Below are 57671 nucleotides of genomic sequence, written 5' to 3' on the forward strand. Positions count from 1 at the left end.
GGGATTTTATTGTGTAGATAACTTACCACCTGCTTTAATAACAAAATTTGCAGAGTTATGTTATCAACCAAATTCAAGTATTGATAAAGTTGCTTTAGGTATAGATATTAGAGGAAGAAGATTTTTCAAGGAACTTCATGAGAGTTTAGAGTATTTAAAAAAAGAAAACTATAAATATGAAATGTTATATTTAGATTGTTCAGATAGAGTATTATTAAATAGATATAAAATGACAAGAAGAAATCATCCTCTTTCTATGAACGTATCTTTAACAGAAGGTATAAAAATGGAAAGAGAGATAATGGAACCCTTAAAAGAAGTATCTGATTCTATTATAGATACGACTAATATGAAGCCTAAGGATTTAAAGGAAGAGATAAGCAAGATATACTCTCAAGGAGAAGAAAATAATAAATTAACTATATCTGTATTATCATTTGGATTTAAACATGGTATACCAGCAGATTGTGATTTAGTATTTGATGTAAGATTCTTGCCAAATCCATACTATCTAGAAGAATTAAGACCTAAAACAGGTGACGAACAAGATGTAAGAGATTATGTTATGAATTCTAAGATAAGTCAAGAATTTTTTTACAAATTAAATGATATGATACAATTTTTAGTACCACAGTATATAGAAGAAGGAAAGCAACATTTAGTTATTGGTATAGGTTGTACTGGAGGTAGACATAGATCTGTAACTATAGCGAATCTTATATATGATGAGCTGATGAAAAAAGGATATAGGGTCGTAAAGAAACACAGAGACTCTATGATTAGATAATCTGGAGGAAAAAATGAGTACTATATTTTTTATAGTAGGGGTAACAGGGTGGGTTTCTTTATTAATATCATTTTATTTATATAGAAGAATTGTAAATGAAAGAATCAAGCCAAGATATCTTAGAAGTAAGGAAAGTGTAGAACCAAAAGTTGTTGTTATAGGAGGAGGTACAGGTCAATCAATTTTCTTGAGAGGTCTAAAATACCATACTAAAAATATAACTGCAATAGTTACTGTTGCAGATGATGGTGGAGGATCTGGAGTATTAAGAGAAGACTTAGGGATGTTGCCTCCAGGGGATATAAGAAATTGTCTGTTAGCTCTTGCCAATATAGAGCCTACTATGGATGAAGTTATGAAGTATAGATTCACAGAAGGTGGCTTAAAAGGTCAAAGTTTTGGCAATCTGTTTTTGGCAGCAATGAATGGTTTATATGGAAATTTTGAAGTTGCTGTATATAAAATGAGTCAAATATTTGCAATAACTGGAAAGGTATTGCCAGTAACATTAGAAGATATAAATCTTGTAGCAAAGCTAAAAGATAAAAGCATAGTAAAAGGGGAATCGAATATTCCAAAGGAAGTAAAATCTAAAAATACATCTATAGAAAAAGTATTTTTAGAACCATCTAATGCAAAACCGTTGGACGAAGTTATTAACTCTATAGAAAATGCTGATATAATAGTTATAGGTCCAGGAAGTTTATATACAAGTATAATTCCAAATCTTTTAGTTGATGGAGTAGTCGATGCAATTAAAGCGTCAAAAGCCCCAAAGGTATATATATCTAACATAATGACCCAACCAGGGGAAACAGACGAATACAATGTTTTGCAACATGTAAATGCAATAATAAAACATTCAAGTGAAAATATTATTGATTATGTGATATCAAATAATGAAATATTACCAGAATATATATATGAAAGATACCAAAAAGATGGTGCTAGTCAAGTTTTACTAGACAAAGGGCAAAAAAATACCCTTAAAGGTATGGGGGTAAAATCGATAGAAGAAAACCTAATTGAGATAAAAAATAATTATATTAGACATGATGCAGATTGCATTTCTAGTATAATAGTTGATTTGGCACTAAGTCATAAAAATGACACTATGAAGTAAAAAAGGATTTTAAGTATTTATGTAGAAATCCTTATTATTATGTTAGTTTTAAGGAGTGAACATCTATGAGAGAAGAGGTTAGTGCCGGAGGTGTAGTACTATTTGGCAATGCCATACTTTTACTTAGAAAATTCAATGGAGATTGGGTTTTACCGAAAGGAAAGGTAGAAGAAGGCGAAAATAGGCAAGAGGCAGCGTTACGAGAAGTTTTAGAAGAAACTGGGGTAAAAGCTGAAATACTGAAATATTTAGGTGAAATTCATTATACATTCAAAGAAAACTGGGATGAAAACAAAGCGGTTCATAAAACTGTATTTTGGTATTTAATGCATGCAAGAAATATGGATACAATACCTCAAAAAGAAGAAGGGTTTATAGATGCTAAGTTTATACATTTAGATAGGGTAGTAGACTTGGCTAGATATGATGATGAAAAGGAAATCATCAAAGTTGCTTTACAAGAAATAAAAAAACGATTAAAAAAGAACAGTTAATAGGTGATAATTATGTCTTTTTCAGCTGAAACGAAAAATGAGTTAGCAAGAATTACGTCAGATAATGATAATTGCAACATAGCTGAATTAGCTGCTCTAGTAAGATTATCAGGAAGTATACAAATTGTAGGATATAAAAAATTAAATTTAAAGATAACTACGGAGCTAAACTCTATAGCTCGTAAGGTATTTAGACTACTAAAACAAAATTTTGGTATAAACACAACTATATCGGTAAATAAGAATCAAATGCTAAAGAGAAATAATAGCTATGTTCTTATGGTTACTAGTGAAATGGGAGCACAAAAACTTATAAAGGATTTAGGGATATTAGAGCCAGGAGATGGATTTTATCCTTTAAATAAAGTACCAAGTCATCTTTTAAAAGATGATGAATGTATAAGAGCTTTTATAAGAGGTGCATTTCTTGGAGGAGGATCTATAAGTGATCCGGGGAAAAATTATCATATGGAGTTTGTAACTAACAATGAGGAATTTGCAGAATCCCTACAGAACCTTATAAATTCATTAGGATTTAATTGTAAAATAGTTCTTAGAAAGAATAACTATGTAGTGTACTTAAAGGAAAGTGAACAAATATCGGATTTATTAAGTATAATAGGAGCTCACAATGCACTTTTAAGTCTTCAGAACACAAAAATTGTAAAAGCAATGAGAAATAATGTAAATCGTATAGTTAACTGCGAAACTGCGAATCTTTCAAAAACTGTTAATGCAGCAGTTAGACAGGTGGAAAATATTAAGTTTATACAAGAAACTATCGGAATAAATAGTTTACCTGAAAACTTGCAAGAAATAGCTAAAGTTAGGCTAGAATGTGAAGACTTAACATTAAAGGAATTAGGAGAAATACTAAATCCTCCAATAGGTAAGTCTGGTGTAAATCATAGATTAAGAAAAATAGAAGAGATAGCTAACAATCTTAGGAATAAGTAATATAGGGGTTATATTTATATAACCTCTTTTTGTATATAAAAATACGGTATATATTAACTAATAGTTCGTTATTTTAAGGATATATACTGATTAAAGGTATAAATATGATAGCTCAATAGATAAGTGTTAAAATTAAAGTTTTATCACCTTATTTTATGGTAATATAAGAAGATAAGACAGGAGGTGGTTTAGTGAGCAAAGATTTCGCACATCTTCATGTTCACACGGAGTATAGTTTACTTGATGGTTTTTCAAGAGTAAAGAAGCTTGTGAGTAAAGCAAAAGAATTGAATATGAGTTCTATTGCCATAACAGACCATGGTTGTATGTTTGGAGTAATAGATTTTTATAAAACAGCTAAAAAAGAAGGAATAAAACCTATAATAGGTTGTGAGGTATATACAGCACCTCGTAGATTAAGAGATAAAGACCCTAATTATGATAAAAATCAAGGACATTTAGTTTTATTAGCAAAGGATATGGAAGGATATCAAAATCTTATAAAACTAGTATCTACTTCTTATGTAGAAGGATTTTATTATAAACCAAGAATAGATATGGATGAACTTAGAAAATATAGTAAGGGAATTATAGCTTTATCAGCATGTTTAGCAGGAGATATAGCACAATCTCTTATGGATAGAAATTATGAAAAAGCAAAAAAATACGCTTTAGAATATGAAAGTATATTTGGAAAGGGTAATTATTATTTAGAAATACAAGACCAAAACATAGAAGAGCAAAGGTCTGTAAATGAAGAAATAATAAAACTTTCAAGAGAAACAGGTATACCATTAGTTGCTACAAATGATGTACATTATGTTAATAAAGAAGATGCAAAGATTCATGATGCACTTATGTGTATTCAGATGGGTAAAACTTTAAACGATCCAAATAGAATGAGGTTTGGTAGTGATGAATTTTATCTAAAATCAAGAGAAGAAATGGAAAGGGTATTTCCAGACGTCATAGAGGCATTAGATAATACTGTAAAGATAGCAGAACAATGTAATGTAGAATTTGACTTCAATACAATACATTTACCACAATATGAAGTTCCTAAAGGTTATACACCAGATAGCTATCTTAGAGAACTTTGCTTTAAGGGATTAGAAGAAAGATATGGTACCCCAAGTCAAGAAGTTATAGATAGACTTAATTATGAATTAAGTGTCATTGAAAAAATGGGATACGTAGAGTATTTCTTAATCACATGGGATTTTATAAATTTCTCTAAAGAAAATAATATAATGGTAGGTCCAGGTAGAGGTAGTGCGGCAGGTTCTATTGTTGCATATACCCTTAAAATAACAGATATAGACCCTATAAAATACTCACTGTTATTTGAAAGATTTTTAAATCCAGAGCGTGTATCCATGCCCGATATAGATATTGACTTCTGTTATGAAAGAAGAGAAGAAGTTATAGATTATGTAAAAAGAAAATATGGTGAAGATCACGTTGCACAGATAATAACTTTTGGAACAATGGGAGCTAAAGCTGCTATAAGAGATGTTGGTAGAGTTTTAGATGTACCATATAACAAAGTAGACAAAATAGCAAAAGAAATTCCATTTGCTTTAGGGATGACAATAGATAAAGCTCTAGAAACCAATCCAAATCTAAGAGCATTATATGAACAAGATAAAGAAACAAAAGAAATCATAGATATATCAAAGCAAATAGAGGGAATGCTTAGACATGCATCTACCCATGCAGCAGGTGTAGTTATATCTAAAAATCCAGTAGATGAATATGTACCACTATATAAACACCAAGATGCTATAACAACTCAATTTACTATGACTACATTAGAAGAGCTTGGTCTTTTAAAGATGGATTTCTTAGGACTGAGAACTTTAACTGTAATAAGAGATGCACTTGAATTGATAGAAAAAAATCATGGTGTAAAAATAGACTTTTCTAAAATGGATTATGATGATAAAAAAGTATATGAACTTTTATCATCAGGTAATACGCTAGGTGTATTCCAATTAGAAAGTGCTGGGATGAGAAGTTTCATGAAACAATTAAGACCTGATAATTTCGAGGATATAGTGGCAGGAATATCTTTATACAGACCGGGTCCAATGGATTCTATACCTACTTATATAGAAAACAAGAATAATCCAGATAAAGTTAAATACCTACATGAGTCTTTAAGACCTATAATGGATGTTACCTATGGATGTTTAGTATATCAAGAGCAGGTTATGCAGGTTGTTAGAGATTTAGGTGGATATACTTATGGCCGTAGTGACTTAGTTAGAAGAGCTATGGGTAAAAAGAAGATGGATGTAATGGAAGAAGAAAGAAGATACTTTGTCCATGGTAAAGAAGATGAAGACGGAAATATAGAAATAGCTGGGTGTGTAAGGAATGGTGTTCCAGAAGAAATAGCTGAAAAAATATTTGATGATATGATAGACTTTGCAAAATATGCTTTTAATAAATCGCATGCTGCTGCATATGGTGTATTATCATATGAAACAGCCTACTTAAAAGCACACTATCCAGTAGAATTTATGGCAGCTTTAATAACAAGTGTAATGGGTAATACTGATAAAGTTGTTGAATATATAAGAGAATGTAACGCATTAGGAATTGAAATATTAAGGCCAGATATAAATAGTAGTTTTTCTAAATTCTCAGTTGAGGGAACTAACATAAGATTTGGACTAGCAGCTGTCAAAAATGTCGGTGTGAATATTATAAATAATATAATAAGAGAAAGAGAAGCTAATGGCAGATTTACAGATATATCAGATCTTCTAAAAAGATTAGATTCAAAAGATATAAACAAAAGGGTTATAGAGAGTTTAATAAAGTGTGGGGCTTTTGATGAAATATCTGAAAATAGAGCAAGTCTAATGGCAGGGTATGAAGGCTTAATCGATAGTGTCTCTATGGACAGAAAGAAAAATCTTCAAGGTCAAATATCTTTATTTGATGCATTTGGATCTCAAGGCGAGTCTACTCAATTACAAGAAGTTAGTAAGTTACCAAGTTTAAAAGAATATGAGGAAAGAGAAAAGCTAAACTTAGAAAAAGAAGTCCTAGGAATGTATGTAAGTGGACACCCTCTTTCACAATTTGAAGAAGAAATAAGTAGAAGAACTTCTATTGATAATGGAAAACTAAATGCTTTAAAAGACGATGTTGAAAATTATTTAGCACTAGATGAAAAAGAAGTTATAATGGGTGGTATGGTAGTTAATAAAATAATAAAAACTACAAAAAGAAATGATATTATGGCATTTATAGAACTTGAGGATTTGTATGGAACAATAGAAATAATAGTATTTCCTCAATTACTGCAAAAATACAATCATATACTAAATGAAGATAATATTATATATGTAAAAGGTACTCTAAGTATAAAAGAGGATGAAAATGCAAAACTTATAGCTAGAGAGATAAAAGATATAAGTGACACTTCTAAGTTTGAAGAGTCTAGATATAAAAATAGAGTAGATAATAATCAAAGACAAAGATCACAGGTAGGTAACAATTCTAAACTTGGTTTATACCTAAAGGTAGATAGTCATAAAAATCAAGATATTATAAACCGTATAGGTGATGTATTTAAAAATCACTTAGGAAAAGAAAATGTATTTTTATATGCAGAAGATACAAAACAATTATACAAGTGGAATGGTCTAAGTGTAGATATATGTGAAGAGTTGATGTATAGCTTAGAAAAAATACTACCTAAGAGTTGTATCAAGATAAAGAAATAAAGATAATAATGAAGTTTTATAATAAAACGTTAGATAAAATATTTTAATAAAGTACATTTTAGGAGATTATATTTACTATAAAGTTAAAATAGGAATATAATTTCCTATGTACTATAAAGAATAAAAATAAAATAGAAGAATATTAATAATATTATTAAAAAAGTAATGTATATTATGGTATAATATCAGAAAAGAATATATTAGCATGTTTAATTTTTTTAACTTTGATGGGATAAAAAAAAGATACAGGGACGATTAATGTCCCTGTATGTAATATATACTAGGAGGTATCATTATGAAAACTATAGGTATATTAACAAGTGGAGGAGATGCTCCAGGAATGAACGCAGCTATAAGAGCTGTTGTCAGATCTGCTATTTATTACGGATGCAAAGTATATGGAATTAACAGAGGATATAAAGGGTTAATAGAAGAAGACCTAGAAGAAATGAACTTATCTTCTGTAGGTGACATTATACATAGAGGTGGAACAATATTAAAGTCTTCTAGATGTGAAGAGTTTAAAACTGAAGAAGGAAGAAAAGTAGCAGTTAAAGTTTTAAAAAAATATGGTATAGATTGTTTAGTTGTTATAGGTGGAGATGGATCATTTAATGGTGCATTAAAATTAACAGAGTTAGGTTTCCCTGCAATAGGATTACCAGGAACTATAGACAATGACTTAGCGTATACAGACTATACTATAGGATTTGATACAACAATTAATACTATAATAGATGCCATAGGTAAAATAAGAGATACTTCTTCATCTCATGAAAGGGTTAACATAATTGAAGTTATGGGAAGACACTGTGGAGACTTAGCTTTATATGCTGGTCTTGCAGGAGGAGCGGAAACTATAATAGTTCCAGAAATTAACTATAATGTAGATGATGTATGTAATAAGTTAGATACAACAAAGAAAAGGGGTAAAAGACACAGTATAATAATTTTAGCAGAGGGTGTTGGAAATGCCCAAGACCTTGGAAAAGAAATAGTGGCTAGAACAAATGCAGATTTAAGAGTTACAATACTAGGACATGTCCAAAGAGGAGGAAGTCCAACGGCATTTGATAGAATATTAGCTAGTAAGATGGGCGTTAGAGCGGTAGAATTGCTTCTAGATGGTAAAGCTGGAAGAGTTGTAGGTACTAGAGCAAATGAAATAATTGACATGGATATAACTGAAGCTTTATCAATGACTAGGGATTTTGATAAGGAAACTTATGAGATGGCAAAAATACTATCTATATAATTTAGGAGGAGCATATATATGTTAAATAATATGAAGAGAACAAAAATAGTTTGTACATTAGGACCAGCATCAAGTACGGAAGAAGTATTAACACAACTTGTTGAGAGTGGGTTAAACGTTTGTAGATTTAACTTTTCTCATGGATCTCATGAAGAGCACAAAGAAAGATTTGATGTTGCTAAAGGGGTAAGAGAAAAATTAGGAAAGCCAGTAGCGCTTTTATTAGATACTAAGGGACCAGAAATAAGAACAGGAAACTTTGCTGACCCAGAAGTATTATTAGAAGAAGGGCAAACATTTACTATAACGATGAAAGATGTTATAGGAACAAAAGAAATTTGTACAGTAAGTTACAAAGATTTAGCTAAAGATGTTGTTTCAGGAGATACTATACTAATAGATGATGGATTAGTAGGACTTAGAGTTAAAGAAGTTAATGGAGATGATATCGTTTGTGTAGTTGAAAACTCTGGAGTAGTTAAAAATCACAAAGGTGTAAATGTTCCGGGTGTTAAGATAAACTTACCAGCTATAACTGAAAAAGATGCAAGTGATATAGAATTTGGTATATCTCAAGGTATAGATTACATAGCAGCTTCATTTGTAAGAAAAGCATCAGACGTATTAGCTATAAGAGAATTATTAGAAAAAAATAATGCTACAGATATACAAATAATATCTAAAATAGAAAATCAAGAAGGTGTAGATAATATAGATGAAATATTAAAAGTTTCTGATGGTATAATGGTTGCAAGAGGGGATCTTGGAGTTGAAATACCAACAGAAGATATACCTGTAGTTCAAAAGATGATAATAAGAAAATGTAACGAATTAGCTAAGCCAGTAATAACAGCTACTCAAATGCTTGATTCTATGATAAGAAATCCAAGACCAACAAGAGCAGAAGTTACAGATGTTGCAAATGCTATATACGATGGAACAGATGCTATAATGCTATCAGGAGAAACTGCTGCTGGTAAATATCCAGTTGAAGCTGTTAAGACTATGGCTACAATAGCTAAAAGAACTGAAGAAACATTAGATTACGATAACTTATTAAAGCAAAATACTAATAATAACTCAACAGTAACAGATGCAATAAGTCATGCTACTTGTACAACTGCAATAGATTTAAATGCATCAGCTATAATAACTTCTACATCTACAGGATACACTGCTAGAATGGTATCTAAATTTAGACCTAAGTGTCCAATAATAGCTACTACTGATGATGAAAAAGTTATGAGAAGATTAGCTCTTACTTGGGGTGTATATAGTGTTAAAGCATCTAATGCTCATAATACAGATGAAGTTATAGAAAACTCTATAGAAGCAGCTAAAAATGCTAAATACATAAACAATGGAGAATTAGTTGTTATAACAGCTGGAGTACCTGTTGGAGTAAGCGGAACTACTAACTTAATAAAAGTTCATGTTATAAGTGAAGAAATAGCAAATGGTATAGGTGTTGGAAGTAAGACTGCTGAAGGTAATGTACGTATAGTTAGAAATGTAGGGGAATGTGTAGAGTTTAACGAAGGAGATATATTAGTTACAACTATGACTGATATAGAAATGAATCCATATATAGAAAAAGCAGGAGCTATAGTAACAGAAGAAGGCGGTATGACTTCACATGCAGCAATAGTTGGACTAAACTTAGATAAACCAGTTATAGTTTCAGCTAGAGATATATTAAGTATAGTAAAAGATGGAGAGGTTATAACTGTTGATGCATCAAGAGGAGTAATATATAGAGGATCAAGTAGAGTTCTGTAGTAAAAAGAATTAAAAAATAATTTTAAATTTTCTAAAAACTTAAAAATAACAACTTTAAAATTCCTAAAGTCAGTTATACTATATTTTTGAGTTATATATTAGCCACTAAGTTTAATAATTAAACTTAGTGGCTATTTTTTGTATTCATATTCTGTAACAAATTGATATGTAACAGTAATATGCACCTCATTTAAAGCATAACTATAAAAAAAGGGGGGATACAAATGTCAGAGAGTAGAGAGAATTGGGGTTCTAAGGTTGGCCTTATATTGGCTATGGCGGGTAATGCTGTTGGGCTAGGGAACTTCTGGAGATTTCCATATGTAGCCGCTTCAAATGGTGGAGGAGCATTTATGATACCATACTTCTTCGCACTAATAGTTATAGGTATACCTATAATGTTAGTTGAATGGAGTATTGGACGCCATGGAGGTAAATATGGGCATGGTACAATAGGTCCTATGATGTATTTACAGGCTAAGCAAGCAATGGCTCCGAAAAAAGCAATTATAGTTGGAGCTTTATGTGGAATGATAGCTTTTGGAGTTACTATATTAGTTAACTCTTACTACAATCACATAATAGGATGGTCATTAGGGTTTGCATTCAACTCATTGACAGGAGGATACAATTCAGATCCAGGAGCGTTCTTTGGAAGTTATATACAAGATCCGAAGAATTTAATATTCTGGGTTATTTCATTACTCTGTCTAGCATTTGCTGTAATGAAAGGTATACAAAAAGGTATAGAATCATGGGCCAAAGTTATGATGCCTACGCTTTATGTATTTGGTATTATACTAGGTATAAGAGCGTTGACACTAGGGGCACCAGTCAATCCAGATTGGAGTTCATTAGCAGGTCTTAACTTTATATGGAATCCAGACTTTAGTCAATTATCATGGTCATCTGCAATAGCAGCAGCAGGTCAAATATTCTTCACATTATCTTTAGGTATGGGTATAATACACAATTATGCATCTTACTTAAAGCCAGATGAAGATATAGTAACAGCTTCTGTAGCTACAGTATCATTAAATGAATTTGCAGAAGTTATATTAGGTGGTACAGCTGTTATACCTATAGCTTATGCATTTTTAGGACCAGAAGGTATAAAAGGAAGTATAGGTCTTGCATTTATGGTATTACCAAATGTATTTAGCACTATGACTGGTGGAGGAATATTTGGAGCTCTGTGGTTCTTATTGTTATTCTTTGCTGGTATAACATCTGCAATAGCAATGTACAATTATTTAGTTGCATTACTAGAAGAAGATGCAGGTATAGATAGAAAGAAAGGTGCTTGGATAGTATTTGTTGGATATCTAATAGTTGGGGCACCAATAGCATTAGAGTCAATACTAACTCAAAGTGCTAACTTAGTTTACTTTACAGAAATTGACAACTGGATAGGTAACTACTTACTGATAGTTCTTGGGTTAATAGAGATAATAGTAATAGGTTGGTGTGTTAAAGATAAGGCTTTACAAGAAATGAATAGAGGCGGATTATGGAAAGTCCCTAAGTGGTTCTTTAGATTGTTCCATCAGTTCTTAACACCAATAACTATAATAACTTTCCTAGTATTCTTCACAAGAGATTATTGGATGGCTGGTAACTTTAAAATAACACCAAGCTATATAGAAGGTATACCAGAGTTTGCCGTTTGGGTAAATTTAGGTAGAGCAGTTGTTTTTGGAGTATTATTGATTGGTTTTATTCAATCATATAAATCTATCAAATCTAAATATAAAGAGGAAATAGAATCAAATAAAGTAACAACTTCATAAAATAAAGGAGGTTGAACTTATGACAGGCGCTGCATGGGTATTTATGGGGACGATATGGACTACAATATTTGTCTGTATAGGAGTATCTATGAAAACTATAATTAAAGATCAAAAGTAAGATAAAATATAAAGACCCTACTTAATTTTACTGTAGGGTTTTTTGAATAAAACACATATATAATAAGGTAAAAATAGATTAAGTATATTAATATATATTTAAGGGGGGATTTTAATGGGCGGAAAATTAGTTATGACAACTATAAATCAAATAAGAATAGAGGTTGAGAAATCTAAGAGGATAAAGGATAATAAAAAGGAAAAATACATAAAACAGCTCAAAACATTGTATACAAAGTATGAGGACATAGAAATAAATGAAAATTTTAAAAAGCAGTATCAGCAACTAAATTCAAAAGGAACAGAGCTTTTAAAAGAAATTAAAGGATCTAAAGATGAAAACAAAATAGAAGGAAGTATAGAAGTTTACATAAGGTATCTAAAAGCGTCTTTATGTGATTTTGAGGGAAAGACAAGTTACTTAAGAAAGTATATTACGAGTTTTTTATTTAGTTCTATATTGTTTTTAGCACTATCTCCACAGTTTTATGGATTTATATTGCCAGTGATATTCTTCTTACCTATATACATGGGTCTAAAAGGTGTTAAACAAAGAACCATGACGGGATTTTATATGACTATGAGTGTCGTACCTGTAGCTATAATGACTTCTTTTACATGGATAAGATATGGAATTAATGCCAAGGCAGACTACACAGGCGCAGTTAAGGCTATTGTGGATAGTGGGGTAGCAGAACGTTTAGCAGAAAAATTAGTATATATAGGCCCTATATTTGGTTTTATATTATTATTATTTGCTTGCTTACAAATGTATAGGGGCTATAAAAGTAGAGATTTATTTATATAAGGGCTTTATAAGGCTCTATTTTTTTGGTAAAATAAATTCTTGTAGCTTTAAAATATACGGACGGAGGATACTTTGATGTTGACAAAAAATAAAGAATATATTGTAGATATAGTTGATATAGGTCAAGGTGGAGTAGGAATAGGAAAACATGATGGATTTACAGTCTTCGTAGAGGGCGGATTAGTAGAAGACAAGGTAAAAGTTAAAATAAACAAATCTAAGAAAAACTATGCAGTTGGAGATATAGTTGAAATAATAGAAAAATCACCATTTAGAGTTGATAGAAAATGTAGTGATTCACTTAAAGATTGCGGTGGATGTCAGGTACAAGAATTAGAATATCAAAAGCAATTAGATATAAAAACAAATGAAGTAAAACAAGTTATAACGAGAATCGGAAAATTAGATAACGTAGAAATACACAATACTATAGGAATGGAAAATCCTTTTAGGTATAGAAACAAAGCACAATTTCCTATACAAAAGAGTGGAAATAATCCAGTAATAGGTTTTTATAAGAAAAAAAGCCATGATATAATTCCAATGGACAAGTGTATAATACAACATGACATAAATGATAAAATAGTGAAAATAATAAAGACTTATATAAATGCATATAATGTAAGTGTTTATGATGAAAAAACACACACTGGAGTATTAAGACATTTAGTAACTAAAATAGGATTTACGACTAATGAAGTAATGGTTGTATTAGTAGCTAATGGCAAAAAGTTGCCATATTTAAAGGAGTTAGCATCAGTACTAGAAGAAAATATACCAGGATTTAAAACTTTAGTAGTTAATGTAAATAGAGAAAAAACTAATGTTATATTAGGAAAAGAAAATAGAGTTATATATGGAAATGGAAAAATAAATGATTATATAGGAAATTTAGTATTTGAAATATCTCCATTATCATTCTTCCAAGTAAATCCAGTTCAAACAGAGGTTTTATACAATAAAGCTTTAGAATATGCTGATTTAAAAGAAAATGATACTGTATTTGATATATACTGTGGAATAGGGACTATATCATTATTCTTAGCTCAAAAGGCAAAAAAGGTTTATGGAATAGAAATAGTGGAAGATGCTATAAAAGATGCTAAAATAAATGCTCAGATAAATAAATTAGACAATGTTGAATTCTATGTAGGTAAGGCTGAAGAAGTTGTTCCTAAGATGTATAGCGAAGGAAAAACAGCTAATGTAGTTGTAGTAGACCCTCCTAGAAAAGGATGTGATGAGAAAGTATTAGATACAATAATATCAATGCAACCGGATAGAGTGGTATATGTATCTTGTAATCCATCTACATTAGCAAGAGACCTAAATTACCTAGATGAAAGAGGGTATAGATGTACTGAAATACAACCAGTAGATATGTTCCCTCATACTATGCACGTAGAATGTGTAGCAAAATTAGAAAAGAAATAAAAATGCAAATAAATATAGTGGAATTTGGTTAGAATAGTATTAAATAAATGTATATAGCACCTCAGAACTTATCATCGCAGTCGTATATACATTTATTTTTAAATAGATTGGTCCTTCAAGCAATTGAAGGACTTTTATTTTTTTATTATAGAGAAATTATAATATGAAATAATTAAACAAATGATAAGGTTATAGTGATATACTAAAATATATTAAAGTTATAAAATGGCAATAATAAAAAATAAGATTTTACATAAGAGGTGATAATAGTGAATGTAGAGAATAGAATAAGTGAATTAATAGATTTAATAAATTATCACAATGATAAATACTATAATGAAGATACTCCTGAAATATCTGATTATGAATATGATAATCTAATGAAGGAGCTAATAAAGTTAGAAGAAGAAAATCCTAAGTTAAAAAGAGTAGATTCTCCATCAAGTAGGGTTGGAGGAAAACCATTAGATAAGTTTGAACAAGTAGTTCATAAAATACCAATGTTAAGCTTAGCAAATGCATACTCTGCACAAGACTTAAGAGATTTTGACAAAAGAGTAAGAGACATGGTAGAGGATGAAGTAGAATATGTTGTAGAGTTTAAGATAGATGGTTTATCTGTAGGACTTACATACAATAATGGATTATTTGAAAAGGGAGCAACTAGGGGAGATGGTATTGTAGGAGAAGATATTTCTCAAAATCTTAAAACAGTAAAAAGTATACCTTTAAGAATAAAAGATCAAGAAGAAGTTGTTGTAAGAGGCGAAGTATTTATATCTAAAGATGATTTTAAAAAGGTTAATGAACAACAAGAAAAACAAGGATTACAATTATTTGCTAATCCTAGAAACTTAGCTGCAGGCTCATTAAGACAATTAGATCCTAAGCTAACAGCAAAAAGACCTTTAGATATATTTATATTTAATTTAGAGTATGTACAAAACACAGATTTTAAGAATCACAGCGAAGCCTTAGATTATCTTAAAGAGTTAGGATTTAAGGTAAGTCCAAATTATAAAGTATATAATAATATACAAGATGTAATTGATCATATAAAATATTGGACAGATAATAGGGGTGAGCTAGGATTTGAAATAGATGGTATGGTTATAAAAGTAAATAATTTAGCTCAAAGAGAAACTATGGGGTATACTGCTAAAAGCCCAAGATGGGCAATAGCATATAAATTCCCAGCAGAACAAAAGAAAACCAAAATATTAGATATAATAGTCGAAGTAGGTAGAACTGGAACAATAACCCCTACAGCAGTATTAGAACCTGTAAGACTAGCAGGAACTAGTGTAAGCAGAGCTACACTTCATAATGAAGATTATATAAGAGAAAAAGACATAAAAATAAATGATACAGTATTGGTTCAAAAGGCTGGTGATATAATTCCTCAAGTTGTAGAAGTTATAAAAGAAGAGCGTACTGGAGATGAAATAGATTTTGAAATGCCGAAAAAATGTCCTGTATGTTCTGAACCAACAGTAAGATTAGAAGGGGAGTCTGCTGTTAAGTGTATTAATATATCTTGTCCAGCTCAAATTAGAAGAGGGATAATTCACTTTGTATCTAGAGATGCTATGAATATTGATGGATTGGGAGAATCTATAATAACACTTTTACTAGATAAAGGGTTAATTAAAGATATAGCTGATTTATATACATTAAATAAAGATGAAGTTGTAAAACTAGATAGAATGGGAGAAAAATCAGCAAATAACTTATTAAACTCAATTGAAAAGTCTAAATCAAATGATTTATGGAGACTTATAAATGGATTGGGAATAAAATTTGTTGGTACTAAGGGAGCTAAAATACTAGCTAATAACTTTAAGGATTTAGATTTAATAATGTCTGCATCAAATGAAGAGTTAGTTAATTTAGAAGAGTTTGGGGGAATAATGGCAAATAGTGTTGTTAAATTCTTCCAAGAAGAAAAGAATATAAAATTAATAGAAAAATTAAAGAGCTGTGGTGTAAATACAAAGTCAATACAAGATGAAAGTTCTGATATTGCTAAAATATTTGAGGGGATGAAAATTGTACTTACAGGGACATTGCCAACTCTTAAAAGAAATGACGCAAAAGAGATGATAGAGTCTAGGGGAGGAAAGGTTACTTCAAGTGTAAGTAAGTCTACAACATTTGTATTAGCTGGAGAAGAAGCAGGTTCAAAATTAACTAAAGCCAATGATTTGGGTGTAAAAGTAATTGATGAAGATAAATTTATACAACTAACAGGCTTAAAGTCTAAAGAAGAAGTAAAAAATGAATTAAAGTAATAAATAAACTATTGTAGAAAGAATATTTCATCTACAATATTACGAACGTAGAAAGCTATTAACAATATATGCTAATATTATTAGTATATATAAAAGCTAAGCATACAAGGTTAAGAGAGGTATTTATATGGCGAGAATTAATAATAGAAAAAATGATGAAATAAGAGATATAAAAATAACTAGAAATTATACTAAATATGCAGAAGGTTCTGTGCTTATAGAAATGGGAGAAACAAAAGTAATATGTACAGCTTCAATAGAAGATAAAGTACCACCATTTTTAAGACACACTGGCACAGGATGGATAAATGCTGAGTATTCTATGTTACCAAGATCTACTCATCAAAGAAAAATAAGAGAAGCATCAAGAGGAAAGCTAGACGGGAGAACTCAAGAAATACAAAGACTAATAGGAAGAACTATAAGATCTGTTGTAGATTTATCTAAAATAGGCGAAAGAACTATATGGGTAGACTGTGATGTTATTCAAGCTGATGGTGGAACTAGAACAGCATCAATAACAGGGGCATTTGTAGCGGTTGTAGATGCTTTAAATAAATTACATAAATCAAAAGCAATAAAAGAAATGCCAATAACAAACTTTGTATCTGCAATAAGTGTTGGTATAGTTGGCCAAGAACATATGCTTGACTTATGTTATGAAGAGGACTCAAATGCACATGTAGATATGAATGTAATAATGACTGATAAAGGTGAATTTGTTGAAGTTCAGGGAACTGGAGAAGAAAGACCTTTCTCAAGAAATGATTTAAATAAATTATTAGAACTTGGTGAAAAAGGAAATAAAGAATTAATAAAAGCGCAAAGAGCTGCTTTAGGTGAAATAGCAGATGAAATATTAGGTATGGAGTATGGAAATGAAGTTGTTATAGCAACAAATAATGCTCATAAATTAGAAGAAATAGGTGCTATATTAGAAGACTTTGAATACAATGTATACTCATTAAAAGATGTAGATTTAGCTGGAATAGAAATAGTTGAAGATGGAAAGACATTTGAACATAATGCACTTATCAAGGCAAGAACTATAGCAAAGAAAACAAAAATGATAACAATAGCTGATGATTCAGGGTTAGAAGTAGATGCTATAGGTAAAAAGCCGGGAATTTATTCTGCTAGATTCGCAGGAGAAAACGCAACTGATGAAGAAAATAGACAAAAGTTAATGAAATCTTTAAATAATGTAGCTGCAAGTCAAAGAACTGCAAGATTCGTATCAGCTATAGCTGTAGTATTCCCAGATGGAAAAGAGTTTGTAGTTAGAGGAACTTGTGAAGGTGCCATAGGATTTGAAGAAAAAGGTAAAAATGGATTTGGATATGACCCATTATTTATAGTAAGTGGATATAATAAAACATTTGCAGAAATGCCAAGTTCTGTAAAAAATAGTATAAGCCATAGAGCTAATGCATTAAAATTAATGAAAAGTGAGTTTTCTAAAAGGGTAGTGAGATAATGAAAATAGGTATAGTAAGTGATACACATATGATAACTAAGTTTATAGATAAAGCTATACCCTACTTAAAAGATTGTGATTTACTAATTCATGCAGGAGATAATTTTTCTGATTCTAAGTATATACACAATATGACTAATGTTCCTATTATGGCTGTAAAAGGAAATTGTGATTTTGAAAATGTAGAAGATGAATTGGTATTTGATATAGAGGATAAAACTATATTCTTGTGTCATGGGGATAAGTATGGAGTAAAGTATGGATTAGATGAACTAGAAATAAAAGCAAAGTCTGTAAATGCAGATATAGTTGTATTTGGTCATACTCATACACCTTTATGTAAAGAAAAAGGTAAAATTTTATATATTAATCCTGGAAGTGTATCTTTTCCAAGGGGAGTCGCATATAAAAGTTTTGTAATATTAGATATAGATAATGGAAAAATAAATATGACAGAAATTAAGATATAAACAAGTATTCAAAAGTTTTATAAACTAAGTGAATACTTGTAAATAAAAAAACTTATGTGATATAATTAAAGAGTTAAACTATAATATTGTAAATTAAAATCAATATAAATTAATTACATAACAATAACTAGGAGGATTAAGTTAATGAAAGCAGAATTATTAAAAAAAGAAGGTACTAAAGTATCTTTAAAAATAACTGTAGAAAATGATAAATTTGAAGCAGCAGTAACAAAAGCATACAATAAAAATAAAGGAAAGTTCAATATACCAGGATTCAGAAAAGGTAAAGCTCCAAGAGTTGTAATAGAATCTCAATACGGTAAAGGTGTATTCTACAACGATGCTATAGAATTATTATTCCCTGAAGTTTATCCAGAAGCTATAAAAGAATTAGATATAGATCCAATAGATAGACCAGACTTAGATGTAGAAGAAATAAGCAAAGACAACGGATTAGTTATGGTTGTTACTGTTGAGGTTAAACCAGAGTTTGAATTAGGAGCTTACAAAGGTATAGAAATAGCTAAAGTTGATAATAATGTAACTGAAGCAGAAGTTGAAGTAAGCCTACAAGAAATGCAAAACAAGCACGCTAGATTAGTAAGTGCAGAAGATAAAGCATTAGAAAAAGGATTCACAGCTATAATAGACTTCGAAGGATTCGTTGATGGTGTAGCATTTGAAGGTGGAAAAGGTGAAAACTATAGCTTAGTTATAGGATCAAACACTTTCATACCAGGATTTGAAGATCAATTAGTAGGAAAGAAAGCTGGAGAAGAAGTAGAAGTAAACGTTGAGTTCCCAGCAGAATACCATGCTGAAAACTTAGCTGGAAAGCCTGCAGTATTCAAAGTTAAAGTAAATGATGTTAAGGTAAAAGAATTACCAGAATTAGATGATGAATTTGCTAAAGATTCAAGTGAGTTTGATACATTAGCTGAATTAAAATCTGACTTAAGAGCTAAGTTAGAAGAAAACGCAAAAGCTTCAGCTGAAGCTGAAATGAGAAATGCTATAGTTGAAAAAGTTTCTGCAAATACAGAAGTAGAAATACCAGAAGCTATGATACAACATCAAATAGACAATATGTTAATGGAACTTAACATGCAATTACAATACCAAGGATTAAACTTACAACAGTTATTACAAATGACTGGAAGAAGCATAGAAGAGTTAAGAGAAGAAAGAAGAGAAGATGCTGCTAGATTAGTAAAATCTTCATTAGTATTAGAAGCAATAGCTAAAGCTGAAGCTATAGAAGTTTCAGAAGAAGAAATGAATGAAGAATTAGAAAAAATGGCTAAAATGTACAACATGGAATCTGATAAAATAAAAGCATCTTTAAGAGAAACTGATATAGAAGATATAAAAGGTCAAATAAAGATAAGAAAAACTATAGATTTATTAGTTGATAATGCAGTAATAGCTTAATTTTTTACAGTAGCCTTTTAGGCTACTGTAAATTATATATAAACAAAATAAATATAAACATATAGAGGGGGTATGATCTATGGCATTAGTACCTGTAGTTGTTGAACAAACAGGAAGAGGAGAAAGATCTTACGATATATATTCTAGATTACTAAAAGATAGAATAATATTCTTAGGAGACGAAGTAAATGATGCTACAGCAGGTCTTGTAGTGGCACAATTACTTTTCCTAGAAGCAGATGACCCAGATAAAGATATACATTTATATATAAATTCACCAGGTGGAAGTATAACTGCTGGAATGGCAATATATGATACAATGCAATATATCAAACCAGATGTAAGCACTATCTGTATAGGTATGGCAGCGTCTATGGGAGCATTCTTATTAGCAGCAGGAGAAAAAGGAAAGAGATTTGCATTACCAAATAGTGAGATAATGATACATCAACCATTAGGTGGGACTAGAGGGCAAGCAACTGATATAGAAATACACGCAAAAAGAATATTAAAAATGAAAGACACTTTAAATAAAATATTATCTGAAAGAACAGGTCAGCCATTAGAAACTATTCAAATGGATACTGAACGTGATAACTTCATGAGCGCACAAGAAGCTAAGGAATATGGTTTAATAGATGAAGTAATCACACAAAAAGACCGTAGATAGGAAGAGGTGCTTAATATGTCAAAAAATGAAGACAAAAGACAGTTAAAATGTTCATTCTGCGGCAAAAACCAAGAGCAAGTAAGAAGGTTAATTGCAGGTCCAAGTGTTTATATATGTGATGAGTGTGTTGAACTTTGTGATGAAATAATCCAAGAAGAAATAGAAGACACTGTTGAAGAGGATACAACATCTCTACCTAAGCCAAAAGAGATGATGGACATCTTAAATGGTTATGTAATTGGTCAAGAAACAGCTAAAAAAGCTTTATCAGTAGCAGTTTATAATCATTATAAAAGAATATACAGTAAAAAGGCAAGCAATAAAGATGTAGAAATACAAAAGAGTAATATACTTTTACTTGGGCCTACGGGTTCAGGGAAGACATTATTAGCTCAAACACTAGCAAAAACTCTAAATGTTCCTTTTGCAATGGCTGATGCAACATCTTTAACAGAAGCTGGATACGTTGGAGAAGACGTAGAAAACATACTACTAAAGCTTATCCAAGCAGCTGACTTTGATGTAGAAAAGGCTGAAAGAGGAATAATATATATAGATGAGATAGATAAGATAGCTAGAAAATCAGAAAATCCATCTATAACTAGAGATGTTAGTGGAGAAGGTGTTCAACAAGCTCTTTTAAAAATATTAGAAGGAACAACAGCTAACGTTCCACCACAAGGTGGTAGAAAGCATCCACATCAAGAATTCTTAAAAATAGATACAACTAATATATTATTTATATTAGGTGGAGCTTTTGATGGTATTGAAAAAATAATACAAGGCCGTGGTAAAGAAAAAACTCTAGGATTTGGAGCTAAAATTGAAAGTAAAAAAGAAATGGATTTAGGAAAGGTATATGCCCAAGTACTTCCAGAAGATTTACTTAAATTTGGTTTAATACCAGAGTTTATAGGAAGGATTCCTGTTGTTGCAACTCTAGAATTATTAGATGAAAATGCTTTAGTTCAAATATTAAAAGAACCTAAAAATGCTTTAGTAAAACAATACAAAAAGCTTTTAGAAATAGATGACGTTGAACTAGAATTCGAAGATGACGCACTTCGTGCAATAGCTAATAAAGCTATAGAAAGAAACACAGGTGCAAGAGGTCTTAGAAGTATAGTTGAAGGAATCATGATGGAGAGCATGTTTGAAGTTCCATCAAGAGATGACGTTAAAAAAGTTGTAGTTACAAAGGAATGTGTAACTAAAGGAGAACAACCAGTATTTATATTAAAAGATCAAGAAGAAAGTGCATAATAAAAAAGAGGAGCCTTAAAAGCTCCTTTTTAAATGTAAGGATTTTATAACTATAATTAATGGGTATTAATAGATTAATAAACTTTAAAAAGTATAAAATATCATTAATTAGATAAAAGAGGATCATTACATATAATAGTCAAAACTTGTTTATTATTAAAATATCATATAAACTATTCATATAAAACCTATTTAAAGTTTATCATAAAAATTATATAAGAGTATATTTATAAATATATATTATCTTAAAATAGAAAATATAAAGTTTATTCATTAGTATATTACATTCAATATTACAACATAATAAAATAAGAGAAAAATGATAAAAGATTTTATCAAATCAATAAATTTGTTTATACATTCTTTAAGAAAAGTGAATTTTTCTATAAATGTTGAAAATTAGGGATTGTAAATATATAATATATAAAGCAATAAAATCTAGCACTTTAAGGAGTGATATTAGTGGAACAGAATTATACGAAGATAGAACATGAATTACCGCTAATTCCACTGAGGGGATTAGCGATATTCCCATATATGATACTAAACTTTGACATAGGAAGAGAAATATCTTTAAAAGCTTTAGACCAAGCTATGTTAGCTGATGAGTTAGTATTCTTAACTTCTCAGAAAGCAGCAGAAGTTGATGAGCCAACAGAAGATGATTTTTATCATGTAGGAACTATATGTAAAGTTAAACAAATGATAAAACTTCCTGGGGATACAGTACGTGTATTAGTAGAAGGAATTTCAAGAGGTAAAATAAAAGAAGTAAGCAATGAAGAAGGGTATTTTAAAGCAACAATAGAGGAAATAGCATACGATGATGAAAATGCAGAAGAAGATATTGAGGTAGAAGCACTTGTAAGAAATGTGTTTGATGCATTTGAAGAGTACATAAACATAGGAAATAGAGTATCACCAGAAATATTAATATCTCTAGGTGAAATAGAAAATGTAGATCGTTTTATAGACACTATAGCTGCTAATATCTATCTAAAACCAGAACAAAAGCAAGAAGTTTTAGAAGAATTTGATATTAAGAAAAGATTAGAATTAATATACAAAACTCTTTTAGAAGAGATAGATATACTTAAAATAGAAAAGAAAATAACTCTAAGAGTTAAAAAGCAAATGAATAAGGTTCAAAAGGAATATTACCTAAGAGAACAATTAAAAGCTATACAAAAAGAATTAGGAGAAGAAGAAGACATAAATTCTGAAGCTGACGAGTATAGAGCAAAGCTTAAGAAAATAAAAGCTCCTAAAGAAACAAAAGAAAAGATATCTAAAGAAATAGATAAGTTTTCTAGAATATCACCAATGTCTCCAGATGTATCAGTTTTAAGAGGGTATTTAGATAATATATTCTCATTACCTTGGAACAATGAAACTAGAGACAAGCTTGATATAGAAAAAGCTAAAGAAATATTAGATAATGAACATTATGGATTAGAAAAAGTAAAAGAAAGAATACTTGAGTATTTAGCTATAAGAACATTATCAAAATCACTAAAAGGACCTATCATATGTTTAGTAGGACCTCCAGGTGTTGGTAAAACATCTATAGCAAAATCGATAGCGAACTCATTAGGAAGAAAATTCGTTAGAATATCTTTAGGTGGAGTTAGAGATGAAGCTGAAATAAGAGGTCATAGAAGAACTTATGTAGGAGCTATACCAGGAAGAATAATAAATGGAATAAAAGAAGCCAAAACTAAAAATCCAGTATTCTTACTAGACGAGATAGATAAAATGTCAGCAGATTATAAGGGAGATCCATCTGCTGCAATGTTAGAAGTTTTAGATCCAGAGCAAAACAAAGATTTTGTGGATCACTACATGGAAGTTCCTTTTGATTTATCAAAAATATTATTTGTTACAACTGCAAATAGCTTAGGAACTATTCCAAGACCTTTATTAGATAGAATGGAAATAATAGAGGTATCTGGATATATAGAAGAGGAAAAGCTTAATATAGCTAATAAATATTTATTACCTAAACAAATAAAAGAACATGGTTTAGCACCTGGTTTTGTTAAAATAAATGAAGAAACTATGAGAGAGATAATAGGATCTTATACTAGAGAAGCAGGGGTAAGAAACCTTGAAAGAACTATAGGTAAAATATGCAGAAAAGCAGCTAAAAAGTATGTAGAAGATAAATCTTTAGAAGAAATAGTTATAAATAAATCTGACCTAGATGATTACTTAGGTAAGAATAAATATAGACATCAATTAGCAGGAACTAAACCAGAAGTAGGTGTTGTAACAGGTCTTGCATGGACGTCTGTTGGAGGAGAAACTCTAACTGTAGAAGTAAATGTTGTAAAAGGTAAAGGCCAAATAGTATTAACTGGTAAACTAGGTGATGTAATGAAAGAATCAGCTAGAACAGGTATATCTTATATAAGATCAATTGCTGACAAATTTGATATAGATCCTGATTTTTACCAAAATAAAGATATACACATACATTTACCAGAAGGTGCAGTACCTAAAGATGGTCCATCAGCAGGTATAACAATGGCTTTAGCTGTTTTATCAGCATTAACAAATATACCAGTAAGAAATGATGTTGCTATGACAGGAGAAATAACTCTTAGAGGAAGAGTTTTAGCTGTAGGTGGAGTTAGAGAAAAACTATTGGCTGCACATAGATCTGGAATAACAAAGGTATTACTTCCAAAAGAGTGTGAAGCTGATTTAGATGAAATACCTGAAAATGTAAAAGAAAAAATGGAATTTGTACTTGTAGACCATATGGACCAAGTATTAGAGCAGGCATTAGTAAGGAATGGTGAAAAGTAATGAAAATTAGAAGTGCAGAAATAACAATGAGTGCAGTAAACAGAGCTCAATACCCAGACGAAGGTATACCAGAAATAGCTTTAGTTGGTAGATCTAACGTTGGAAAATCATCAACAGTAAATACATTATTAAATAGAAGAAATTTTGCTAGAACAAGTCAGACGCCTGGTAAAACTAGAACAATAAACTTCTATCTTATAAACCAAGAATTTTTCTTTGTTGACCTTCCAGGTTACGGATATGCAAAGGTTGCAAAATCTGAAAAAGAAAAATGGGGAACTATAATGGAAAGATATCTAGCTGATAGAGAAGAATTATGTGCAATATTCTTATTAGTAGATATAAGACATGAACCTACAAGTGATGACGTTATGATGTATGAATGGATAAAGCACTTTGGATATAAATGCGTAGTAATAGCTACTAAAGCAGATAAAATAGCTAAAGGTAAATACCAAAAGCATTTTAGTATGATAAGAAAGAAATTACAATTAGATAAAGATGAAAAGATACTTCCTATATCTTCTCTTAAGAAAACTGGAGTAGAAGAAATATGGAAAGAAATAATAAGCCAATACAATGAAGCTGGTTATGAAATAACTGTTGACTAGTATGAAATAGACTATCTCAAAACTGAGATAGTCTATTTTTTTATATTATTTATAGAAAAATAATTTATAAATTTATATTAATTAAAGTAAATATTTTAAAATTAAAAAAATTTAAAAAATTAAAACTAAAATGTCAATTTATATTGATATTTATTAAATTAAATAGTAAAATATGTAAAATAACACGAAATAGAGCAACTTGGGGGTGAAACAATGAGTAACAATAATCAAAAAGGATTAAGAAAGACATTAGGCTTAAGTGCAGCACTTTCTACGGTAGTAGGAATGCTAATAGGTTCGGGAGTATTCTTTAAACCACAAGCCATATATGAATCTACAAATGGAGGAGCAGGTCTAGGACTTTTAGCATGGTTAATAGGGGGACTTATAACTATAGCTGCTGGGCTTACAGCAGCTGAAATATCTTCTAGTATAGTAAAACCAGGTGGATTAATAGTTTATTTAGAAGAAATTTACGGTGAAAAAGTAGGATTTTTAACAGGATGGATGCAATCTATACTATTTATACCTGCAATAACAGCAGCGCTAGGAATTATATTTGCACAAGAAGCAGTGAGCTTATTGAGTTTACAAAGTGACATATATGTAATTTTAATTGCAATAGGAGTAATAGTGCTTATAGCTTTATTAAATTCTCTAGGTGCCAAATTTGGAGGAGGAATACAAACTGTATCTACAATATGTAAGTTAATACCTTTAGCACTTATAGTTATATTTGGATTTATAAAAGGAGAACCATCAACAGATATAATGACACCTCTGGTAGGTGAAAATACGAATATGGTTAGCGCCATATCTCAAGTACTTATAGCAACTTTATTTGCATACGATGGATGGATATATGTGGGAGCATTAGCAGGTGAGATGAAAGATCCAGCTAAGCATTTACCTAAAGCTATAGTAGGCGGAATTTCTTTAGTAATGGGAGTATACATAATTATAAATGTAGCATACTTATGTGTTGTTCCAGCATCAGAGATGGCAGCAGTAAGTGCACCAGCTACACTTGTAGCAAGTAAATTATTTGGAGAATCAGGAGCTAAGGTGATAAGTGTAGGTATATTAATATCGGTATTTGGAACATTAAATGGTTTCTTGATGACCGGAGGAAGAATACCTTATATAATGGGATGTGACGGGAGAATACCTTTTTCAAAAACTTTTGCTAAGTTAAATAATAATGGTGTTCCATTAAATGGAATGTGGTTAATAGCTGGGTTAGCAATAATATATTCTTTATCAGGTCAGTTCAATTTCCTATCTGATTTAGCAATATTTACAATATGGATATTCTACACAATGTTATTTGTAGGAGTTATAAAACTTAGAAAAGATAAGCCAAATATGAAGAGATCATATAAAGTACCGTTATATCCAGTAATACCTATAATAGCAATAATAGGAGGAGTATTTATTGTTGTTAGTACATTTATCACTCAAACACAAAATGCTATATTAGGACTTATAATAACATTAGCTGGCTTGCCAATTTATAATATAATTAAAAATAAGAAGATAAAACAAGAAATACAAAATAATGTAGCGTAGTATAAGGAGCCGTCTCAAAATTGAGACGGTTCTATTTTTATTTAAGATTATTTAGTTAGATATAGCTATATTACAAAATTATTAAATAGATATTATAAGTAAATAAGAATATAACTATAAAAAGCATTCATTGAATTTTAATATTAAAAAATGTATTAAAATAATTAGTTATAGACAAAATAATTTTTAAGATAGTAACAAAATAAAATGCAAATTAATATTTTATAAAGTAGAAGAAAAATATGAGGGGGCTAAATCATGGCAGGTAGAGTTAGGAAGTTATTCCCAGGTGGAAATACGGCAAATGGATCATTTAATTTTTTTGATAATATAATACCTCAAAATGTTAATAGAATCTTTTGCTTAAAAGGTGGACCAGGAGTTGGAAAATCATCATTTATGAAAAAAATAGCAAAAGAATTTATTGAAAAAGGGTATGATGTAGAGCTACACTACTGTCCATCAGATCCAAGCTCTTTAGATGGGGTTGTGATACTTAAATTAGGAGTAGTTCTGCTAGATGCAACTGCACCGCATATTGTAGACCCAAAAGACCCTGGTGCTATAGATGAAATATTAAATTTTGGTGAATATTGGGATGTAGAAAAATTAGAAAAAAATAAAGATACTATTGTAGAATGTGGAAAAGATATAAGTAACTCATTTAAAAGAGCATATAAGTATTTAAAAGCTGCTGAGCCAATTTATTATGATATAGAAGAAAAGTATAGAGATTGCATGGACTTTGGTCAAGTAAATCTAAAAATAGAGCATTTTATACACGATATATTTAAAGATTCTAGTAGTACTGGTATTTATAAATCACCAAGACATTTATTTGGAACAGCTATAACACCAGTCGGACATTTAGATTATGCAGATAGTATATTAAGTCAAGTTAATAAGGTATATCACTTGAAAGGTAATATAGGAACAGGTAAAACTACGTTTTTACGAAATATATGTGATAAAGCCATTCAAAAGGGAATGAATGTGGAAATTTTTCATTATCCACTTATTAAGGATAAGATTGAAACTGTAATAATAAAAGATTTAGATATAGGTATAACCGTAAGTAGTTTATTTGAAGGTAAGAATACTATAAATTTAAATGCTTACCTAGATGAAGAAAAATTAGAAAAATATATAGAAGAAATTAAGTTTGATAAAAAAGTATTTGATGAGCTATTAAATTATGCTATATCAAACTTAAAAAAGGCTAAGGCAAAGCATGATATTATAGAAGCATACTATGTGCCTAATATGAACTTTGATAAAATGGAAGAGTTAAAAGAAGAGATAATAAATAGAATTTTGAAGTATGAAGAATAATAAAAAAAGAGAAAGGCACAACGTGTCTTTCTCTTTTTTTATTAGAATTAAACTACATATTATTTAATATACTTAGAACTCTAAAGAGTTATTAAAAATATGGATGATATTATTAGAAATTAAATAACATAAAAATTAATTTATAGGGAGTATAGTTGTATGAAAGACAAATATATGTTGATAATATTAACTAGTATATATTAATAAGTAGCATGATGGCGATACTAATTAGAGAGTATCAAATTGGAAAAATTAATTATCAAGGTAAATTTGAGTATATAGGAGGTAAATAAAATAAACCTAAATAAAATTGAGAGTATATCTTTAAAAAATAAAATAATTAGAAACAAATACAAAGTGTTTAATATGAAACATAAACACATACAAAATGATGTAAAAGAAGAAGTTCTAAAAAGACCAGAAGAAGAATTGTACATAGGAAATAATATAAATTTAAATGAAACTTATGCAAGAGACATTTTTAAAAGTATATTAGACAAAGCTATAATAAAAAATGCTAGTGATATACACATAGAACCATTTAAAGAGCATATAATAGTTAGGTTAAGGATAGATGGATTCTTAGTAGAAGATATAAAAATAGAATATGAAGTATATCAACAACTATTAGTAGTAATAAAATTAGATACATTTATGAATATAACTGAAAAAAGATTACCTCAAGATGGTAGACTTGCCATTGAGGTAAAAGGTCAAGTGATTGATATTAGAGCATCAACTCTACCAACTGTTTATGGTGAAAAAATTGTTTTAAGAATATTAAATAGAAAGTCATTTCTAAAAAGAAAAGAAGAACTTGGATTTTCTAATAAAGCTATAGATAAGATAGAAAGTATTATAAATAAAAAGTCAGGGATATTATTAGTAACAGGATCAACAGGAAGTGGAAAAACCACAACAGTATACTCTATAATAAATGATTTAAAATGCACAAGTAAAAACATAGTGACTATAGAGGATCCTGTAGAGTACAAAATAGAAGGAGTAAACCAGATACAAGTAAATAATAAAGTAGGCTTGAGTTTTGAAAATGGATTAAGGTCTATATTAAGACAAGACCCAGATATAATTATAGTTGGAGAAATAAGAGATATAGAAACAGCAAAAATAGCAATAAAAGCAGCTACTACAGGCCATTTAGTGATAAGTACTATACATACTAAAGATGCAGTATCTGCCATATCTAGATTATTAGATATGGAAATACCACAATATTTGATAAGTGCATCTCTAATAGGAATTATATCTCAAAAGCTCATAAGAAAAGTATGTACCACTTGTATTATGCAGAAGGAAGTAAATGAATTAAACCAAACTAATGAGAAACATACAAATAGGGAGTGCGAAGAATGTAATGGATTGGGCTATAAAGGAAGAACTGCTATTTATGAAATACTAGAAATAGATAATGATATAAGAAAAGATATACAAAATATGCAAGATTATAACACCATAAAAGATACTGCAATAAAAAATGGCATGATAACATTTGAAGAAAGTGCAAAAGATTTAATCGATAATAATATAACTACTGAAGAAGAATACATAAGTTTAGAAATAGGTATTTAAAATTATAATTTATACAATAAACGAGGATAAAATGGATTCTAATATATATGAGGATTTTACTGAAAGTAAAGTAGTAAATAATAAAAATAAAAAGTTAAAAGAGAAATCATACAAATTAAAAGATAGAGAATTAAAAGATTTATGCAATGAAATGGGTATATTATTAGATTCAGGATGTCATATAATAAATGCATTTGAATTAATAAGAAATCAATCAAGCCCAAAGATAAGAAGAGTCATAAATAAAATAATACAAGATATACAAAAAGGTAATTCTATAAGTCAATCATTTCAAAATACAAATTCATTTTCAATGTTTTTTATAAGTACTATAAGAGCAGGTGAAGTTACTGGAAAGTTAGAATATGCTATGAATAATCTAGCTAAGTATTATGACAATCAATATAAGTCCAAGTCTAGGATAAAAAATATGTTGATATACCCAGCATTTGTTTGTATATCATTTTTAATCTCTGTAATAGTTGCAATAACTATGATAATACCAAATTTTGAATCTATTTTCATAGTAAATGATATAGATATTCCAGTATTAACAAAGGTACTTATAAATTTAGGAAAATTCTTCAGAAATAACTTTAGTACAATAATATTTGGTTTATTATCAATAGTATCTGGGATATTTTATTTATATAAATATACTTACACATTTAAAGCTATACTATATATAGTAGCATTAAGATTGCCAATAATAAGAGGTATAATAGAATTATTAGTGGCTAGTAGATTTTGTTCAACACTAAGGCTATTAATAGAAAGTGGTATACAGATAACTGAGGCAGTAGAAATATCTGCAAGAGTTATTGATAATAAATATATTTATAAAAAAATTTTAATTTCAATAGATCATATCAACAAAGGGAATAGTATTTCATATTCAATAAGCTTATCAAATATATTTCCAAAATCGCTCATAAGTATAATAAAAATAGGAGAAGAAAGTGGGCGATTAGATAGATGTTTAAAATCTAGCGAAGATCTATATACAAGCAAACTAAGTACAAAAATAGAGAAAGTAATCAAATCTATAGAACCTACAATAATAGTCATAATAGGTATTTTTGTGGGGGTATTTGCTATAGCAATGATAACTCCTATGTTTGATTTATCAAGTTCATTTTAAGAGGTGAAATTATGATTAATAAAAAAAGCAAAAAGAAGCAAGGATTCACACTAGTAGAAATGGTTATAGTTATAACTATTTTAGGAATATTATCTGGGATAGGATTTCTGAAGTTTGGAGAAGTTCAGCAGACGGCAAAAATTAATGCCGATAAGGTAGCAGCATCAGGTTTAGTTACGGCTACAAATTTAGCCATACAAAGTGGAGAAATTGAAATAAATAAAATAAATAATGAGACCGACATTATCCAAGAGTTAGTAACAAAAGGATTTATTACAGTAGCTCCAAGACCACAGAGCAAAGATAAAGAATCTAGTTTTAAGGTTGAAATATCTGAGAAGGGAGACGTATCAGTTTTAATTGATAAAGAACCTTTTTATCCAGAAAAAGAATCTTAAAAAATAGAATACAAAATAAAAAATAAGAACTATCTATAAATTTAGATAGTTTTTTTGTATATTAGGATAGATTTTGAAAAGAAAAACATATTTTAAGAAAGGATAGTGTATATATACAAAGTCTTATAAGATATTTAATAGTATTAAGTATAAAAATGACAAAATAAATATGAAGGAATATTTAAAAAATCTGTAGAAACACTATATATATCCAAAGGTCAATTTTATATACCAAAACTTAACAGTATACATAAATTTAATAAAATAATATGATATTTATAGAATCATTTAATAAAAAATGGTATAATAATAAATTGTACTTTAATCTAATATAAAAATGAAGGAGTGACAGTCACATTGTTAGGGAGAAATGAGTTATGCCCTTGTGGAAGTGGCAAAAAATATAAAAAATGCTGTTTAAATAAAGATGTTGTTATGGAGAGAGCTGAGAGAAAAGTTAGTTCTACACAAAAACAATATTCACAATTATATACAAGAATACAGGAATTTGCTAAACAAGATAAATTTAAAGAAGAATGTGAAAAAGCTAAGGAAATGTTCTATATAGTTGAGGATGAAGCAACTAATGAAAAATTCGAAAGATTCTTCAACACTTATTTTATCCAAGACCACATAATGGAAAATAAGAAAGTAATGACAGTTGAATTTTATGAAGAAAATAGAGATAACTTAACAACTCAAGATGTTGAAGTGTTAAGAAGCTTATTTGAATCTTACGTAAGCGTATATGAAGTTACAGAAATATTAGAAGGTAAAATAGTATTAAAAGACTGTTTAACTGAGAGAGAAATTTCAACAGAAGACATCAACTTATTAAAAGACTTTAAAGTTGGAAGTTGCATGATAGCTAGAATAGTTGAAATAGAAGGAACTAGTATACTAATAGATGTAACTATAAGCATATCTAATGCAGTTAAGGATGTAATATGCAATGATGTTAGATATCTATTCAATCAATATGAAGATCTATATAAAGATATGAAGACATTCTTAATACATCATACACACATATTATATAAGTATATGCAACAATTACTTGATCCAAGTATAGCAGAATATTTAAAAGAACAAAAAGAATCAAAAATGAAAAAAGTACAAGAAGAAGTAGCTTTAACTTCTGAAGATGGACAAGAAGATGATTGTAAAGTATGTTCTGTTCTTAGACAAAATGTTGAAGCTGAGCATATAGATGCTTGTGTATCATTCTGGAAAGAGTATACAAAAACAAACTCAGATGTTAAAGGATCTGAAAACGGATGGGCAGCTGCTGTTGAATACCACATAAAGAAAAATGCTGGTGAAAGTATAACACAAGCTCAAATATCTAAGAAGTATGAAATAAGCCCTAGTACATTAGGAAAAAGATATAAAGACCTTAAAGTATCTTAATAAAAAGCATAAACTAAAATTTTAGGAATTATATTTAAATATAATTCCTAAAATTTTATCCAAAAATATAAAAATATCTGTATAAATTTTATATTTTTTATTAAAAAAAGGTTTTAATATGTTCAAATAATGTATAAAATAAAGATATAAAATATACAGAAAGAGGTACATGTATGAGTCTTAAGTTAGGAAGCGCAATTGCCGTATCAACAAATTACATAAAATCTAATCCAGCAGTTCCTGTGTATAATGGAGAAGAAAATCCAAATAACCTTTATGCGGTTATTTATCATATAGAAATAGGATATAATGAATCTAGTGTTCAAAAAACTAAACAATATATAATAATAGATTATAAGGAATTTGACTTATCTCAAGATAAGAAAAATGAATTAATAGAAATAGGAAAAGAATACTGTAAAAATAAAGGTATATCTGAAAATGATGAATTACAAATAGCTCTTTTAGATGATAATGAAGAAGCTGAAATATTCTTAGAAAAAATATTCAACAATATGAAGGTTATAAGAGGACTTATAACTAAAAAGGACTAACAATATGAATTTAGCAGGTATAGAAGAAATAACACCTTTTGAAGGTGTAACAGAATTTAAAATTTATAAATACGACGATAGAATAGACTTAAGTGATAAAGAACAATTTATATGTGATCTAAAATTAGTTAGTATTAAAGTTAATCCTATTTATGTAGAGAAAATAGGTAAATCAATGGATATGTTAGCTTTAGTGAAAAATGTAAACCCCAAATTAGATAAATCAAGTATAAAAGAAGATATTAAAGCGTTTATATTAGATGAAATTTGGGAAGAAAGTCTAAAAAAAGAGAATATAGATGTAATATTTATAGAAAGCTAGGTATATACCCTAGCTTTTATATTGTTTAATGTATTTTTAGATATAAAGAAAAATACAAAATATTAAAACTTAAATAGGAGGAAAGTTATGTTAAGAGTATCTAATTTAAAAATAAGCATAAATGAAGATATATTAGTATTAAAGAAACTTATATTAAAAAAATTGAAAATAAAAGAAAAAGACCTTATAAAGTACACTATATATAAAGAATCTATAGATGCAAGAAGAGGGAAGATTGATTTTGTGTACACTGTAGATGTAGAGGTTAAAAATGAAGATAAATTAATAAAAGCTAATATAAAAGATGTAATAAAATTAAAAGAGACAAGATATATAGGAGTTCAAACAGGAGAAGTAAAATTAAAGCATAGACCTGTAATAATAGGTAGCGGTCCAGCTGGATTATTTGCAGCACTTTTATTAGCACAAAGAGGATATAATCCACTTCTTTTAGAAAGAGGGTTAGACGTAGACCAAAGAACTAAAGATATATATAATTTTTGGACTAACAGAAAGTTTAAAAATAATTCTAATGTACAATTTGGGGAAGGTGGAGCAGGAACTTTCTCAGATGGTAAGCTTACTACAAGGATAAAAGATATAAGATGTAGAAAAGTTCTAGAAGAACTTGTTAATTTTGGTTCTCCAAACGAAATATTATACTCTCATAAGCCACATGTAGGGACAGATATATTAAAGGGTGTAGTTAAGAATATAAGAAATGAAATAATAAGACTTGGCGGAGAAGTTAAGTTTGATGCTAAGGTTACAGATATTGAAATTGAAAATGGAGAGATAAAATCAGTAGTAGTAAATGATGTGGAAAAAATAGAATCAGAAGTTATAATACTTGCAATAGGTCATAGTGCAAGAGATACTTATAAAATGTTAAATAAAAGAGGTGTAAAAATAATTCAAAAACCTTTTGCTATAGGAGCGAGAATTGAGCATCCTCAGGAATTGATAAATAAGTCTCAGTACAAAGAGTATTATAATCATCCTAGATTAGGTGCAGCAGACTATAGACTTATAGATCACGCATCAAATGGTAGAACTGCATATACATTCTGTATGTGCCCAGGAGGTACTGTAATAGCCTCAGCATCTAATGAATTTGAAGTAGTAACAAATGGTATGAGTGAGCATGCAAGAGATCAGGTAAATGCAAATAGTGCTTTCTTAGTAAATGTGCTTCCTGAAGACTTTGGAAGTGATGATCCATTAGCAGGAGTATATTTCCAGGAGAAATATGAAAGACTAGCTTATGAATTAGGTGGAAAAAATTATAATGCTCCAGCTCAACTTGTAGGAGATTTTTTAAATGATAAAGTATCTACATCATTAGGTAGTATAGAACCATCATATAAACCAGGAATAGAGTTTGTCGACTTAAGAGAATGCCTTCCGGAGTTCGTAACTACAACTATGAAAGAATCATTAATTTCTTTAGATAAAAGATTAAATGGATTTGCTATGCATGATGCAGTTTTAACAGGTGTGGAAACTAGATCATCAGCTCCTATAAGAATAGTTAGAGATGAGGAAACTTTAGAGTCTGTAAATGTTAAAAATCTATATCCATGTGGAGAAGGCGCAGGATATGCAGGTGGTATAGTTACAGCTGCAGTAGATGGAATAAAGTGTGCAGAAAAAATTATAATGAAATATTCAAATATATAAGTAAAAATACTATGAACTAATTCAATTCTAGTTCATAGTATTTTTTTATAGATAAATAGAATTTATTATAAATTATGGTTAAAATTTTAACGATTGATAATTATTAAACTGTAAAATTATTAAAAAAATACATAAATATAATAGTATAAATAATGAATAAATAGAAATTATACTAAGATTGTAAAATATGATTATAATATGTATATGAATAAATAATTTACTTGTTATTTTTTTATTAATGTAATCTATATTTTATGTTATAATTTCATTATACTAAAAAAAGAAGAGAGGTACGTTTATGGGAACTATAAAGTTTGATTATAGTAAGGCATTAGGTTTTTTTAAACAACATGAAATCGATTGTATGCAAACGTATGTAGATGCAGCACACCGTATGATACATGAAAAAACTGGTTTAGGAAATGATTTTTTAGGATGGGTAGAACTTCCAAATAATTATGATAAAGAAGAGTTTTCTAGAATAAAAAAAGCAGCCGACAAGATAACGTCAGATTCAGATGTATTGCTAGTTATAGGTATAGGGGGTTCTTACCTTGGAGCTAGAGCAGCAATTGAAATGGTAAGTCATTCTTTTAGAAACAATTTAGAAAGAGAAGATAGAAAATCTCCTCAAATATATTATGTAGGGAATAATATAAGTTCAACATATATGATGGACTTATTAGATGTTATAAAAGATAAAGATGTATCTATAAATGTAATATCTAAATCAGGTACAACAACAGAGCCTGCTATTGCATTTAGAATATTTAAAGATTTCTTAGAAAAGAAATATGGAAAAGAAGAAGCAAGTAAAAGAATATATGCAACAACAGATGCTAAAAAAGGTGCTTTAAGACAATTAGCAAATGAAGAAGGATACGAGACATTTATAATACCTGATGATGTGGGTGGTCGTTTCTCTGTATTAACACCAGTAGGATTATTACCTATAGCTTGTGCAGGTCTTGATATAGATGCAATGATGAAGGGTGCTCAAGATGCATCACAAGAGTTTAAAGCATCAGATTTAAAAACTAACTACAGTTATCAGTATGCAGTTGTCAGAAATATTTTACATAGAAAAGGCAAAGATGTAGAAATGCTAGTTAACTATGAGCCACAATTACATTATGTAGCTGAGTGGTGGAAGCAATTATATGGAGAAAGTGAAGGAAAAGATAACAAAGGAATATTCCCAGCATCAGTAGACTTTTCAACAGATTTACACTCAATGGGTCAATATATTCAAGAAGGAAAAAGAATATTATTTGAAACTGTTCTTAATGTAGAAAAGTCAAAGAGAAATATAACTATAGAAGAAGCTGATGTAGATTTAGATGGATTAAATTATCTGGCAGGTAAAACAGTGGACTTCGTTAATAAAAAAGCGTTTGAAGGTACAATGCTTGCTCATACAGATGGACAAGTTCCTAACTTAATAATAAATATACCTCAATTAGATGAATATAACTTTGGATATCTTGTTTACTTCTTTGAAAAGGCATGTGCATTAAGTGGATACTTATTAGGGGTAAATCCATTTAATCAACCAGGAGTTGAAGCATATAAGAAAAATATGTTTGCTCTTTTAGGCAAGCCAGGATTTGAAAAAGAAAAAGAAGAATTAGAAAAAAGACTTTAATCAGTTAAGGTTAAGTTAAGAATATAGTAATATAATAAAATCATCAGTAAATAGTTATCTATCTACTGATGATTTCTTTTTATCTATTGAATCGAAAGTATATAGGTATTAAGAATATTATAGAGTTAAAAGTATAAACAATATAAAGTAAGTAAAAACTAAATATTATGATTAATATATGGGAGGTATTTATATGTCAAATAAGAAAGGCATAGGATTGATAGTAATAGTTTGTATAATAACTGGGGTATTAAGTAGTTTATTCACAGTAGTATTGATGAAAAATAACTTAGTAAGTTCAACAAAAGAAAATTCTACACAAATAGTTGTGAATAATAAGGGGAAAAGTCAAAATGTGTATCATGCCGTAACTGATAAAGCAATGCCATCAGTAGTAGGAATTACAACAACAACGATAGATAATAATAATATTTTTGCTATACCTACACAAAGCCAAGGGGTTGGTACAGGTGTAATAGTTGATGCAAATGGATACATATTAACAAATTCGCATGTTGTTTCAGATGGTAAAGCATCAGATGTTAATGTACTTTTCAATGATGGATCTACATCACAAGGAAAAGTATTATGGAATGACTCTAATTTAGATTTAGCAATGGTTAAGGTAGATAAAAAAGGGTTAACTCCAGCAGAATTAGGAAATAGTGATGATGTTAGAACTGGAGATATATCAATAGCTATAGGTAATCCATTAGGTCTTGAGTTCCAAAAGAGTGTTACACAAGGTATAATAAGTGGATTAGATAGAACTATCAAAACAGAAAAATCTAACATGACAGGGCTTATGCAAACAGATGCTAGTATAAATCCAGGAAATAGTGGAGGACCATTATTAAATGAAAAAGGTCAAGTAATAGGTATAAACACAGCTAAGGCATCACAGGCAGAAGGTTTAGGATTTGCAATACCTATAAATACAGCAAAACCAATAGTAGAACAAATAATAAAAAATGGTAACTTTGAAAAAGTTACTTTAGGAATAAGTGGAGCAGACTTACAAATGTTTGAAGCATCAACAGGAACTGATTTAGCAGCAGAAGATGGCGTATATGTAGTAGAAGTTATGGACAACAGTGCAGCTAAAAAGGCAGGTATACAAGCAGGAGATGTTATTGTTAAAGTTGGAAATGATAAAGTAAGTACAATGTCAGATTTAAATAAAGCTTTATATCAATATTCTTTAGGGGATAAATCTGAAATTACAGTAAATAGAGGTGGAAAAGAAGTAAAATTACAAGTTAATTTTTAATAAATAAAGGGTGAATCTAAGATTCACCCTTTATATTTTTATACTAAATTATATTTAATTTCTATTTAGCTTTACTTTTAACTTGTGATGGACAAGATCCGCTACTAGCGCATCCAGAGCATCCACTACAACCAGAAGATACATTTTTAGAAGTAAACTTTCTAAATATGAATATAACTGATATAGCTATTATTAATCCACCAACTGCAAGTTCCGCAATTGAGCTACCAGATTCTACTGCAAATAAAGTTCCTCCGATTATTCTAACTATAAATGCACCAATCCATGCAATTACAAATTGATATATAAATGATATCCACATCATTTTGCTTCCGTACTCTTTTTTCATTGTAGCAAGAGCTGCAATACAAGGAGTATATAATGATGTAAACACTAAGAATCCATATGCACTAAGGGCAGTGAATACTGTTGGTAAAACAACCTTTAAATCACCATAAAGTACACCCATAGTATTAACAACTATTTCTTTAGCTCCAAGACCTGTAAGTATAGATACAGCAGCTTTCCAATCACCAAATCCTAATGGTGCAAATATAGGAGCTATTAAATGTCCTGCATAAGCTAAGAAACTGTTATTTAAATCTGGTGTATATCCACTGAAGTTAAATGATGATAAAACCCAAATTACAACTGACATTGCAAACATAACAGTAATTACTTTAGTTAAGAATCCTTTTGATTTACTCCAAGCATTTTTAAATAAAGAACCTATAGTAGGTAATTTATACTCAGGAAGTTCTAGTATAAAAGGTTCAACTTCTGCATTAAAAGCAGTTTTATTTAATATAAAAGCTATTATTATAGCTACTACAATTCCTAATAAATAAAGAGATAAAGTAACTAATGCAGCATTTTTAGGGAAGAATATACCAACAAATAATGCATATATAGGTAATCTAGCACTACAAGTCATAAGTGGAGCTATAAGCGCTGTTACTTTTCTATCTTTTTCGCTTTCTAATGTTCTAGTTGCCATTATAGCAGGAGAAGAACATCCAAATCCCATAACCATAGGTATAAATGCTTTACCAGATAGGCCAACTTTTCTCATTATGTTATCCATTAAGAAAGCTGTTCTTGACATATAACCACTATCTTCTAAGAATGACATACCAAAGAATAAAGCAAATACTAGAGGGAAGAAAGGTAAAGTACCTCCAACACCACCAATTATACCGTCTATAATTAATGATCTAAACCAAGGACTAGCATTAGCTAATAAAACATCAGCAGGGCCTGCTACATATGTTTCTATTAAACCACCTAATCCTTCTTGTAAAGGACCTCCAACCCAATCAAATGTAAATTTGAATAATAACATTAGTGCGGCTATAAATATAGGGTAAGCTAAAACAGGATTTAATACAAACTTATCTATTTTATCAGTGATAGTTTTTTTATTGTTATGAGGTAGATTACAACATCTACTTAATATATCTTCTATTTCTTTATAAGTTTCACTTTCAGATCCGAAATTAGTCTTAAAATTAGGTTTATTGTTAGCGACTTTTCTTATAGCAGGAGCTATTTTATCAGTTCCTTCTTTCTTTTTAGCTATTATAGGAATTACTGTCATATTAAGTTCTCTAGATAGTTTATCCACATCTATATGAATTCCTTTAGCCTCAGCTACATCCACCATATTAAGAAGAAGTATTATAGGCTTTTTAAATTCCATAAGTTGAGTTGTTAAGTAAAGGTTTCTAGATAAACTAGATGCATCAACTACATTTACTATAACATCTACATTTCCTTCTTCTAAAAATCTCTTTGATACTTTTTCTTCATTAGAGAAAGTATCCATAGCATAAATACCAGGTAAGTCTACTATATTAATATCTTTTTCTAAAATACCTTCTTTTTTATCTATAGTAACTCCAGGCCAGTTACCAACGTGTTGGTTAGCACCTGTAAGCAGATTGAAAACCGTAGTTTTACCAACGTTAGGGTTTCCAAGTAACGCAACGTTAATCATTTTATCACTTCCTTATTTTAATGTAATGTTTTTAGCGTCAGACTTTCTTATAGCAAGATCTAATCCTCTAAATCTAACTACTATAGGGTCTCCTAAAGGAGCAACTTTTTTTACTTCTATTTCCGTATTATTTATACATCCTAAAGCTAATAATCTCTTAGCTAATTTTTCGTTTCCATTTATATTATTAATAGTACCTCTTTGACCTACTTTTAAATCGTAAACAGTCATTTTTATACCTCCTAATGAAATTCATTATCACTTAAATTGTATCAATAATGATTTTGATTGTCAACTAATAACTAATATTTAAGAATAAATATTTTCGTACAGTAAGAAAACTGATGAAATAAAATTAAATTGGTTAAAAAATAACGTTTTACCGCTATAATATTGACAAATAATGGTTTTATTTGTTATTATATAATTGAAATTATATAAATTTGTAATAGTGGTGATGATATGGCTAATGGTGAGTTAGAAGCATTAAAAAAAGAAATAGAAGCACTAAGAGATGAGATTAATACTTATATAGAATATCCAGAGATATTTAAAGAAGAGATAGTCGATACGAGTAATAAGATAGATATATTAATAAATAAGTATATGAATTTGAGTAATAAGTAACCCACATTAAAGTGGGTTTTTTTATACTCAAAAATCATATGTTCATCCTTAATATTGTATATGTTTAGTACAAAGTGAGAATATTAAATAATTATATGATTTAATAACAAAATTAATTTGTAAGGATGATATTTATTATGATAGGTAGTTTTTTAAGATCAATAGCAATTATAGCAGCATCATATTCAATATTGAAACTTATACAATATAGTCTTAACAAGATATGTAAAATAACTAAATTTGATGTAAGATACGAAAATACCCTTTGTAGCGTATTATCATCAATTTCTTATTACATCATATTCTTGACAAGTACAGTTCTCATATTAAGGGAATTTCAAATAGTGGATATAACTAAATTTGGGACATTAGTTACTGGTGCTAGTATAGTAGGTATACTAGCAGGGGTTGCATCTCAAAGTATATTAAAAGATATATTTAATGGATTTTTTGTATTATTTGAAAAGCAAATGCAAGTAGGAGATTTTGTAATAATAAATGAAACTTTTAGAGGAACTATAGAAGAAATAGGAGTTAGAAGCACTAGTTTAAGGGATTGGGATTTAAAAAGAATTACTATTCCAAATGGTAGTATAAGTAGCATAAGAAATTTTAGCAAGGAGAGAATGAGGGTTGTAGTACATGTAAGGGTACCTTATGAAGAGGATCCAATGAAGGTGCTAGAATCTTTAGAAGAAGTATGCAATATAATGAATGAACAATATAAAAATTATCTATTTAAATTACCATCAGGTAAACCTAAAGGTCCTTTTAATGTATATGGAGTAACAGATATAGAAGATAGTCCAGTGGGAGCAAAATATACAATAACAGGTATAGTATATTCTTATAAGTATTTTAATGCACTTAGAGATACTAAATTACAGATACTTATTGTATTTAGAAATAACAAAGTACGAATAGCTTACCCGACACATATAAATATATTACACAACGATAATGAATATAGAGGAGATTTTTAGAGTATAAATATTTCTTATATATTGTTTATATGAAATAGGGGGGGGATTTGAGTGGCAGACCATAAAGAAGTGATTCTGAGGTTACTTATAGCGTTAGTTATAGGGGGGTTAACAGGGCTTGAAAGAGAAAAGTCACATCAATTTGCAGGATTTAGAACACACATCTTAGTATCTGTTGGCTCATGTATAACAGCAATAACATCTTTGTATTTATTTTTTGATTATAGAGAATATGCTAATGTTGATCCTGCAAGATTAACTGCACAGGTATTATCAGGAATTGGTTTTTTAGGTGCAGGTGCTATACTAAAAACCTCAAATGGAATAAGAGGATTAACGACTGCCGCAGGTATATGGGCAACTGCATGTATTGGTATAACAATAGGGTATGGATATTATGTCTTAAGTATAAGTGCTTGGCTATTTGTTATGATAACACTATACATATTGAAGAATATAGACAAAATACTTTTTAGAAAAAAATATACTATTTTTAATGTTGTTATAGATAACATGGGAAGTATATCTATGCTATATTCAATCTTTAAAAAATCTCAAATAGAAGTTAAAAGTATTGATATAGAAGCTGAGGGAGAATCCCTTTGGAAATTGAGCTTTTTTCTAGTTCATGATAGAAGAATAATAGTAGATGAGTTAGTAAAAGAATTGAATATGTTAAAAAATATAATAAGTGTAGATTATTTACACTAAAATAATATAGAATAAGTATAATTAAAAATTTAGGTTGAGGTGTATAAATTGACAAAAAAAATAAGAATAATAACAGATGGATCATGCGATTTTCCACAGGAAGTATTAGATAGAGCAAGACCAGATGTAGTAGGAATAAATGTAGCTTTTGGAGAAGATAGTTATATAGGGGGAATTGATATAGATTCTGAAACTTTCTATAAAAAAATGAAAGAAAGTAAAGAATTACCTAAAACTTCAAGTCCATCTCCAGATAGATTTTTAGAGCTTTATAAAGGTGATGATGAAGAGCTTTTAGTATTTACATTAACTTCTAAGCTATCTAGCACTTATAATAATGCTGTTTTAGCTAAAGAAATGTACTTAGAAGAAAATCCATATAAAAGAATTGAAGTTATAGATAGTGCAAGTGGGTCTATTGGGGTTGCATCAATGATATTAAAATGCAGCGAACTTATAGATGCTGGTAAAAATATGGATGAAATACTAGAGCACATAGAAAGATACAAAGAAGAAATTGTATTCTTTGGAGCTTTAGAAACATTAGAAAATGCAATAAAAGGTGGTAGAATAAACAAAGTTGCTGGAAAGATAATAAATGCATTAAACTTTAAAGTTATAATAAAAATAGAAGATGGTCTTGTTAAACCTATAGACAAAGCAAGAGGCGGAAGTAATAGTATAAAAAAAGCCTTAGAGTATGTAGAAAACAATGTAGGACACCAAGATGAAAAAACAGTTATAATAGGTCATGCTAATTGTATAGATAAAGCAGAAAAAATAAAGAGCATAGTAGAAGGAAATCTAAACTTCAAAGAAGTATTAATAGCAGAGATAGGTCCTATAATGGGAACGTTCACATCTGAAGGTGCTATATTAGTATCTGTTTTATAGTATATATTAGGTAATATTTACTCAAAATATTAGTATAAAAATTTTTACATTAATAGTGTAATAAGAATATTAGATTTAAGAACCATAAACTCTAGATAAAAATTAATATATTAAAGGAGAAAAGCTATGGGATTAGATAGAAGTAAAATAGAAGATAAATTCAAATGGAATTTAGAGCAGATGTATAAGAATAAAGATGAAGTAGAAAAAGACATAAGTAAGGTTAAAGAACTTATACAAAAGGCTAAAGAATACAAAGGAAAGCTAGCAGAGAGTTTTGAGAATTTATATAATGCACTAAATATATCAGAACAAGCATCAAGACTTTTACAAAACTTATATGTATATACTCATATGAAGCAACATGAGGATACAAGAATAAATGAAAATCAAGGTTTAGCTACAAAAACAGATATGTTAGCTACTGAATTATCTACAGCTACATCTTATATGGTACCTGAAATAATAGCCATAGAAGAGGAGAAGTTAAAAGAATTTATGAAGGATGAAAAATTATCTTTCTATGAAAAACATATAAAAGAAATTTTAAGAGAAAAGCCACATACATTAAGTGAATCAGAAGAAGAAATATTAGCTGCAGCATCTGACATAACTAAAGTATCAGAAGATGTATATGATATGTTTTCTTTTGCAGACTTAGAATTTCCAGAAATAGAAGATGAAGAAGGTAATAAGGTTAAACTTACACACTCTAATTACTCTGTATTTTTAAAGAGTAAGAATCCTAGAGTTAGAAAAGATGCTTTTGAAGCTATGTACTTAGTATATGGTAAATATAAAAATACATTTGCATCAACGTTATATGGAGGCATAAAGTCAGAAATATTCTACTCTAAAATAAGAAAATACAAATCAGCACTAGAGGCATCATTATTCCAGGATGATATAAGTGTGGATGTATATAATAATCTTATAAAAGCTGTAGATGAAAGTTTACCAACACTAAATAAATATGTAGATCTAAAGAAAATGTTTTTAGGATTAGAAGAAATACATATGTATGATTTATATGTTCCTTTAACTGACAAATTTGATATGAAGATAACTTATGAAGAGGCTAAGGAAATAATATTAAATGCTTTAAAACCATTAGGAGATGAATACTTAAAGCTAATACAAAGAGCCTTTGATGAAAGATGGATAGATGTATATGAGAATGAAGGTAAGCAAGGTGGAGCGTATTCTTGGGGTAGTTACGATTCTCATCCATACATATTAATGAGTTATAAAGATGATTTAAATTCTTTATTTACGTTAGTACATGAATTAGGTCACTCTATGCATAGTTACTACTCAAGAACTACTCAGCCATATATATATTCAAGCTACAAAATATTCGTAGCAGAAGTTGCATCTACTCTAAATGAGCTATTATTAATAAACTATTTATTAGAAAATTCTAAGTCTAAGGAAGAAACATTATATCTTCTAAATTATTACTTAGAGCAATTTAGAACAACTGTATATAGACAGACTATGTTTGCTGAATTTGAAAAAATAACTCATGAAAGTGTTGAAAGTGGAGAGCCATTAACGGCAAAAGAGTTTACTGATATATATTATAAATTAAATGAGAAATACTACAAAGAATCTTGTGTGGTTGATGAGCAAATAGGATTAGAGTGGGCTAGAATACCTCATTTTTATTCAAACTTCTATGTATATAAATATGCAACAGGATTCTCAGCGGCAAGTGCTTTAAGTAAACAAATACTTGAAGAAGGTAAGCCAGCAGTAGAAAGATATATAGAATTTTTAAAGAGTGGAGGGTCTGAATATCCATTAGATCAACTAAGAAAAGCTGGAGTAGACATGGAGAAAAAAGAATCTGTTGAAGAAGCCCTACAAATATTCAAAGGGCTAGTTGATAAATTAGAAAAAGAATATAAAGGATAAAACAGAACATTAAAAAGGCTTAAGTTATTAATAACTTTAAGCCTTTTTATATTTTAAGCAATATATATTTAAGTGTTTGTGGAAACGTCGCTTAAAGTGAATTTAAAGTCATATTGTTGAGAAAATGGAGTATATTGAATTTTACTTTTTCTTAACATAATTTACATCCCTTTAACTTGTTCATAATATTTACTTAACAAAATAACTGTAATATTAAAGTATAAAGAACAGCAAAGCAAACAAAGCATTGTAGCAGAAACATGAATAAAAATTAAAATAAATTATCAAATACATATGGAGGGAATATTATGTTTAAGAAAAAGGTAGCGGTATTATTATCAAGTACAATATTAGTAGGAAGTTTAGCAGTAGGATGTGGTTCAGGTTCAAAATCAGAGGGGGAAAAAATTACGATATCAGGTTCAACGTCAGTCGGTCCAGCAATAGAGGTATTATCGAAAGATTTCCAAAGTAAGAATGAAGGTGTATCTATAGAAGTTCAGCAATTGGGATCTTCAGCAGGTATAAAAAATGCAATAGATGGAACATCTCAAATAGGTATGGCATCTAGAGATTTAAAAGATGAAGAAAAGCAAGCAGGATTAAAGGAAGCTGAAATAGCATTAGATGCTATAGCAGTAGTTACTAATAAATCAAATGAAGTAAAAGATTTAAGTATTGAGCAAATAAAGGATATATACACAGGGAAGATAAATAACTGGAAAGAAGTTGGAGGAAAAGATGCTCCAATAGTAGTAGTATCAAGAGAAGATGGATCAGGAACTAGAGGGGCTTTTGAGGAAATAGTTGGATTTGAAGCAGATGAGTTAACTCAAGATGCACAAATAAGTGATGGATCAGGAAATATAAAATCTACAGTAGAAGGTAATGAAAATGCAATAGGATATATATCATCTTCATATGTTGATGATAAAGTAAAACAATTGACAGTAGAAGGACAAGAATTAACAGTAGAAAATGTTAAGGATAAGAAATATCCTCTAGCTAGACCATTTTTACTAGTTAGTAAAGAAGAAAATATTACTGAAAAAGGAAATGAATTTATTGAGTTCATATTAAGCGAAGAAGGTCAGAAAATAGTAGAAGGTGAAGGGCTTATAAGCATAAAATAGATATCCTCATTATTATAAGAAAAAAGGCACATATAGTTATGTGTCTTTTTTTATTTTAATATGCTAAGTGATTGGAAATTATCTGATCTATGAAAATTTCTAATTTTAAATTGCCAAATTGAGTAACAGACGTATTCATAGTAAGTGTACTAATATATCATTGGTGAAATTAAGCAAATTTTTACATAAATTTAACGAAAATATAAAAAGTAAAATCTATGTTAAAAAAATGCCTTTTATTTTACTTCAAGTTAACGGAAATCTAATATGGATTTAACCTAGAAATAATACTATATGTGTGTAAGGAATAATAAAAAATAATGAATAAGAAATATATTGAGGATTTTTGAGGAGGATTTTTATGTTAGTTAAGTCTCGTATAGTAAGCATAGAACAAAGAGACAATAAAAATAGCAACAACAAGAATAAATATATAGCAGAGAAAATATCTAAGAACGTATTTATGATAAGTGCATTAATAGCAGTTGCAAGTTTACTTTTAATAATAGGATTTGTATTCTATAAAGGTTTAACACCATTTTTATTTAAAGATTATTCATTTATAGAATTTATAACTGGAAGTAAATGGATACCAAGTGCAGATAAATTTGGAATTTCATCAATGGTAGTTGCATCATTAATTGCAACGACAGGAGCTTTAATAATAGGAGTACCAGTAGGTATACTTACGGCAGTATTTATAGCTGAACTAGCTCCAAAAAAATTAGCTAAAATAATATCTCCAGCAGTTGAGCTATTAGCAGGTATACCATCAGTTTTATATGGAATATTTGGTTTAGCAGTTATAGTACCAGCAATACAAAACATATTTAATTTACCAAAAGGTCAAAGTTTATTGGCGGTGATAATAGTTTTAGCAATTATGATGTTACCTACTATTATATCGGTATCTGAAACAGCAATAAGAGCAGTACCAAAAGCATATAAAGAAGGTTCATTAGCATTAGGTGCATCGAATATAGAGACAATATTTAAAGTTGTATTACCAGCTGCAAAGTCAGGAATATTAGCAGCAGTTATACTTGGAATAGGTAGAGCATTAGGTGAAACTATGGCAGTAATACTTGTTGCAGGTAACTCTCCAGTAATGCCATCATCTCTAATGGATAGTGTAAGACCACTTACTACAAACATAGCGTTAGAGATGGGATATGCATTTGGGACACATCAAGAAATGTTGTTTGCAACAGGAGTTGTATTATTCACGTTTATATTAATCTTAAATATAGTGTTAAATAAAGTTTCGAATAAGGCGGTAGATTAGCATGAGAAAATTTAAAGAAAATATATTAAAAACATCAGTTTATTTATCTGCGGCATTTACAGTAACAACATTAATTGTGATAGTCGGATATATATTTATGCAAGGTATAAAAGGAATAAATCCATCATTCTTATTTAGTGATTATTCGCCAATGGGTGGTGGAGGAATACTACCGATGATAGTATCCACAGTTTATATGGTACTTTTATCAATAATAGTGGCAACGCCAATAGGTATATTATCAGCAATATATCTACAAGAGTATGCTAAAAAAGGAAGATTAGTAACAATAATAAGATTTGCGACTGAGAGTTTAGCAGGTATACCATCAATAATATATGGATTATTCGGGGGAATATTTTTTGTAGTTACCTTAGGAATGAAGTACTCAATACTTTCAGGGGCATTGACAGTAGCAATAATTATATTGCCAGTAATAATAAGAACAACAGAGGAATCTTTAAAGACAGTACCACAAAGTTATAGAGAAGCATCATTAGCTTTAGGTTCAACTAAGTTCCAAACCTTATATAAAGTAGTACTTCCCAGTGCAATACCAGGGATACTATCAGGAGTTATATTATCAGTGGGTCGTGTTATCGGAGAATCAGCGGCTATATTATTAACAGCAGGAACAGTTGCACAAATGCCAGGAACTATATTTGATAGTGCTAGAACATTAACAGTTCATGCATATTTACTTACAAAAGAAAAAGGAGATATACAAGGAGCAGCAGCTATAGGAATTGTGTTAATAATAATGGTACTAATATTAAATACATTAGCTAAAGTAGTGGCTAAGAAATTAAATAAAGCAAATTACTAAGAAATTTTACGAGGTGTAAAAGATGAGTTTAAATAATACAAAGATAAGTATAAAAAATTTAGATTTATATTATGGAAATAATCAAGCATTAAAGAAAATAAATATGAATATAGAAGAAAGGAAGGTTACTGCATTAATAGGTCCTTCTGGATGTGGTAAGTCAACATTTTTAAGAACTTTAAATAGAATGAATGATTTAATAGACAATGTCAGAATAGAAGGACAAATAGAGGTAGATGGAGAAGATATATATAAAAGTGAAGATGTAATAAAATTACGTACTAAGGTAGGAATGGTATTTCAAAAGCCAAACTTATTCCCAATGAGTATATATGATAATGTAGCCTATGGACCTCGTACACATGGAATAAAAGATAGAAAAGTTTTAGACAAGATCGTTGAAGAAAGCTTAAGAGGGGCAGCTATTTGGGATGAAGTAAAAGATAGATTAAAATCATCTGCACTAGGGCTATCTGGAGGTCAACAGCAACGTATATGTATAGCAAGAACAATAGCTATGAAACCAGAAGTAATACTTATGGATGAGCCCACATCAGCGCTAGATCCTATATCTACAGCAAAGGTAGAAGAGTTAATAGAGTCTTTAAAAGATGAATATACTATAGTAATAGTTACACATAATATGCAGCAAGCGGCACGTGTATCTGACCAAACAGCATTCTTCTTAACTGGAGAAGTAGTAGAGTTTAGTGACACAAAAACTATGTTTACAACTCCAACGGATAAGCGTACAGAAGATTATATAACAGGAAGATTTGGATAAAACTTATAAGAAAAGGAGTAAATATATGGTTGATACAAGTTTAGAGTTAAGTATAAACACACTTAAAAACTACACATTAGCAATGATAAAAAGGTGTAGGGAAGCAGTAGATAATTCTATTAACTCTATGATCAATAAAGACTTAGAGGGAGCAAAAAAAGTAATAAAAGAAGATGATGAGATAGATACTCTAAGAGAATATATAAGAGATAGAAGTATTGAACTTATAGCATTAAAACAACCAATGGCAAAAGATTTAAGATATATATATGCTCTAGGAAATATAGCACTTGATTTAGAACGAATAGGAGATTATGCAGTTAATATAGCACAAGAAACTTTAAAAATAGGTGATGAAGCCTATATAAAGGAATTAATTGATATACCAAAATCAGCTAAAATATGTACTGATATGCTTAATGATATTTATAAAGCTTTGGAAAATGAAGATGAAGACCTTTGCTATGATATAGCAAAAAGGGACGACAAGATAGATAATTTATACGAACAAATACACGTAGAGTGCTTAGAAGTTATGAATAAGAATTCAACTACTATAAATCAGGGAGTAAGGCTTTTATTTGTAGGAAGGTACTTAGAAAGAATAGGTGATCACAGCACTAATGTATGTGAAAAAATAATATATGCTATAAAAGGTGAAATGGTTGAGATAGGATAAAGTAAAAGCTTTATCCTATTTATAATTTGAGATAATTTATGATTTAATTTACAAATAAGCTATAAATTAAAAATTTTAGAGATTAGTCAAATTAAGAATCAAGATAGATAAAGGAAGCAAAAAAATATATATAATTTTTATATGGGAATTTAAATAGTCCTAATTAAGGAAGATTCAGAAAATTTCAATAAATTAGAAGGTGTTGATATTATAGATATAGTGGAGTACTATTTAATTGAAAATGTTTTCAATTTCAAAGGGGGCTAATAAAAATGGGGAACAATGTTAAAGAAGTAATAGAAAAAGTTATCGATGATGTAAAAGCTAGAAATAATGGAGAACCAGAATTCCATCAAACAATAGAAGAAGTTTTACATTCATTAGAAGGTGTTTTAGAAAAACATCCAGAATACATAGATGCAAGTATATTAGAAAGAATAGTTGAACCAGAAAGACAAATAATGTTTAGAGTGCCTTGGGTTGATGACAATGGAAAAGTACATGTAAATAGAGGATTTAGAGTACAATTTAACAGTGCAATAGGACCATACAAAGGAGGACTTAGATTCCATCCATCTGTTAACTTAAGTATAATAAAATTCTTAGGATTTGAACAAATATTCAAAAATTCTTTAACTGGATTACCAATAGGAGGAGGAAAAGGTGGATCTGACTTCAACCCTAAAGGAAAATCTGATAATGAGATAATGAGATTCTGTCAAAGTTTTATGACTGAATTATATAGACACATAGGTAAAGATATAGACGTACCAGCTGGAGATATAGGAGTTGGAGCTAGAGAAATAGGATTCCTATTTGGACAATATAAGAGAATAAGAAATGCTTATGATGCTGGAGTATTAACTGGTAAAGGATTAACTTATGGAGGTTCTTTAGCTAGAAAAGAAGCTACTGGATTTGGAGTTGTATACTTTGTAAACGAAATGTTAAACTATCACAAAGATACATTTGAAGGCAAGAGAGTTGTTATATCAGGTTCAGGAAATGTTGCAATATATGCAGCTCAAAAGGCTATGGAACATGGAGCTAAAGTAATAGCTATGTGTGACTCTTCTGGATATATAGTAGATGAAAATGGTATAGATTTAAGTATAGTTAAGCAAATAAAAGAAGTAGAAAGAAAGAGAATAAAAGAATATGTAGCTAGAAAAGAAGGTGCTACATACGTTGAAGGTCAAAAAGGAATATGGACTGTTAAGTGTGATATAGCTATGCCTTGTGCTACTCAAAATGATATAAACTTAGAATCAGCTAAGATATTAGTTGAAAATGGAACTAAAGTAATTGGAGAAGGAGCTAACATGCCTTGTACAAATGAAGCTGTTAACTATTTCTTAGAAAAAGGATTATTAGTTGCTCCTGCTAAAGCTGCAAATGCTGGTGGAGTTGCTACTTCTGCTTTAGAAATGTCTCAAAATAGTATGAGATTATCTTGGACATTTGAAGAAGTTGAAGAAAAATTACAAGTAATAATGAAGAACATATTTGAAGCATCTAAAAATGCTGCTGAACAATATGGGCATGCTGGAAACTATGTTGTAGGTGCTAACATAGCTGGATTCTTAAAAGTTGCAGATGCTATGATGAGTCAAGGTGTAATATAAGTTAAACTTATATCGTTATAAATAATATAGATTTTTCAAATTCATTGAATAAAAAAGAGAGGTATCCTTTTGGATATCTCTTTTTTATTTGTAATAAAAATAAATCAATATTTCTCATGTTATAATATAAATCTAAAAAATAAACAAATAATAAGGATTAATTATAAACATGATTAATAAGAAATATATTATAAAGATAGGAGTTTAAAAAATATGGACATTTTAAAGAAAATTGCAGAGATATTAAATAAATTAGATTGTACTTGGGCTATAGGTAGTTCTATGATGCTAAAATTTAATGGATTAGTAAAAAATCCAAGGGATATAGATATATTAATAGAGGCAAAAGATTCACAAAAAATAAAAAAGGCTATGGATAATATAGGTCAAAGGCTAGATTTGCCATCTAAAGATCCATTTAGAACTAAAGAGTTTTTTGGGTATAATATAGATGGAGTAGAAGTAGAATTTATGGGTGACTTTAGTATAGAGTTAGAAAATAAATCTATATACGAGTTTATACTAGATGAAAAGTCTATAAAGTATTTAACAAATTTAGATAAAGTAGTTATACCTATAACCACTCTAGAAGATTGGTTTGTAGCATATTTAGTTATGGGAGATCCTAAAGGAAGAGTACCTATTATAAAAAAATACTTAGTTAAAAATGGTATAAAACATGAAGAATTATTAAAAAGAAATTTAGAGCAGGACTTACCAAATGATATAAAAAATGAAATAATAGAATTATTAAATATAAATAAATAACAAATTGGAGGGAAAATTTTGAAATTAGAAAAAGTCGGCATGAGGACCTTTAAAACAGGATTAAGTGTAGCTGTTTGTGTTGTATTAGGTTCAATGATTGTCCAAAATCCATTTTACTCAACCATAGCATGTGTAGTATCAGTGCAAGATACAGTTAAAGGTTCGCTAAAAGCTGGATTTAACAGAGTAAAAGGTACGATACTTGGAGGTATAATAGGCTTTCTAATTGTGCTAATTAAGCCAGGAGATGCATTACTTTGTGGTCTTGGAGTAATTATTACAATATATCTATGCAATATGTTTAAACTCAATAAAGCAGTAGTTGTTGCATGTGTAACTTTTTTATCTATACATCTTGGAGTTATAAATTCTAGCCCCGCAGAGTATTCATTCTTTAGAGTGTTAGATACTTCAATAGGAGTAGTTGTAGGGGTATTTATTAATTATATATTAGCAAGACCAGACTATTTAGATACTACAAAAAATGATTTTCAATCTATAGAAAAATTAACAAAAGAATTTCTAGAACTTAAGATATTAAAAAAAGGAAGTTTTAATATAAAAGAACTAGAAAAAGAGATAAAGAAAGTAGAAGGCTCTTATTCTAAGTTGATAGATGAGCTAGATTATAGCAGAGATAATATAGATATAGAAAAAATAGAAGAAACAATAATTATATGTAGAGAGATATATTTCCATGTACAGTCAATAGAATTATTAGATAAAAAACTATACTTAAGCAAAGAAAATTATGCAATTCTAAGAGATATCTATAAAATAGAAGAAATAGAATGGGATTTAGATGAAAGCAAAAGTCCTGTATTCAATTATCATCTAAGGAAGATAATAGAAGAAGCAGAAATACTTCATACTATTAATAGTAACAATCAATATAAATTATATTAAAACGATCTAGTGAATCTAGAGATTAATTTAATATATTCAAATTACAAATTTAATAAATAAAATTTAGTGCCTTCGTAAATATTACCTATATAGTATTTAAGGAGGCATTTTTCATGGAATCAATTAATTTAAATACGAAAATATTAGATACTTATAAAATGAAGCTTTTTAATGAGCTTATAAAAGCTATTTGGAGTGAGGAATTTGATGATATAGATAATATACCTAAAAAAGTGCTAGATAAAAGCGTATATAATGAATTTGGGGAAGAGGTCATATTAAATTTAATGAGAATAGTTATGGGGCTAGATCCAATAGATAAAATAGATGAAACAATAAAAGAAATGCTAAATAAAGCTATGTGCACAAAGGAAATAAGCACACCAATAATATCAGTAATCTCTCAAGTGTGCAATCATTGTGTTAACAAAGAAGATGGAAAGGAATGTTTAGTAAAAGAGAAGCATATTAATTGTAATAAGGACAATACATGTAATTCATGTGGAGGATGTATAAGAGAATGTAGCTTAGGGGCAATATCTGATAAGATTCAATTCATACCTATTTTAAAGTTACTAAAAGATAAAAAACATCCTGTGTACGCAACTGTAGCTCCATCATTTGTAGGACAACTTGGAAATGATGTAACTCCTGGTAAGCTAAGAAGTGCTCTTAAAAAAGTAGGTTTCAAAGACATGATAGAAGTAGCTTTAGCAGCAGATATACTTACTGTCAAAGAAAGTTATGATTATTGTAATCATATTAAAGAAAATAAAGAAGAATGTTTTATAACTAGTTGCTGTTGCCCGATTTGGATTAGTTTAATAAAGTCAAGTTACCCTGAAATTGTAGACAACATATCTAAGTCAGTATCTCCTATGATTGCCTGTGCAAGGATTATAAAGGTTTTAAACGAAGATGCTAAAGTAGTTTTTATTGGACCTTGCGTAGCCAAAAAGAAAGAAGCTATAGCAGAAGATATAAAAGGAGCAGTAGATTTTGTATTAACATTTAAAGAATTAGAGGAGATATTTAAGGCTTTGGATATAGAAGCGGATAAAGAAGTAGAAGAAAATAGAATAGAATCATCAGCTCTTGGAAGAATATATGCTCATGCAGGAGGGGTAAGTAAATCTATTGAAGAGTGTGTAAAAAAAATAAATCCGAAAGCTAATTTTAAAGCTATTACTTTTCAGGGAGCTAAAGACTGCAAAGCAGGGCTTGAAAAAGTTATAAATAAAGACATCGATGTAACTTTTGTTGAAGGTATGGGATGTATAGGTGGATGTGTAGGAGGGCCAAAGCGTATTTTAGAAACAGAAAAAGGTAAATCATTTGTACAAGAATATTCTAAAGAAACAAATATAAAAACTCCATTTGAAAATATAAATGTAATTCAATTTTTAGCAAAAATGGATATGAAAAAAATAGAAACACTAAGAAGTGAAGACAGGGAGAAATTGTTAGGATTATTTAACAGAGATATAAGATTATAAAGTAATAAACAAAGGGGATTAGGGGGATGAATATAAAAAAAAATTACAAAATTTTAGCTATAATTTTAGTAGCATTTATTGTATTAAGCATAGTTATTTTTAATATACCAAAGGAAGATGAGGATAGAAAATATACTTTATTAGAAAATTATATAGTAACGAGTACTTTAACTCAAACTATAAACGAAGCTACAACACAAAAAGAAAAAGGTCCTGTTTTATTACCACAGAAGATAGCATATATAACTATAGATGATGGTCCATCTAAATACACTAACTCGATATTAGACATATTAGAAAAAAATCAAGTTAAAGCAACTTTTTTTATGATAAATGATAATATGAAGAAACACCCAGATGAATTAAATAGAATGCAAAAAGAGGGGCATGGTATGGGATTTCATAGTGTAACTCATGATATACATAAGCTCTATGAAACACCACAAGCAACACTAAATGAATTTAAAACCTGCCAAGAAACTCTTTATAATATAACAGGAGATGTATCAAAATTAATAAGGCTGCCTTATGGAAGCAAGCCTTATATGCCTAAAGAATCTTATGATATATTAGTAGAAAATAATTATAAAATATGGGATTGGAATCTAGACACACTAGACTGGAAATCCACAACAGACAATATTTTAAGTAGTTTATTATATTATGGTAGAGATAAATCTAATTTAATAGTACTAATGCATGAAAAAGAACAAACTGTAGAAGCTTTAGATAACATTATAAGAGTATTAAAAGAAAGAGGTTATAAGATAGAACCAATAAGTGAAGATACACAAGATCGAAACTATTGGAAAGGAAATGTTCAAAGCTAATTAAAAAATCAAAGTAGTACATATATTATTATAAATAATTGACAATAATAATATTAATTGGATATAATTAAAGAATAAATAATAAGATAAAAACTATGATAAAGAGGAGTATGTAAATACTACTAAAAGAGATGAAGACTCATAGGCTGAAAGGTCTTCTTAGTATAGGTTTGCAGAAGGTAGCTTTGGAGTTTCTAGGCTGAACTAGCAGTAGGTTTAGACGGTGGGAATCGTTAAAATCCATAAAGAGCCCAAATTATTAAGTATCTGTATTATAGATTAGTGAAGTTATGATTAAGAGATGTAGCTAAGTAAATACGGAATATAACTCTTGAGAGATGAATGAGTTCAATTTGGGAATTAAGGTGGTAACGCGAGCTTTTCGTCCTTATAAGGATGAATGGCTCTTTTTTAATTTATACTATAAAATATATAAGTTTAAGACTTTTAATCAAAATAAAGTTATTAAGTTACTTGTATTATTAATAATTTTAGTAAGACAAATTTTTAATAAAAATAAAATTTTAAATAAAATGAGGAGGAAATGAAATTGGAAAACACTAATTTACCAAAAACGTATAATCCAAAAGATTTTGAATCAAGATTATATTCAAAGTGGATTGAAGATGGATTATTTAAATCTAAGCCAAATCCAAACAAGAAGCCTTTCACTATAATGCTTCCACCACCAAATATAACAGGACAATTACACATGGGGCATGCTCTTGACCATACTTTACAAGATATACTTATAAGATGGAAGAGAATGGACGGTTATGAAGCTTTATGGCAACCAGGAACTGACCATGCTTCTATAGCAACTGAAGTTAAAGTTGTTGAAAGAATAAGAGAACAAGAAGGAAAGTCTAAGTACGATTTAGGAAGAGAAGAATTCTTAAAGAGAGCTATGGATTGGAGAAATGAATTTGGTAGAAAAATAGTAGACCAAATGAAACAATTAGGAGACTCTTGTGATTGGGATAGAGAAAGATTCACAATGGATGAAGGATGTAACGAAGCTGTTATTGAGTTCTTCATTAAGTTATATGAAAAAGGTCAAATATACAGAGGAAACAGAATAATAAACTGGTGTCCAGATTGTAAAACAACTTTATCAGATGCAGAAGTTGAACATGAAGAACATGATGGAAAGTTCTATCATATAAAATACCCAATAGTTGGTAGTGACGAATTCTTAGAAATAGCTACTACTAGACCAGAAACAATGCTTGGAGATAGTGGTATAGCTGTAAATCCAGAAGATGAGAGATACACTCACTTAGTTGGAAAGAAAGCAATACTTCCACTAGTAAACAGAGAAATAATAATAGTTGCTGATGATTATGTTGATTTAGAGTTCGGTACTGGTGCAGTTAAGATGACTCCAGCTCATGACCCTAATGATTTTGAAGTTGGTCAAAGACACAACCTTGAAAAGATAAATGTAATGAACGAAGATGGAACAATGAATAAATTAGCTGGTAAGTATGAAGGCATGGACAGATATGAGTGTAGAAAGCAACTTATAGCTGACTTAGATGAAGCTGGATACTTAATAGCTATAAAAGATCATAACCACAATGTAGGTTCTTGCTATAGATGTCATACAGTAGTTGAGCCAAGATTATCAGACCAATGGTTTGTTAAGATGGATGAATTAGCAAAACCTGCTATAGATATATTAAAGAAACAAGAATTAAAGTTTGTACCAGATAAGTTTGACAAAACTTACTTACAATGGTTAGAAAATATAAGAGATTGGTGTATATCAAGACAATTATGGTGGGGTCACCAAATCCCAGCTTACTACTGTCAAGAGTGTGGAGAAGTAGTTGTTGCTAAAGAAATGCCTACTACTTGTCCTAAGTGTGGACATCATGAATTTAAGCAAGATGAAGACGTATTAGATACATGGTTCTCTTCAGCACTTTGGCCTTTCTCAACATTAGGTTGGCCACACAATACAGAAGAATTAAACTACTACTATCCAAC

Annotated in this window: 47 protein-coding genes and 1 other annotated feature (2 of these 48 cut by a window edge); of the genes, 45 read left to right on the plus strand and 2 right to left on the minus strand. The window is 29.4% G+C overall.

The window, feature by feature from the left end; genetic code table 11:
- The 29 genes from rapZ to htrA all read left to right on the plus strand — a co-directional run.
- Positions 1-787, plus strand: partial view of an RNase adapter RapZ gene (rapZ, locus tag FRIFI_RS00525; RefSeq protein ID WP_092922327.1) — the 3' portion only. It extends 71 nt beyond the left edge of the window; 787 of the gene's 858 nt are visible here — the last part of the coding sequence; the start codon falls outside the window, past its left edge; the stop codon is at positions 785-787.
- A gap of 13 nt (positions 788-800) precedes the next feature.
- On the plus strand, positions 801-1910 hold the full coding sequence (locus FRIFI_RS00530) for a gluconeogenesis factor YvcK family protein (RefSeq protein WP_166504690.1): 1110 nt from the start codon (positions 801-803) through the stop codon (positions 1908-1910).
- Positions 1911-1975: 65 nt separating this feature from the next.
- Positions 1976-2404: an NUDIX hydrolase gene (locus FRIFI_RS00535; protein WP_092922332.1), complete on the plus strand. Its 429-nt coding sequence runs from the start codon at positions 1976-1978 to the stop codon at positions 2402-2404.
- Between the two features lie 12 nt (positions 2405-2416).
- Positions 2417-3361 carry a DNA-binding protein WhiA gene (whiA, locus tag FRIFI_RS00540; protein WP_166504691.1) on the plus strand — a complete coding sequence of 315 codons (945 nt, stop codon included), beginning with the start codon at positions 2417-2419 and terminating at the stop codon, positions 3359-3361.
- A 191-nt stretch (positions 3362-3552) separates the two neighbouring features.
- Positions 3553-7101 (plus strand): DNA polymerase III subunit alpha, encoded by a 3549-nt coding sequence (locus FRIFI_RS00545; protein ID WP_092922338.1) that lies wholly within the window; start codon positions 3553-3555, stop codon positions 7099-7101.
- Positions 7102-7396: 295 nt separating this feature from the next.
- Entirely contained in the window at positions 7397-8356 is a 960-nt protein-coding gene (gene pfkA, locus FRIFI_RS00550) for a 6-phosphofructokinase (RefSeq protein ID WP_092922341.1), read from the plus strand.
- Between the two features lie 18 nt (positions 8357-8374).
- Positions 8375-10135, plus strand: coding sequence for a pyruvate kinase (gene pyk, locus FRIFI_RS00555; RefSeq protein WP_092922344.1), 1761 nt, complete (start codon positions 8375-8377; stop codon positions 10133-10135).
- Between the two features lie 224 nt (positions 10136-10359).
- On the plus strand, positions 10360-11925 hold the full coding sequence (locus tag FRIFI_RS00560; RefSeq protein ID WP_092922347.1) for a sodium:neurotransmitter symporter family protein: 1566 nt from the start codon (positions 10360-10362) through the stop codon (positions 11923-11925).
- A gap of 232 nt (positions 11926-12157) precedes the next feature.
- Positions 12158-12850, plus strand: coding sequence for a hypothetical protein (locus FRIFI_RS00565; RefSeq protein WP_092922350.1), 693 nt, complete (start codon positions 12158-12160; stop codon positions 12848-12850).
- Positions 12851-12925: 75 nt separating this feature from the next.
- Entirely contained in the window at positions 12926-14284 is a 1359-nt protein-coding gene (rlmD, locus tag FRIFI_RS00570; RefSeq protein WP_092922353.1) for a 23S rRNA (uracil(1939)-C(5))-methyltransferase RlmD, read from the plus strand.
- Positions 14285-14553: 269 nt separating this feature from the next.
- Positions 14554-16575 carry an NAD-dependent DNA ligase LigA gene (gene ligA / locus FRIFI_RS00575; protein ID WP_166504692.1) on the plus strand — a complete coding sequence of 674 codons (2022 nt, stop codon included), beginning with the start codon at positions 14554-14556 and terminating at the stop codon, positions 16573-16575.
- A 127-nt stretch (positions 16576-16702) separates the two neighbouring features.
- Entirely contained in the window at positions 16703-18052 is a 1350-nt protein-coding gene (gene rph, locus FRIFI_RS00580) for a ribonuclease PH (RefSeq protein WP_166504693.1), read from the plus strand.
- The gene (locus FRIFI_RS00585) at positions 18052-18522 is read left to right on the plus strand and encodes a metallophosphoesterase family protein (protein WP_166504694.1); all 471 of its coding nucleotides are present in this window, start codon (positions 18052-18054) and stop codon (positions 18520-18522) included. Before rph ends, FRIFI_RS00585 begins: the two co-directional genes overlap by 1 nt.
- A gap of 144 nt (positions 18523-18666) precedes the next feature.
- The gene (gene tig, locus FRIFI_RS00590; RefSeq protein ID WP_166504695.1) at positions 18667-19953 is read left to right on the plus strand and encodes a trigger factor; all 1287 of its coding nucleotides are present in this window, start codon (positions 18667-18669) and stop codon (positions 19951-19953) included.
- A 79-nt stretch (positions 19954-20032) separates the two neighbouring features.
- On the plus strand, positions 20033-20623 hold the full coding sequence (gene clpP / locus FRIFI_RS00595; protein ID WP_092922368.1) for an ATP-dependent Clp endopeptidase proteolytic subunit ClpP: 591 nt from the start codon (positions 20033-20035) through the stop codon (positions 20621-20623).
- 15 nt (positions 20624-20638) lie between these two features.
- Positions 20639-21886 carry an ATP-dependent Clp protease ATP-binding subunit ClpX gene (gene clpX, locus FRIFI_RS00600; protein ID WP_092922371.1) on the plus strand — a complete coding sequence of 416 codons (1248 nt, stop codon included), beginning with the start codon at positions 20639-20641 and terminating at the stop codon, positions 21884-21886.
- A gap of 462 nt (positions 21887-22348) precedes the next feature.
- Positions 22349-24697: an endopeptidase La gene (lon, locus tag FRIFI_RS00605; RefSeq protein WP_166504696.1), complete on the plus strand. Its 2349-nt coding sequence runs from the start codon at positions 22349-22351 to the stop codon at positions 24695-24697.
- Entirely contained in the window at positions 24697-25308 is a 612-nt protein-coding gene (yihA, locus tag FRIFI_RS00610; protein ID WP_166504697.1) for a ribosome biogenesis GTP-binding protein YihA/YsxC, read from the plus strand. Before lon ends, yihA begins: the two co-directional genes overlap by 1 nt.
- A gap of 213 nt (positions 25309-25521) precedes the next feature.
- The gene (locus tag FRIFI_RS00615) at positions 25522-26877 is read left to right on the plus strand and encodes an APC family permease (RefSeq protein WP_092922377.1); all 1356 of its coding nucleotides are present in this window, start codon (positions 25522-25524) and stop codon (positions 26875-26877) included.
- A 258-nt stretch (positions 26878-27135) separates the two neighbouring features.
- Positions 27136-28209, plus strand: coding sequence for a PRK06851 family protein (locus FRIFI_RS00620; RefSeq protein WP_092922380.1), 1074 nt, complete (start codon positions 27136-27138; stop codon positions 28207-28209).
- Positions 28210-28575: 366 nt separating this feature from the next.
- Positions 28576-29799, plus strand: coding sequence for a GspE/PulE family protein (locus FRIFI_RS00625; RefSeq protein WP_092922383.1), 1224 nt, complete (start codon positions 28576-28578; stop codon positions 29797-29799).
- A 31-nt stretch (positions 29800-29830) separates the two neighbouring features.
- Positions 29831-30940, plus strand: a complete 1110-nt coding sequence (locus FRIFI_RS00630; RefSeq protein WP_092922386.1) for a type II secretion system F family protein — start codon at positions 29831-29833, stop codon at positions 30938-30940.
- Between the two features lie 11 nt (positions 30941-30951).
- Positions 30952-31338 (plus strand): prepilin-type N-terminal cleavage/methylation domain-containing protein, encoded by a 387-nt coding sequence (locus tag FRIFI_RS00635; protein ID WP_092922389.1) that lies wholly within the window; start codon positions 30952-30954, stop codon positions 31336-31338.
- A 357-nt stretch (positions 31339-31695) separates the two neighbouring features.
- Complete coding sequence (locus FRIFI_RS00640; RefSeq protein ID WP_166504698.1) at positions 31696-32748, plus strand: YecA family protein; 1053 nt, start codon at positions 31696-31698, stop codon at positions 32746-32748.
- 173 nt (positions 32749-32921) lie between these two features.
- On the plus strand, positions 32922-33302 hold the full coding sequence (locus FRIFI_RS00645; protein WP_092922396.1) for a hypothetical protein: 381 nt from the start codon (positions 32922-32924) through the stop codon (positions 33300-33302).
- 4 nt (positions 33303-33306) lie between these two features.
- On the plus strand, positions 33307-33624 hold the full coding sequence (locus FRIFI_RS00650; protein ID WP_092922399.1) for a hypothetical protein: 318 nt from the start codon (positions 33307-33309) through the stop codon (positions 33622-33624).
- 87 nt (positions 33625-33711) lie between these two features.
- Positions 33712-35304: an NAD(P)/FAD-dependent oxidoreductase gene (locus FRIFI_RS00655; protein WP_092922402.1), complete on the plus strand. Its 1593-nt coding sequence runs from the start codon at positions 33712-33714 to the stop codon at positions 35302-35304.
- A gap of 298 nt (positions 35305-35602) precedes the next feature.
- Positions 35603-36949 carry a glucose-6-phosphate isomerase gene (locus FRIFI_RS00660; protein ID WP_092922405.1) on the plus strand — a complete coding sequence of 449 codons (1347 nt, stop codon included), beginning with the start codon at positions 35603-35605 and terminating at the stop codon, positions 36947-36949.
- A gap of 193 nt (positions 36950-37142) precedes the next feature.
- On the plus strand, positions 37143-38219 hold the full coding sequence (gene htrA, locus FRIFI_RS00665) for a serine protease HtrA (RefSeq protein WP_092922408.1): 1077 nt from the start codon (positions 37143-37145) through the stop codon (positions 38217-38219).
- A gap of 61 nt (positions 38220-38280) precedes the next feature.
- Here htrA and feoB read toward each other — a convergent pair whose 3' ends face one another.
- Positions 38281-40215 (minus strand): ferrous iron transport protein B, encoded by a 1935-nt coding sequence (gene feoB, locus FRIFI_RS00670; RefSeq protein WP_166504699.1) that lies wholly within the window; start codon positions 40213-40215, stop codon positions 38281-38283.
- A gap of 12 nt (positions 40216-40227) precedes the next feature.
- Positions 40228-40446 (minus strand): FeoA family protein, encoded by a 219-nt coding sequence (locus tag FRIFI_RS00675; RefSeq protein ID WP_166504700.1) that lies wholly within the window; start codon positions 40444-40446, stop codon positions 40228-40230.
- Positions 40447-40677: 231 nt separating this feature from the next.
- Between FRIFI_RS00675 and FRIFI_RS00680 the strand changes: the two genes are divergently transcribed.
- From FRIFI_RS00680 to FRIFI_RS00755, 16 genes are all read left to right on the plus strand, one after another.
- Positions 40678-40842 (plus strand): aspartyl-phosphate phosphatase Spo0E family protein, encoded by a 165-nt coding sequence (locus FRIFI_RS00680; RefSeq protein WP_092922417.1) that lies wholly within the window; start codon positions 40678-40680, stop codon positions 40840-40842.
- A gap of 137 nt (positions 40843-40979) precedes the next feature.
- Positions 40980-41825 (plus strand): mechanosensitive ion channel family protein, encoded by an 846-nt coding sequence (locus tag FRIFI_RS00685; RefSeq protein ID WP_166504701.1) that lies wholly within the window; start codon positions 40980-40982, stop codon positions 41823-41825.
- Positions 41826-41876: 51 nt separating this feature from the next.
- Entirely contained in the window at positions 41877-42536 is a 660-nt protein-coding gene (locus FRIFI_RS00690) for an MgtC/SapB family protein (RefSeq protein WP_092922423.1), read from the plus strand.
- A 48-nt stretch (positions 42537-42584) separates the two neighbouring features.
- A complete protein-coding gene (locus tag FRIFI_RS00695; protein ID WP_166504702.1) occupies positions 42585-43430 on the plus strand; it encodes a DegV family protein in 846 nt (281 codons plus the stop codon).
- 126 nt (positions 43431-43556) lie between these two features.
- Positions 43557-45347: an oligoendopeptidase F gene (gene pepF, locus FRIFI_RS00700; protein ID WP_166504703.1), complete on the plus strand. Its 1791-nt coding sequence runs from the start codon at positions 43557-43559 to the stop codon at positions 45345-45347.
- 308 nt (positions 45348-45655) lie between these two features.
- Entirely contained in the window at positions 45656-46480 is an 825-nt protein-coding gene (locus FRIFI_RS00705) for a phosphate ABC transporter substrate-binding protein (RefSeq protein WP_166504704.1), read from the plus strand.
- Between the two features lie 361 nt (positions 46481-46841).
- Positions 46842-47765 carry a phosphate ABC transporter permease subunit PstC gene (gene pstC, locus FRIFI_RS00710; protein ID WP_166504705.1) on the plus strand — a complete coding sequence of 308 codons (924 nt, stop codon included), beginning with the start codon at positions 46842-46844 and terminating at the stop codon, positions 47763-47765.
- A 1-nt stretch (position 47766) separates the two neighbouring features.
- Complete coding sequence (pstA, locus tag FRIFI_RS00715; RefSeq protein WP_092922438.1) at positions 47767-48591, plus strand: phosphate ABC transporter permease PstA; 825 nt, start codon at positions 47767-47769, stop codon at positions 48589-48591.
- Positions 48592-48613: 22 nt separating this feature from the next.
- Positions 48614-49375: a phosphate ABC transporter ATP-binding protein PstB gene (gene pstB / locus FRIFI_RS00720; protein WP_166504706.1), complete on the plus strand. Its 762-nt coding sequence runs from the start codon at positions 48614-48616 to the stop codon at positions 49373-49375.
- A gap of 25 nt (positions 49376-49400) precedes the next feature.
- Positions 49401-50054 (plus strand): phosphate signaling complex protein PhoU, encoded by a 654-nt coding sequence (gene phoU / locus FRIFI_RS00725; protein ID WP_166504707.1) that lies wholly within the window; start codon positions 49401-49403, stop codon positions 50052-50054.
- A 272-nt stretch (positions 50055-50326) separates the two neighbouring features.
- Complete coding sequence (gdhA, locus tag FRIFI_RS00730; RefSeq protein WP_166504708.1) at positions 50327-51679, plus strand: NADP-specific glutamate dehydrogenase; 1353 nt, start codon at positions 50327-50329, stop codon at positions 51677-51679.
- A gap of 213 nt (positions 51680-51892) precedes the next feature.
- Entirely contained in the window at positions 51893-52447 is a 555-nt protein-coding gene (locus tag FRIFI_RS00735; RefSeq protein ID WP_166504709.1) for a nucleotidyltransferase domain-containing protein, read from the plus strand.
- 18 nt (positions 52448-52465) lie between these two features.
- Positions 52466-53353 (plus strand): FUSC family protein, encoded by an 888-nt coding sequence (locus FRIFI_RS00740; protein WP_166504710.1) that lies wholly within the window; start codon positions 52466-52468, stop codon positions 53351-53353.
- A gap of 113 nt (positions 53354-53466) precedes the next feature.
- The gene (locus FRIFI_RS00745) at positions 53467-54849 is read left to right on the plus strand and encodes a [Fe-Fe] hydrogenase large subunit C-terminal domain-containing protein (RefSeq protein ID WP_166504711.1); all 1383 of its coding nucleotides are present in this window, start codon (positions 53467-53469) and stop codon (positions 54847-54849) included.
- Positions 54850-54875: 26 nt separating this feature from the next.
- Positions 54876-55679, plus strand: a complete 804-nt coding sequence (locus FRIFI_RS00750) for a polysaccharide deacetylase family protein (RefSeq protein ID WP_166504712.1) — start codon at positions 54876-54878, stop codon at positions 55677-55679.
- 86 nt (positions 55680-55765) lie between these two features.
- Positions 55766-56072 (plus strand) — a binding site (T-box leader).
- A 151-nt stretch (positions 56073-56223) separates the two neighbouring features.
- Positions 56224-57671, plus strand: the 5' portion of a protein-coding gene (locus FRIFI_RS00755; RefSeq protein ID WP_166504713.1) for a valine--tRNA ligase. The gene runs 1225 nt beyond the window's last position; 1448 of the gene's 2673 nt are visible here — the first part of the coding sequence; it begins with the start codon at positions 56224-56226; the stop codon falls past the right edge of the window.

The sequence above is a fragment of the Romboutsia hominis genome, from assembly GCF_900002575.1.
Taxonomy (GTDB): domain Bacteria; phylum Bacillota; class Clostridia; order Peptostreptococcales; family Peptostreptococcaceae; genus Romboutsia_C; species Romboutsia_C hominis.

Excerpts from the sequence above, each read along its gene's own strand:
- FRIFI_RS00645 (WP_092922396.1), top strand. The coding sequence starts at position 32,922 with ATGAGTCTTAAGTTAGGAAGCGCAATTGCCGTATCAACAAATTACATA.
- pstB (WP_166504706.1), top strand. The coding sequence starts at position 48,614 with ATGAGTTTAAATAATACAAAGATAAGTATAAAAAATTTAGATTTATAT.
- pyk (WP_092922344.1), top strand. The coding sequence starts at position 8,375 with ATGTTAAATAATATGAAGAGAACAAAAATAGTTTGTACATTAGGACCA.
- FRIFI_RS00565 (WP_092922350.1), top strand. The coding sequence starts at position 12,158 with ATGGGCGGAAAATTAGTTATGACAACTATAAATCAAATAAGAATAGAG.
- clpP (WP_092922368.1), top strand. The coding sequence starts at position 20,033 with ATGGCATTAGTACCTGTAGTTGTTGAACAAACAGGAAGAGGAGAAAGA.
- whiA (WP_166504691.1), top strand. The coding sequence starts at position 2,417 with ATGTCTTTTTCAGCTGAAACGAAAAATGAGTTAGCAAGAATTACGTCA.
- FRIFI_RS00685 (WP_166504701.1), top strand. The coding sequence starts at position 40,980 with ATGATAGGTAGTTTTTTAAGATCAATAGCAATTATAGCAGCATCATAT.
- clpX (WP_092922371.1), top strand. The coding sequence starts at position 20,639 with ATGTCAAAAAATGAAGACAAAAGACAGTTAAAATGTTCATTCTGCGGC.
- FRIFI_RS00680 (WP_092922417.1), top strand. The coding sequence starts at position 40,678 with ATGGCTAATGGTGAGTTAGAAGCATTAAAAAAAGAAATAGAAGCACTA.
- FRIFI_RS00675 (WP_166504700.1), bottom strand. The coding sequence starts at position 40,446 with ATGACTGTTTACGATTTAAAAGTAGGTCAAAGAGGTACTATTAATAAT.
- pstA (WP_092922438.1), top strand. The coding sequence starts at position 47,767 with ATGAGAAAATTTAAAGAAAATATATTAAAAACATCAGTTTATTTATCT.
- FRIFI_RS00530 (WP_166504690.1), top strand. The coding sequence starts at position 801 with ATGAGTACTATATTTTTTATAGTAGGGGTAACAGGGTGGGTTTCTTTA.
- tig (WP_166504695.1), top strand. The coding sequence starts at position 18,667 with ATGAAAGCAGAATTATTAAAAAAAGAAGGTACTAAAGTATCTTTAAAA.
- FRIFI_RS00735 (WP_166504709.1), top strand. The coding sequence starts at position 51,893 with ATGGACATTTTAAAGAAAATTGCAGAGATATTAAATAAATTAGATTGT.
- FRIFI_RS00660 (WP_092922405.1), top strand. The coding sequence starts at position 35,603 with ATGGGAACTATAAAGTTTGATTATAGTAAGGCATTAGGTTTTTTTAAA.
- rph (WP_166504693.1), top strand. The coding sequence starts at position 16,703 with ATGGCGAGAATTAATAATAGAAAAAATGATGAAATAAGAGATATAAAA.
- FRIFI_RS00625 (WP_092922383.1), top strand. The coding sequence starts at position 28,576 with ATGAAACATAAACACATACAAAATGATGTAAAAGAAGAAGTTCTAAAA.
- FRIFI_RS00585 (WP_166504694.1), top strand. The coding sequence starts at position 18,052 with ATGAAAATAGGTATAGTAAGTGATACACATATGATAACTAAGTTTATA.
- FRIFI_RS00750 (WP_166504712.1), top strand. The coding sequence starts at position 54,876 with ATGAATATAAAAAAAAATTACAAAATTTTAGCTATAATTTTAGTAGCA.
- FRIFI_RS00705 (WP_166504704.1), top strand. The coding sequence starts at position 45,656 with ATGTTTAAGAAAAAGGTAGCGGTATTATTATCAAGTACAATATTAGTA.
- yihA (WP_166504697.1), top strand. The coding sequence starts at position 24,697 with ATGAAAATTAGAAGTGCAGAAATAACAATGAGTGCAGTAAACAGAGCT.
- FRIFI_RS00630 (WP_092922386.1), top strand. The coding sequence starts at position 29,831 with ATGGATTCTAATATATATGAGGATTTTACTGAAAGTAAAGTAGTAAAT.
- FRIFI_RS00560 (WP_092922347.1), top strand. The coding sequence starts at position 10,360 with ATGTCAGAGAGTAGAGAGAATTGGGGTTCTAAGGTTGGCCTTATATTG.
- FRIFI_RS00650 (WP_092922399.1), top strand. The coding sequence starts at position 33,307 with ATGAATTTAGCAGGTATAGAAGAAATAACACCTTTTGAAGGTGTAACA.
- htrA (WP_092922408.1), top strand. The coding sequence starts at position 37,143 with ATGTCAAATAAGAAAGGCATAGGATTGATAGTAATAGTTTGTATAATA.
- FRIFI_RS00655 (WP_092922402.1), top strand. The coding sequence starts at position 33,712 with ATGTTAAGAGTATCTAATTTAAAAATAAGCATAAATGAAGATATATTA.
- FRIFI_RS00615 (WP_092922377.1), top strand. The coding sequence starts at position 25,522 with ATGAGTAACAATAATCAAAAAGGATTAAGAAAGACATTAGGCTTAAGT.
- FRIFI_RS00620 (WP_092922380.1), top strand. The coding sequence starts at position 27,136 with ATGGCAGGTAGAGTTAGGAAGTTATTCCCAGGTGGAAATACGGCAAAT.
- phoU (WP_166504707.1), top strand. The coding sequence starts at position 49,401 with ATGGTTGATACAAGTTTAGAGTTAAGTATAAACACACTTAAAAACTAC.
- FRIFI_RS00635 (WP_092922389.1), top strand. The coding sequence starts at position 30,952 with ATGATTAATAAAAAAAGCAAAAAGAAGCAAGGATTCACACTAGTAGAA.
- rlmD (WP_092922353.1), top strand. The coding sequence starts at position 12,926 with ATGTTGACAAAAAATAAAGAATATATTGTAGATATAGTTGATATAGGT.
- FRIFI_RS00745 (WP_166504711.1), top strand. The coding sequence starts at position 53,467 with ATGGAATCAATTAATTTAAATACGAAAATATTAGATACTTATAAAATG.
- feoB (WP_166504699.1), bottom strand. The coding sequence starts at position 40,215 with ATGATTAACGTTGCGTTACTTGGAAACCCTAACGTTGGTAAAACTACG.
- pfkA (WP_092922341.1), top strand. The coding sequence starts at position 7,397 with ATGAAAACTATAGGTATATTAACAAGTGGAGGAGATGCTCCAGGAATG.
- pepF (WP_166504703.1), top strand. The coding sequence starts at position 43,557 with ATGGGATTAGATAGAAGTAAAATAGAAGATAAATTCAAATGGAATTTA.
- pstC (WP_166504705.1), top strand. The coding sequence starts at position 46,842 with ATGTTAGTTAAGTCTCGTATAGTAAGCATAGAACAAAGAGACAATAAA.
- gdhA (WP_166504708.1), top strand. The coding sequence starts at position 50,327 with ATGGGGAACAATGTTAAAGAAGTAATAGAAAAAGTTATCGATGATGTA.
- FRIFI_RS00535 (WP_092922332.1), top strand. The coding sequence starts at position 1,976 with ATGAGAGAAGAGGTTAGTGCCGGAGGTGTAGTACTATTTGGCAATGCC.